Below are 54,712 nucleotides of genomic sequence, written 5' to 3' on the forward strand. Positions count from 1 at the left end.
GGGGGGCGGCCCCCCCCCCCCCCCCACCCCCGCGGGCCGCGCCGCCCGCCGCCCCGCCGCCCCCCCGCCCGCCGCGGGTGCCGAGCGAGCGGCTGTCGCCCATCTGCTCGGGGCCAGCCGGAGCCTCCATGGCCCGGCACGGTTCAACCGCCGGCACTCCTGTCGGAAAGGCGAGCGCTTGCCGTCGGCGTGGGCTGCTGCAGCACGGTCCGAGCGGAGACGACCATCGTGCCGCGGTGAATCGGCGTGCTCGTACTCGTCAACGGCAGACCTGAGCCTCCCTGCCGGTCGGCGACGACCTCGGCAATGATCGACAGGGCGGTCTCCTCCAGTGTGCGCGCACCGAGATCCAGACCGATCGGTGAGCGCAGTCGGTTCAGCTCCCGGTCTGTCACGCCGACTTCGCGCAGTCGCCGTGTGCGGTCCTCATGCGTGCGCCGGGATCCCATGGCTCCCACATACGCAACCGGAAGTTTCAGCGCGCGCTTGAGTAGTGGCACGTCGAACTTCGCGTCATGCGTGAGAACGCACAGCACCGTCCGGTTGTCGACCTCAGTGGTCTCCAAGTAGCGGTGTGGCCAGTCGACGATGACGTCGTCTGCTTCCGGGAACCGAGCCTTGGTGGCGAACACCGGCCGTGCGTCGCACACGGTGACGCGGTAGCCGAGGAACTTGCCCAGCCGTACGAGGGCGGCCGCGAAGTCGATCGCGCCGAAGACGATCATGCGTGGGGACGGGGCGCTGGATTCGACCAGCAGCGTAAGCGGCTGACCGCAGGAGGAGCCGTCCGCCCCCACCACAACGGTTCCCGTACGCCCGGCGTCCAGCATGGTCCGTGCCTGTGCCGCCACGGCGCCCGCCAACTGAGCCTTGTCGCTCAGTGTTCCCTCGTACAAGCCGTCGGACCGGACCGCCAACCCGCGGCTGATCAGTTCCGCGGGTCCGTCGACAACGCGGGCCAGTGCCACGGGTTCGCCCGCGCGGACGGCGGACAAGGCGGCCGCGATCACCTGTCGCCCTGGATCACCGACACGGGCCGACATGACCAGGATGTCAATCACACCCCCGCAGGTCAGACCGACGGCGAAGGCGTCTTCATCGCTGTAGCCGAAACGTTCCAGTACGGCTTCGCCGTCTTTCAGGGCGTGCCGGCACAGTTCGTACACAGCGCCCTCCACGCAGCCTCCGGAGACCGATCCGATGGCCGTTCCCTCGTCATCCACGGCGAGGGCGGCACCAGGCGCGCGAGGTGCGCTGCCGCTGACCGCGACAACCGTGGCGACGGCGAAGTCACGTCCCTGCTCCACCCACTGCTGCAGCTCTTCAGCGATATCCAGCATGTTTCTCCTTGGCGTCTGTCAGCCCCTGCAGGTGTGAGGTCTTCGCCGCCCCGCCTGTCGAGTGCGTCGGTCAGCGGACCGTCCGTGCCGCCGTCTCGATGATGTCGGCGACGTCCTTGGGGCGTGACACGCTCACCGCGTGCGAGGCCCCGACTTCCACCGTGTGCGCCTTGGCACGCTCGGCCATGAATCTCTGTGCCTGCGGCGGGATGTTCAGGTCCTCGGTGGCCACCAGCACCCAGGACGGAATGGTCTTCCAGGCCGGCTCGGAGGCAGCCTCCTCCAGTGCGGCACTGGTCACCGGACGCTGAGCAACCGCCATGAGGTCCGTGGTGTCCTCGGGAACATCCGCGGCGAACTGGTCGTGGAACCTGCTCTGTTCGATGTAGAGGTCCGTCCCCTCGGAGCCGTCCGGCAGGGAGACCGGAACAGGGCGCAGAGTTTCGCCGAGAGTACTGCCGGGGAACTTGGCCGCGAGCTCAGCCGCGCTCTCACCCTTCTCGGGGATGAAGGCGGCGATGTACACGAGCGCCTTGACGTTGTCGACACCGTAGGCGGCGTTGCTGATGATCGCTCCACCGTAGGAATGCCCGGCGAGCACGACGGGCCCGTCAATGCCGGCCAGCAGATCCTTGATGTACGCGGCGTCGCTGCTCAGCCCGCGCAGCGGATTGGCCGCGGCCACCACCGGATAGCCGTGCCGCTTCAGCTGCTTGACGACGCCGTTCCAGCTGGTGGAGTCGGCGAAGGCGCCATGGACGAGGACGACGGTCGGCTTGCGGTGCTGCGGGGCATTGGCCTTGCCGGCGCTCGCCGGGCCGACCGACGCGGCGAGGAGGCCGGCGGCGACCGTGACGGTGGCCATGAGGGCGAGAGGGGTGCGGGCACGTCGGAAAGGAGAACGAAGGTTCATGGAAGGCCCTTTCGAGGCAGAGGATTCAGCCGTGTCCGAACAGAGGACATGGCGAGTGGGCAGGACGCTGTCGCACGTCAGGAAGAGGCAGACGGCCTGATCGGTAAGCAGGGCGGCAAACGGGGAGCGTGTCCCGGGCCTGCCGGACGCGGAGCTGTCAGTTGCTGTGCAGCGCGGCGCGCAGGGTGCCGATGGCCAGGATGATGGCCGCCGTGGCGATCGCGCCGGACTGAACCTTCTCGTCGCTCTTGCAGCCCTGCGCCGGGCCGAGGCCGAACAGGTACGGCGGGTTCGCGGTAGCCTCGGCAACCGCCGACGGAGTGTCGGTGACGACACCTGGGCTCACAGCGACGTCCTCCGGACGGTCAGAGCATCAACTGGTCGATGGTGATGGGCAGGGAGCGGATACGGCGCCCTGTGGCGTGGTGGACCGCGTTGCCGATGGCCGCGGCCAGTCCGACCAGTCCGACCTCTCCGACTCCCTTGGTGCCGACGGGAGTTGCCCGGTCGGGGCCGCCGACGAACAGCACTTCCATGTCGGGAACGTCCGCGTTGACGGGCATGAGGTAGTCGCCGAACGTCGCGTTGGCGATGCGCCCGGTTCCCCGGTCGGTGGCCGTTTCCTCGAACATCGCCTGGCTGATGCCGCCCACCGTGCCGCCGACGATCTGGCTGGTGGCGGTCTTCTCGTTGAGGATGCGCCCGCCGTCGATGACGGACACCACCCGTGCCACGCGCAGCAGCCCCAGGTCGAGGTCGATGCGGACCTCGACGAACTTCGCCCCGAAAGCGCCGGCGATGGCCATGCCCAGTTCGTCTGTCTGCGGCGGTGTGCTTCTGCCGTCGGCGCTGAGTTCCTCCAGGCCGTGGCGGGCCAGGATGTCGACGTACGACTCGCCCTGTTCGGGGTCAGCGATGCGGTGGATGCGCCCGTCGGTGACCGTCACGTCATCGAGCATGGCTCCGCGCAGAGGAGACCGACTGTCGGTGCCCACCACGTCGAGGAATTCCTGCACCAGACGCCGGCAGGAGGTGTGCACGGCGCCTGCGAGAGCTCCGGTGAGGCCCGATCCGCCGGCCATGGGCGAGTAGGGCATGTCGGAGTCGCCGAGATCGAAACGCACGCGGGTGACGTCGAGGCCGAGCAGCCCCGCCGCCAGTTGGGTCATGACCGTGTAGGTGCCGGTGCCGATATCGGTGGAGGCGCTGCGGACGTATGCCGAGCCGTCACGGCGTACGGAGGCTCGTGCCTGGCATGGCGCCTGGAAGAAGGGATAGGACACACCGGCCACGCCGTAGCCGACGAGCCAGCGGCCGTCGCGCATGGAGCCCGGTTCCGGTGTGCGGCGTGACCAGCCGAACCGCTCGGCGCCCTCGGTGTAGCACTCCCTCAGGGCCTTGCTCGACCAGGGCAGGCCCAGGATCGGGTGCTTCTCCGCATAGTTGCGCAGGCGGATGTCGAGCGGGTCCATGCCCAGGGAGTGGGCGACTTCGTCGATGGCGGACTCCAGGGCGAAGCTTCCCTGGGCCTCGGCCGGCGCACGCATGGAGCCCGGGCAGGGGATGTTCAGGCGTGCCTGCCGGTCTCGGGTCAGCACGTTGGGGCAGGCGTACGAATGGGCCGATCCGTAGGAGACCGGTTCGTAGTCGTCGTCCTCCATCGCCACGGACGAGATGCCGTGGTGCTCGATGGCGACGAGGGTGCCGTCACGGGTGGCACCGATCTTGATCTGCTGGACGCTGTTGGGCCGGTGCCCCACTGAGGAGAACATCTCGGGCCGGGTCAGGACCAGCTTGACCGGCCGCTTTGCCTGACGGGCGGCCAGCACGGTGAGAATGACGTGGGACCACACCCTGAGGCCGGCGCCGAAGCCGCCGCCGACGAAGGGGGCGAGGACTCGGATGCCGCTCTCGGGGACCTTGAAGATCGTGGCCAGTGAGGTACGCACGTTGTGCGGCCACTGCGTGGAGTCGTGCAGGGTGACCGCGTCCCCGTGCCAGGAGGCGAGCGTGGTCATCAGGCCGAGCGGATTGTTGGTGTTGTCGGGGGTGGTGTAGGTCCCCTCGATCACCACGTCGGACTGCGCGAACCCGGCGACCACGTCACCGCGCTCGGTGTCCAGCCCCCAGGGGTTGGTGAGGATCTCGGCGCGGGGGTCGTCCACGTCGAGCACTGCCTTGCCCGTCTCGTACTCGACCCGTACCAGCCGGGCGGCGTGCCGGGCCTGCTCCGGGCTCTCGGCCACGACGATCCCGATGTGCTGCCCGTAGTGCAGGACGCGGTCGTCCTGCAGCGGGGCCGGGGGTGACCCGCCCAGCAGCGTCATCGGGCCGCGCTCCAGCTTCGGCGCGGTCAGATGGGTGATGACGTCCAGCACGCCCGGCGCCGCCAGGGCCGAGGAGACATCGATGTCGGTGATGCGTCCCGCGGCGATGGTGCTGCCCACCAGGGCGGCGTGCACCATGCCGGGGAGGGAGAAGTCGTTGGGGTAGTGGGCCGACCCGGTCACCTTCAGCGGCGCGTCCACGCGGTCGAGGCCGGCACCCACGATCCCACCGGTTTCGAGAGTGGTCATGACGACGCTCCTGCAACGGTCTCGAGGGTGCGCACGAGCGTGCGCTTGGCCAGCTCCACCTTGAACGCGGTCCCGGGCAGCGGCCTGGCGCCCTGCAAGGCCGCCTCGGCCGCCGCACGGAAGACGTCGGGGCCGACCGGGGCCCCGCTGAGGACCTCCTCCGCGTCCCAGCACCGCCAGGGGACGGTGCCGACCCCGCCCAGGGCCACGTGCGCCTCCTGGATGACGCCGTTCTCGATCACCAGGGCCGCGCCGGCCGAGGTCAGCGCGAACTCGTAGGAGACACGGTCCCGGACCTTCAGGTAGTGCGACCGCGCGTTCGCGGGAAGGAGCGGGATCTCGACCGCGGTGATCAGCTCACCGTGCAGCAGCACGTTCTCGACGTGCGGTGTGTCGCCGGGCGGGAGGTAGAACTGCGTCAGCGGAAACGACCGGACGCCGTCCACGCCCTGGACATGGACTGTCGCGTCGAGCGCCGCGAGGGGCACCGCGACGTCCGAGGCGTGCAGGGCGATGCAGTTCTCGCTTGTGCCCAGGATCGCGTGCATGCGGTGGATGCCCGTGATGGCGGCACACCCTGAGCCGGGGGCGCGCTTGTTGCAGGCGCTCACGGTGGGGTCTCTGAAGTACCGGCACCGTGCGCGCTGGAGCAGGTTGCCGCCGATCGTGGCCATGTTGCGCAGTTGGACCGACGCTCCGAGCAACAGTGCCTCGCGCACGAAGGGAAGCCGTTCCCTGACCAGGGGATCCGCGGCGAGTTCCTCCATCGTCGTCAACGCGCCGACCCGGACGGCCGATTCGGTGTGTGTGATGCCGCCGAGCGGAAGGCCGGTGATGTCGACGAGCCGCTCGGGGTGGAGAACGCCGTCCTTCATGAGGTCCAACTGTGTGGTGCCGCCGGCGAGGAAGGACGTGTGCCGATCGGCGGTCACGACGGCCACGGCCTGCTCGGCATCGGTGGCCCGGGCGTACTGGAAGGGCTGCATCGTCAACTCTCCGCTGTCACTTCGCGAATGGCCGCTCGGATGTTCGGGTAGGCGCCGCAGCGGCAGAGGTTGCCGCTCATGAACTCGCGGATCTCCTCATCCGAGGTGGCGCGCCCCTCCGCGATGAGGCAGACCGCGGACATGATCTGCCCCGGGGTGCAGTAACCGCACTGGAACGCGTCATGTCGGGCGAAGGCCGCCTGGACGGGATGCAACTCGCCGTCGCTGGACAGGGCTTCGACGGTGGTGACCTCGCGCCCTTCGTACTGGGCGGCCAGTGCGAGACACGACACCACACGCTTGCCGTCGACCATCACCGTGCAGGCACCGCACGCGCCCTGGTCGCACCCCTTCTTCGCGCCGGTGAGACCCAAGTGGTCGCGCAGAGCGTCGAGCAGCGTGACGCGTGCGTCGACATGGAGAGAATGGGAGGTGCCGTTGACATTCAGCGTGATATCCACGTGCGGCAGCCCGGTGGGCAACTGGCCGGATAGGCCTGTCTCGGTCCCTACCTGCTTCATAGACCCTCAATTCTGAGTCCGGGAGACATCGTCTGCGACAGATAAAAAATTCTTGACTTCGGTCGAGATCATTGCGTCGGAGACGCCGACAACTATTCCCGGTCGGGACGCTTGTTCGAACCCGGGTGGCACACTGGTCGAGTCCCTGGGGGTGGAGGGGAAAGACGGGTTCAGCCTGCGGTTTCAAAGCGGCCAGGGGGTGTGGACGGCGGTCGAAGCCACGGGCTTGCTCACCGCAGCGAGGGGTGCGCTTGGAGCTGTTTGCGTGAAGTGACCCTGAGCTTCCCGAAAATCTTGCGCAGATGCCATTCGACAGTGCGCGGGCTGATGAAAAGCCGGGATGCGATTTCTGGATTGGTGAGACCCTCGCGAACGAATCTGATGATCTGGGCCTCATGGGGAGTGAGTTCACTCTTGCTGCTGACGGTGCGTTTCCTGACGTTTTCACCGGTGGCGGCCAGTTCGCGTATCGCTCGCTGAGCGAAGCCCTCCATGCCCATCGCGACGAAGAGTTCATGTGCCATGCGCAGTTGTTCGCGGGCTGCCTGACGGCGTCTCTCGCGACGTAGCCACTCACCGTAGAGGAGGCGGGCACGGGCCAGTTCTCCGCGGACAGAGGTGCGGCTGAGCCGGTCGATCGCCTTCAGGTAGTGGCCTTCAGCCTCTGTGCCTTCGCTGAGGAGGGCGCGCGAGCGGGCTTCGATGCCCAAGGCCCAGTCCGTGCCGCTCGGCTGGGTCACCTCGACGAGGCGGTCCAGGGCGGCAAGCGCGGGGCCTGGTGTTCCTTGCCGGGCGGTCGCCTCGATGTACTCGACAAGCGACCAGGTCGGGATGCCCATCTCCAGTCGGGGATACTCCCGAGTGGCTGTGGCGGCCGCTTCCGCCGCCTCCGCGTACCTGCCGAGGCTGTTGTAGAGCACGGCTCTGCCCCACCCGCTGACCACCGGTCCCACGCCCTCGCCCCGGCGGCTTGCCCCTTCACCGGCGCGTTTGCTCAGGTCGATGCATTCCGCTTCCCGGCCTCGCCATGCGGCGACAAAGAGTGCGCCGTAGATCGGGGCGGCCGTTCCGACCGCCTCGGAGACGGTCTGCGCCTCCTCCGCCAGCGCCGCGGCTTTCGCCAGTTCGCCGTCGAGTACATGCACCACACAGCGCATGGTCAGTGCCAACGGGAGCGCTGTGGCCTGCCCGGCGTTCCTGGCGAGCTCAAGATGGCGGGCGGTCAGAACAGACATCGTCTCGTGGTCCCACACCCCCACGGCGGTCACACAAATGAGCCACAACCAGCGCAGTCCGTCCTGTGGGGAGAGGCCCGGCCCACGGCAGGCACGCAGGGCCAGTCGCAGGCCGGGGACCGCGCCGGCATGGCCTTCGACGATCCGTTCCGCTATCCCGTCGAGCAGGAGATCCGCCGGACGAGGAGGATGCGGGGTGGGCAGCGAGCGTGCCGCTCTGGCCACTTCGTACCTCTGGTCGCCGTAGGCCTGGGGGCCGGCGAAAATCGCCGCGTTGATTACCTCCAGATACGTCTCCCGGGCGAGTGCCACGTCATGAGGTGCGAGCCGACTCGCGGCCTTGAGCAACAGAACGGGAGCCTCGCTGCCCCGGTTCGTGGTGAACGCGATCAGCGCGCGCACCAGGTCCACTTCACCACGCCGTCGTTCGTCGAGGGGCCCTGCTTCGACGATGGACAGCAGCCGCAAGGCGATGTCGGGATTTCCCGCCTCGTGTGCCGCTCGCGCGGCGGCCAGTGCCCGCTCCTGACGGCGAGCCGGATCAGGGGTCAGGTCCGCTGCGCGGGTCATGAAGGCAGCGGTCGCCGCAACCCCACCGCGCGTGCGTGCCCGTCCGGCCGAGCGCTCGAGTTCTGCCGCGACTGCCTCATCAGGGCCGAAAGCGCCGTGCGCCGCATGCCAGGCGCGGCGGTCGGGATCTGCTCCTGGATCGGTCACGTCTGCCAGCGCCCGGTGCGTGCCACGCCGCTCTTCAGGCGACGCCGCCCAGTAGACGGCCGAGCGCACCATCGGATGAAAGAACGTCACCCGCTCGCCGATCTTGACCAGACCGGCTGCCACGGCGGGCCCGGACGCTTCGATGTCGATCCCCAACTGCTCAGCCGCACGCCAGAGCAGAGCCGGCTCGCCCGTCGGATCTGCCGCGGCGGCCAGCAGATACCGCCGTGCCTCCCGCGGAAGGCCTGCGATCGTCTGCAGGTAAGCCGCCTGAATCCGGTCACTGACAGGCCGCGCACTCGGCAGGCCGAAACCACCCGCCAGTTCCACCGGGGTCGACATCTTCGGCAATTCCAGAAGTGCGAGCGGGTTGCCCCGCGTCTCTGCGACGATGCGCCCGAGCACATGCTCGTCCCACGGGCCCGGCAGTACGGAGCGCAGCAGAGACCGCGCCTCATGGTCGGGCAGCCCTTCGATCAGCAGCTCGGGCAGGCCGGTGGGCTCCGCTGTGCCGGGCGGCACTTCGTCGGACACTCGAGCCGCAAAGACAATGGCCACCGAATCGGCGACCAGGCGTCGCGCCGTGAAGGCCAACGTCTGCATGGAGGCACGGTCGAGCCACTGGGCATCATCCACGACGCACAGCAACGGCTGGTCCCGGGCGACTTCCGAAAGCAGGCCGAGGACACCCAAGGCGACGAGAAAGCCGTCAGGCGCACGTTCGGATCCCAGGCCCAATGCTCCGCTGACGGCATCGCGTTGCACGGGCGGAAGGCTGTGAAGCCGGTCCAGCATGGGCCTGCACAGTTGATGCAGTCCGGCGAAAGCCAGTTCCATTTCGGACTGAATACTCGTGACACGCGCAATGTGGAATCCCCGTGCCTGATCGACCAGGTACTCGAGCAGCGAGGTTTTCCCCGCACCCGGCTCGCCCCGGACGACCAACGCCCGGCTCTCACCACCGCGCACGGCATCGAGCAGCTCCTCGAGCTGCTCGCATTCACGACCGCGCCCCGGGACACGCGACCGTGTCACCGGCGGGTCAGCCTTTCAGACGGTCCAGGCGGGTCCCCGAAGACAGCGGTTGACGCCCCGGGCAGCGACCGTGGGACGACTCTGGACCCATGCGCAGGTGGGCTGCTGCGTCTACGGCGACGATGGCTGGGCAAGCGTGTACCTCCTCGCGACTTGGTCCGGGGCGTCGGGAATTCCGGTGCGGGCCGGCTCAGCCGGGGAAAACCGAACGGACCCGCATGTCGAACACCGTATGAGGCCGACGGCCGGCGGAACGGTCCGCGGCAGCAAGGCGGCAGGATCGGGAAGGGGAGGCTTCCCTTTTTGCCGGATCGATGCCTCGTGTCGGCGGACGATGACGGCAGGGGCCGCGCCGCAGTCGCCGCCCGCCTCAGGCGCCGTAGCGGTTCACCGGGTCGAGGCACACGGTCAACTCCGCGCTGTGCCGCCGAGGGTCGGCTCGTGCCGAGAAGACCTTCCGTGCGCCCGGTTCCGGTCAGGCACCGGTAATGACGGCATCGCAGCGACCGGACGGCGTGACGGGGCCGTGGACACCCTCTGCGGTTGGCACCTGAACAGGTCGATTTTCTCGACTCGGACGAGCATGGCATTCTCGAAAGGCAGGTTGTATCCGACCAGTTGTGTCGAATTGCTGCCCCGGGGCGTTGCCGGAGTGCGATGACACCGTACAGAAAGTACAGGGGCTGACCGAGCATGCAGGGTGACCCGGACAACCTTTGGGCGGACGGGCGTCGGCAAGCGTTCACTGGAGGCTCGGAGCGGGCGCCCACGGACCATGCCCAGTTGATCGGCCGGGCCACCGAGCTTGCCATGCTGAGCGGAGTGATCGAGCAGGTACAGGGAGGTCTGGCTGCGTCGGTCCTGCTGCACGGCGCCGCGGGAGTGGGCAAGACCGCGTTGCTCGACGCGGTGGCGGTGCAGGCCCGAGCCTCGGGATTCTGTGTGTTGCGGGCCACCGGTGTGGAGTCCGAGGTCACCCTTCCGCTGTCCGGGCTCCACCAACTGTTGTACGGCCTGAGGGATGAGTTCAACCGGCTGCCGTACGGCCAGCGGGATGTTCTCGAGCGTGCGCTCGGGCTCTCTCAGGACACCGCACCGGACCAGTTCGTGGTCTCGGTGACCGTGCTGGAACTCCTGCACGTTCTGGCCGTCGACGGCCCGGTGCTGCTGGTCGTGGACGACGCCCAGTGGATCGACGAGGTCAGCGCACGCATCGTCGCGTTCGCCGTTCGGCGTCTCGCGCCGAAGCCGATCGGATTCCTCGGCGCGGTGCGCTCGGAGTGGAAGACGTCCATCGACAGGAGCTCCCTGCTGGAGTACCGCGTCGAACCGCTTCAGGCCGGGTCGGCGGCCGAACTGCTGGACAGCCGCTTTCCCGGTCTGGCCCGGGCGGCACGGCAGCGGCTCCTCGACGAGGCGGCCGGAAATCCGCTGGCCCTGCTGGAACTGCCGGCCTCGCTCAGCGACGAGCAGCTGTCCGGTAGGGCGGAGCTGCCCGGTTGGCTGTCGCTGGGCGACCGGCTGGAGTCCCTCTACGCCGGCCGGGTCCGGAGCCTTCCGGAGACCACCCGTGACCTCCTGCTGCTGGCAGCCTTCGAAACCACGGGAAGCATCCGTACGATCTGGGCGGCACTGTCCGAGGACGCCGCCGCCGCGGACTGCGCCGTCGTCCCGGCAGAGCGCGCCGCGCTCGTGCGGGTGGACACCGGGAACGACCGACTGGTCTTCCGGCACCCGCTGGTGCGGTCCGCGACAGTGCAGCTGGCGACACCCGACCGGCGCCGCGCCGCGCACCGTGCCCTGGCCGCGGCCCTCGACCATGAGCCGGAACGCCAGATCGGGCACTTGATCGCCGGTTCCCTGGGACCGGACGAGGTCGTGGCCCGGAAGCTGGAGAGCGCCGCCCACCGGGCCGTGCGGCGCGGCGCGGCGACTGCTGCCGTCAGCGCGCTGCGCCATGCCTCCGGTCTCAGCCTCCAGCCCGAGGACCGGTCCCGCAGGCTTGCCAAGGCCGCGTTCGCGGCCAGCCACGCAGGTCAGCTGGACGCCGCCGCCGAGGTGCTGAACAGCGGCGGTTACTGGGAGCACGCGAGCCCCGAGGACGCCGCTCGGGCGGCCTCCGCCGCCGCCTTCCGGCTGATTCACCGCGACTGCGATGTCCGCGCGGCCCACCGGCTGCTCCTGAGTGCCCTCGACAACGTTCTCGGCCGAGGTGAGGGGGGAGCCCCCGGAGCCCTCGCCGAGGACCTGACGGACGAGCTCTTCTTCCTGTTGATCGAAGCCTCGTGCTATGGCGGAACACGGGAGCTGTGGGACCAGGTCGCCGAACGGATCAGGCTGGCCTCGAACTTCGCCAGATTGAGTTTCGACGCCCTGGGTGACCCGGTTCGGCGCGGCCGCACGGTGATACCGCGGCTCCGGCGGGCCTTCGACGACATCCCGGCCGAGACGGACCCGCGCCGCATCATGCAGATGGCCCGCAGCGCCCTCTTCTGCGACGACATCAGCCGTTACCGCGAGCAGGCCGCGCGCGCCGCCGGCCTGGCGCGCACCGGCGGCGCGTTCGCGAGTTGGGCGGCCGCGACCCTGTTGCTCGCTCTGGACGCCTACCACACCGGCCAGTGGGACGAGGCGGGCGCCATGCTCCGTGAGTGCCTGGAAGTGGCGGAGGAGTTCGGCTATACGCTGCTCGGCTGCCGTATCCGGTACCAGCTGGCCTTCATCGAGGCGGGCCGTGGGCGTGCGGAGGCGGTCCAGGCGCTGACGGACAAGATCGTGGCGACATCCGTGCCCCAGGGCATGGTCACAGGACAGGTGATGGTACGGCAGACCCGTGCCCTGCTGGCGCTGGGAGCCGGCGACTACGAGACGGCGTACCGGCACTGCGTTCGGATCAGCCCGCCGGGGGAGTTCCCTGCCTATGTGGCCTGGGCGCTGTGGTCGGTTCTGGACCTCGTCGAAGCGGCCGTCATGACCGGCAGAACCGAGGAGGCGCGCGCTCATGTCGCCGCGGCCGAACGAGCCGACATCGGCGAGCTCTCACCCAGGATCGCCCTCCTGGTCGCCGGAGCCGCGGCGCTCGCAGCCACCGACGATGAGGCGGAAAGGCTGTTCGAGAAGGCACTGGCACTGCCGGACGCCGACCGCTACACCTTCGAGTGCGCACGTATCCGGCTGGCCTACGGCCGGCGGCTGTTCGGTCGGGGGCAGATCGATGCCGCGCGCGAACAGCTCCGATGCGCCCTGGACGAGCTGGAGCGGCTGGGCGCGCAGCCGTGGTCGGTGCGGGCCCGCGCCGCGTGCAGGGCGGCCGGGGTGCCCGTCGAGGCGACTCCGGCAGTGGAGACGACGGCGCTCACCTCCCGGGAGCTCGAGATCGCGGAACTCGCCGCCACCGGTATGAGCAACAAGCAGATCGCCGCCGAACTCGTCCTGTCGCAGCGGACCGTGAGTACCCATCTGTACAACCTCTTTCCGAAACTGGGGATCAGCTCCCGCGCTGCACTGCGCGACGCGCTCCGGAGCTTCGAGAAGCACGATGCGTAGGCGCAGGGCCGGTCAGAGGATCCCGAGCCGGGCTCCGTAGCCGACGGCGTGGGCGCGGTTGCGGAGCCCGAGCCGGGTCAGCATGGTGTGGAGGGAGTTCTTGATGGTGCGGTCCGAGTAGCCGAGTTTGTCGGCTATCTGCTCCGTCGTCCACCCCTCGGAGAGCAGCCTGATGATGTCGATCTCACGCTCCGTGAGGGCGAACTTCGGGGCTCCCGAGGACTGCAGGATCCGCATCGCCTCGACCAGTCGGCGGACGAGCGTCGCCGGGAGGTAGGCGTGGTTGGCCCGGCTGCTCAGTATGGCGGCGAGGATGTGGTGCATCTCGGTCTGCCGGCGGGGCAGGAAACTCACCAACCCGTGGCTGATCGCGCCGGTCAGCTGGATCTCGGTGATGCTGTTGGCCACCAGGACGATGCGCATCTCCGGGTTGGTCGCCTCCAGTGCAGCACTCTTGATCCCGGCGAGCGTCGTGGAGATCACGTCGTCCGCGAGGATGACGAGCACGTCGGCTCTGGGCTGCTCCTCGACACCGAGTACCTCCACCTGCGGACGGGAGCGGAGGTACCCGATCACGCCCTCACGGGTGACTGGATCGCCGGCCCGGACGGCAACGGTGGGCGGCCGCTCGACGTTCGTGTCGCCCCGGCTGGGCGTGACGGTGCGCGAGCGGTGGTGAGACTCCCGTAATTGGGTACGGGACTGGGGGTTCGATTCCATGAGGGCGCCTCTGCGACGTTCGGGACTCCAGAAGGAGCTGTGGGGGACAAGGAGGGCCTTGATCGCCAGACAGAGCCTGCTTCGCGGAGGACGATCCGTCCATACGTGATATGACGCAGATCTCCGGATCCGACTGCAGGGCGGTCGCACCTCAATGACGTAGGAGGACCCGGACCGTGCGGGGCTCGTGCCACTCCTGGCAAGGCGTTCCAGGGCCGTTGGACCCGGGATCCGTCGGCCGTGGGATGGGCGGTCCGGGACGCGAGCCACTTTCCACCTCTTGGACATGGACGCCGGGAGAGATGGGCGGGCATGACGGATCCTCCTCGCACGGGACAGCAGGACAGCACGGCTACGGCTACGGCTACGGCTCGGAACAGGAACGGATCATGGTCCGCGCCGAACGGAGGTTCCTCAGCCAGGCTGCCGTGTGCCGCGCAGGCCTGGAACGTCCCTGCGGCAGGCAGTTCGGCCACACCCCGATGGCCGTACGGCCACCCGGTCCTGCTTGCGTGCTTCTGCCGCCCCGGTGGGCAGCGAAGCGCCCGGTAGCCGGCCCAGTTCATCAAGGAGACCCGGCGGGCCGAGAGGGTGCCAGGAGCCTCCAGGATCGAAGAGCGGCGACGGTAACCTCCGATGACCTGGAACTCCCACGGGTGCTCTTTCCACCGGGACCGACCGGCGCCATGGCCGCCGTGCAGGAGGAGGACTCGCGGCGCACGGGCGCACCGTGACCCGGCTCCTCACCTGATAGCGGTGTTTTCGCTGGTCAGACATAGGGCCGGTGAGGTGATTGCGTGGAAGTCGTGGCCTGTTGTGCCGTCGCTCCCCGGGAGGTCGAGGATCCAGGCCGAGTTGGCTGCGGCCGAGGAGAAGTGCCGCAGGATACGAACGACATGCGGGCGGCGGGTCCTGAGCCGGATCGGCGACCAGTGGCCCAGCGCTTCGGCACACACGCGAGGGCGGGCGAGGTGGACCCCGCCTCCGCAGTGGCGTACCACTGCGACAACAGGGCTTCCTGGTGAGCGCGTTGGCATAGACACCCTACGAGCTGCCAAGAGGCCCTGTTCCCAGGCCCGGCACCGGCCGCGATCACCCGATCGAGACTCCCGTTCGATGAGCGCCGCTCAAGATCGGAAAGACGACAGCTGCTCACCCGGCTGCGCCCAGGCGTGCATTGCCAGGGGGATCGGCCGGTTGGATCAGGTCCAGGGGCTGCAAGGCGCCTTGCTCTCGGAAAGGGCGCAGAGTCGGATACGCCAGATGTCCTTGCTCAGATTGATCGACACGCCTCCCGCCCGGGTTGACGGACTGTGAACCTCCGGAGTCGTCGTAGTGCTGGTACTCCACACGGATGGTGCCGCTCGAGCTCCAGGCCCAGAGCCGGCTCTCGGAGCCGTTGCCCGGGTTGTTGTCGAACGACGCCTGCCCGGATTTGAAGATGATCGTGGTGGCAGTCGTCCCGACCTCAGCAGCCGAGGCGGGGGTGGCCAGACCGGCGCTGACCGCGGTCAGCAGCGCCACAGGCGTAGCCGCTTTCGCGAAGTCTTCAAGCGCATGATCGCATTCACCCTTTCGGGTCCGCGTACACGAACTGTTGGGCAGTCGGTGCACGGGGTGTGTCTCCGCGGGCGCGGTGCGTGACACCGACGCCCCGTGCGGAGGGTGCGCCGACGCGGCTTGACGACATGATTCGTGCCGTCGGCGCCTGCGGTCCAGGCGGCTGCCCGTTCCTTCCCTCCTGCGTTGCCCTTATGACCCGGCCGCCGTGTCCGGCGGCGGCGCAGCACCCGGGCGCTGGACGGCGAGGGGTTGTCGAACAGTGGCGTCGAGCGACCATCACCGCAGGTGGAAGGGTATGCGAGTGGTCCGCACGAGCCGATCGACCCGACGGGAACCGCTTGACCGGTGCGTGCATCATGGGTCCCTGTCACACCCGGCACCGGCACCGGCACCGGCCCCGGCCCCGGGAGCCACGCGGTGCCGCTATGAGGAGGTTCCCGCTCGTGTCACGCCAGGTACTCCACGTCGACCCGTCGCGGCCCGGTGCCTACGGCACACTCGGCGAAGCGCTGAGCCGGGCGCGCAGCGGCGCCGTGATCAGCGTCGCGCCGGGCCAGTACCCCGAGAACTTGGTGATCACGACACGGGTGACCATCGCCGCCGAGCAGGCCCGCGGCACCGTGCACATCTGCCCGCCCGACGGCAGCGCGGTGGTGCTGAAGGCGGACGCCATGATGATGACCGATCTCGTCCTGCGCGGACGGGACGAGGACGTCCCCGTGGTGGCCGCGCTGCGCGGTCAGTTGGCGATGGACGGCTGCGAGATAACCGGCGCGGCCTGGACGGCCGTACTGACCAGGGACACCGGCGCACTCGCCATGAGGGACTGCCGGATAAGCAACCCGCGCGGAGCGGGTGTGGTCGACACCTCCGGCCAGGAGTCCTCCGTCGAGTCCTCCACCATCGAGCATCTGGGCACCACCGGGATCGTCCTGACCGACCAGAGTCGCATCACCGTACGGGGATGCAGCATCAGGGACGCCCGCGGCAACGGTGTCCTCGCGAGCGGCTCCGCCCAGGGCTCTGTGGAGGACTGCGACATCTCGTCGACCGACAAACCGGCCATCGCGTTGGAGGAGCACAGCACGACACGAGTACTGCGCACGGTGGTGCACGACACCAGTACCGGCGTGCAGTTGTCGAGCGACGCTCGCAACGAGCTGGAGGAGGTGCGGATCACCTCGACCGTCGCCGCCGGCATCGTCCTGTCCAGCGGCTGTGACCCGGTGTTGCGCCGCTGCCGCACAGCCCGCACCAAAGGGCCGGGACTCCTCGTCACCGACCGGGCCCGCGGCACCTTCGAGGACTGCTGGCTGGAGTCCGCCGAGGTCGCCGCCCTCCAGGTGAGCGGCTCGGCGGCACCGGTCCTCATCGGCCTGTCCGTACGGGACAGTGCGGCCGGCGCCAAGTTCGACGAGGGAGCCGTCGCCGAACTGGACCGCCTGGAGATGCTGGACATACGGGGGACTGCCATCTCCGTGACCGGCGGGGCCAACCCGCTGATCCGGCGGGCCAGGCTCCGCTCGATCGGCGGCCGCGGCGTGGACGTGACGGACTCCGGGCGCGGACGGCTGGAGGACTGCCACCTCGAGCGGACCGGCGAGGCGGCGGTGCACGTCGCGGGCGGGGGCAACCTCTACATCGGCGGCGCCAAGGTGGAGGAGCCGCAGGCCGAGGGGCTGGTGGTCGGCTCCGAGGGCGCGGTCACCGTCCGGGACTGCTCGGTGACCGGTGCCAACGGCATCGGTGTGCACGTCGAAACGGGCGGGGAACTCACCGCGAACCGGCTGCGCGTGCACCGGGCCGCCGAGCACGGCATGATGATCGCCGAACGCGCCCGCGCCTCGCTCAACTCCTCGGAGGCCAGTGGATGCGGCGGGGACGGGTTCCGGGTGGACAGCACCGAGCCCGTGTCGCTCGCCGGATGCTCCGCCCGCGAGAACCAGGGCGCCGGCCTGCTGCAGACCCGGCCCGGCGACCGGCTGTCGGTGGAGGACCTGACCTCCGCCGACAACGGCGCCCCGGACGCCTACGGCGACACGGCGCTGGACAGCCTCGATCCGGCGGGGGGCGCCCAGGGCTTCGGGCCCCTGGCGGACCTGGACCGGCTCATCGGCTTGGAGAACGTCAAGCGCCAGGTGCACACCCTGGTGAGCCTCGCCCAACTCGCGCGCCGCCGCGCCGAACTGGGCATGCCGGCTCCTCCGATGGCCCGCCACCTGGTGTTCGCCGGCCCACCCGGCACCGGCAAGACCACCGTGGCCAGGCTCTACGGTTCGGTCCTGGCCACTCTCGGGGCTCTGCCGAAGGGACATCTCGTCGAGGTCTCCCGGGCCGACCTGGTCGCCCAGGTGATCGGCGGCACGGCCATCAAGACCACCGAGGCGTTCCAGCGTGCCCTCGGCGGTGTGCTGTTCATCGACGAGGCGTACACCCTCGTGTCGGACAGCGGGCGCTCGGGCGCGGACTTCGGCCGCGAGGCGGTGGACACGTTGCTGAAGCTGATGGAGGACCACCGCGAGGAAGTGGTCGTCGTGGTGGCCGGCTACTCCGACCGCATGGACCAGTTCCTGGCCTCCAACCCGGGCCTCCAGTCCCGCTTTTCGCGCACGATCGAGTTCGAGAACTACACCGTGCCGGATCTCGTCGCGATCATGGAAAGCATGTGCGCCTCGCACCAGTACGAACTGGGCGAGGGCACACGGGACGCCCTGACCCTGCTCTTCGAGCGGATGCCCCGCGACGCGAGCTTCGGCAACGGCCGTGCGGCACGCCAGGTGTTCGAGGAAATGGTGGACCGGCAGGCATACCGGCTGTCCACCATGCGCACCCCCGAGCCCGGGGATCTGACGACGCTGCTCCCGGTGGACGTCGGCGAGCGGGAGGCCGCCGAGGTCGCCGGCAGCGGCGGGACGGAAACCGGAGCTCCCCTGGAGCGGCTCAACGAGATGATCGGCCTCGACAGCGTGAAGCGGGACGTCACCGACCTCGTCAACCTGCTGGGGACGGCGCGGCGCAGGGAGGCCGCCGGACTGCCGGCACCTCGCCTCAGCCACCACCTGGTCTTCACCGGTCCCCCCGGCACCGGCAAGACGACGGTGGCGCGCCTCTACGCGGAGCTGCTCGTCTCCCTCGGCGTGCTGCCCCGCGGCCAACTCGTCGAGGTGGCTCGGGCCGACCTGGTAGGCCGGTTCATCGGACACACCGCCCAGCTCACCCGTGAGGCCTTCGAACGGGCCCGGGGCGGCGTGCTGTTCATCGACGAGGCGTACACCCTCACCCCCGCCTCCGCGGCGGACTTCGGCCGCGAGGCGGTGGACACGTTGCTGAAGCTGATGGAGGACCACCGCGACGAGGTCGTGGTGATCGTCGCCGGCTACACCGAGGAGATGGACGGCTTCCTGGCCTCCAACCCCGGCCTGGCGTCGCGGTTCTCCCGCAGCGTGGAGTTCGGCAACTACACCTCCGACGAACTGGTCACCATCGTGCGCCAGCACGCCTCGGCGGCCCACTACGACTGTGCACCCGGCACCGCCTCGGTACTGCGGGCGTACTTCGACTCCTTGCCCAGGGACCGTACGTTCGGCAACGGGCGCCTCGCGCGCCGGGTACTGGAAGGCATGATCACGCGGCAGGCGGGGCGGATGAGCAGGATGTCGGCGCCGTCGCTCGAAGAGCTGCGCACCCTGCTCCCCGAGGACCTGACCGGGGCGGAGGCGATGGCGGAATGAACGTGTCCGGACGCACCCGGGCCGCGACGCCCCCGGCATCGGGCCCGGCACCGCGGCCCGTCACCCGCCGCGCCCGGCCCGGCAGACCCCTGACAGCCGCTGTGTCCATGGCGGCCGCGCTGCCGCTCCTGCTGCCTTCGGCCGCCTTCGCGGCCGTGGTCGGTGCCCCGCACGCGGAGTCGGTGAAACTGCCCGTCATGCCCGCCGTCCTCGCCGAGGGAGACCCCTGCACGGAGGCCTCCCCCCGGACGGTCCGGGCCGAGCCCCGCTATCAAAGGACACTGAACCTTCAGCAGTCCTGGCGGTTCGGCCGGGGCAGCGGGGTGAAGGTCGCGGTCGTGGACACCGGCGTCGCCACCGGGACCGCCCGGCTGGTCGGCCGGGTCACGCCGGTCAGCGGCGACGGCGACTGTGTCGGGCACGGGTCCTTCCTGGCCGGCCTGGTGGCCGCCGCCCCCGTATCCGGGACCGGGTTCAGCGGGGTGGCGCCGCAGGCGCGGATCCTCGCCGTGCGGGGCACCGACCAGCGCGGAACCCCGACCGCCGACACTCTCGCGGCGGGGATACGGGCCGCCGCCGACGCCGGTGCCCAGGTGATCCTGGTGGGTCCGGCACTGGCCCGCGGATCGTCGGGGCTGACCCGCGCGGTGGAGCACGCCGCCAAGCAGGACGCCCTGGTCGTGGCGGCCGCGGCACCGCAGCTGAAGTCCGGGACGAGTCCCGGGCCGGCCAAGGACTACTGGCCCGCGGCACAGCTCGGCGTACTGTCCGTGCTGGGGACGGCGGAGGACGGCTCCGTGCCGGACGACACGGCGGTACCGAGGAGGGCCGACCTGGCCGCGCCCGGCAGCGGTGTGATCGGTGTGGGCCCCCGCGGCAAGGGCCACCTCATCGGCAACGGCTCCTCGCTCGCGGCCGCTTTCGTGGCCGGTGCGGCGGCACTGGTGCGCGCCCGGTATCCGGACCTGTCCGCCGCCGGGACCGCCGAGCGGCTCGTCAGGAACGCCTACCCCGCCGATGTGCCCCGGATGGACGTCTACGCGGCGCTGAGCAGCTCCGGATCCGGCCGCACGGACGTGGCGCCGCCGCCCGCGCCGGCCCGGATGCCCTCCTACGAGGCCACCGAGGCCGCCGTGCGCCGGGGGACGCTGCTGGCCGGTGCCGGGGCGGCCACCACGGGTGCGGTGGCCTGGGCGGCCCTGGCGGTACGCGCCCGCGGCCGGCGTTCCGAGGACGCGGCCGGTTGACGGACCGGGGGTCTGGCAACGTACCCACCCAGCCCCCCGCTCCCCGGCCCGCCCGGACCGTCAGTACTCCCCTTCTTCCTCCAGAAGCGCCGTCTGGATCATCATCGGCTTGCGGCGCACGATGTAGTGGCCACGGCCGGGCGGCAGGTTCTTCGGCTTGAAGTTGCCGAACAGATAGCCCTCGGACGGTGGGCAGGACAGCAGCAGGCCTGGGGTGTTCGCCTCGTCCAGCCGCCGCATGAGCGGATCGGACAGGGCACGTGCCGCACCCGTCGCCGAGCGCACCACCACCATGTTCAGCCCCACTTCGTGACCCAGCCCCAGGAACTCGAAGAACGGCGCCAGCGGGTGGTCCACGGTGGTGCCCAGCAGGTCGTAGTCGTCGACGAGGACGAACAGTCGAGGGCCCTGCCACCAGTCCGCGAGTCGCATCCTGGCCGGGGTGATGTCAGCCCCGGGCAGCCGCTGCTTCAGTGCGTTCGCCGCCCCGGAGGCCAGTTCCCGCAGCGCGTCCGCGGACACGGCCGTACCGAGGCGGTACTCGTCGGGCACCACGTCCGCCAGGCTGCGCCGGTAGTCGACCGTGAGGATGCGCGCCTCCTGCGGGGTGTACCGCTCGAGGACCGCGCGGACGACCAGCTTGAGCAGGTTGGTCTTGCCGCTCTCCGTGTCCCCCACCGCCATCAGGTGAGGCGTGCGGCTGAAGTCGTGCCACACCGGTGTCAGGTTCTCCTCGTCGAGGCCGAGAGGTACCTTGAGCGTCGCCCCCTCCCGCTGCACGGCGGGCAGCTCCCGCGCGGGCAGCCTGGCGGGCAGCGTGCGCACCGCGGGAGCGGACGGCCCCTGCCATGCCGCGGAGACCCGGGTGATCAGGTCCGCGACGCCCTCTGAGAGGTCGTCGGCGGTCTGCCGCCCGTCGATGCGGGGGAGGGCCGTCAGGAAGTGCAGCTTGTCCCCGAAGGTCAGTCCACGTCCGCTGTTGTTGGGCACCGTCCTGGCCTTGCGGTTGTCGACCAGGGAGTCGATGCCGTCGCCGAGGCGCAGCTCCAGCTTGGTCGCCGCCTGGTCGCGCACCTGCGCGGAGAGCTCCACCCAGCGAGTGGTGGTCACCAACAGGTGGATCCCGTAGTTGAGGCCCTGGGAGGCGATCCGGTTCATCACAGGGAGGAGGTGGTCGAAGTCCTGCCGGACGGACTGCCAGCCGTCCACGACCAGGAACACGTCACCGTGCTTCTCGTCGGGGAAGTCGCCCCGGGCCCGGCGCCTGCGGTAGGTGGCCATCGAGTCGATGCCGTGGTCGACGAAGAACTGCTCACGATACGTGAGCGCTGAGGTGACCTCCGTGACCGTGCGTTTGATCCGCTCGGTGTGGAGCCGGGCGGCCACCCCGCCGACGTGCGGGAGCCCGGCCAGCTGGGACAGGGTGCCGCCGCCCAGGTCCAGGCAGTAGAACTGCACCTCGGCCGGGGTGTGGGAGAGGGCCAGCGCGGAGATCAGCGTACGCACCAGGGTGGACTTGCCGCTCTGGGAGCCACCGGCGATCGCCACGTGCCCGCCGGCCCCCGACAGGTCGACCACCAACTGGTCGCGGCGCTGCTCGAAGGGCTTGTCGATGATGCCGACCGGGACCCGAAGCCGACCGGTGCCCTTCCAGCCGTCGGCGACCAGTCCTCGGCCCTCGACGGCCGTCAGCGGGGGCAGCAGGGAGTCCAAGGTCGGTGGCTCGTTCAGTGGGGGCAGCCATACCTGGTGGGCGGGCGGACCCGAGTCCCGGAGGCGTTCCACGGCGACGGACAGCAGGGGCTCGGTGCTCTCCTCGCTCCCCTGGGGCTCCGGCTCGGGCGCCCGGACCGGCTCCCGGGGCACTACCCAGCTCGACGTCCAAGGCACGATCTGGCTGGCGACCCGGGCCTGGACGGCGCCCGTGCGCCGGTGCTGGTAGGGGCCGGACACATAGGCGGCGCGGAAGCGGATGAGGCCGTCGGTGCCGTGCTTGAGGAACCCGGCGCCCGGCTGCGGCGGGAGCTGGTAGGCGTCGGGCACGCCCAGCACGCCGCGGCTCTCGATGGCGGAGAAGGTGCGCAGACCGATGCGGTACGACAGGTGGCTTTCGAGCTGGTGCATCCGGCCCTCGTCCAGCCGCTGCGAGGCCAGCAGCAGATGGATGCCGAGCGACCGCCCCAGCCGGCCGATCATGACGAACAGCTCCATGAACTCCCGGTGCGCCGCCAGCAGTTCGCTGAACTCGTCGACGACGACGAAGAGGCTCGGCAGCGGGGGCAGATCGGCCCCTTGGACACGGGCTTTCTCGTACTCCATCGCCGAGGTGTAGTTGCCCGCGCTGCGCAGCAGTTCCTGACGGCGTATCAGCTCGCCGTGCAGCGCGTCCTGCATACGGGCGACCAGCGCCACCTCGTCGGCCAGGTTGGTGATGACCGCGGAGGTGTGCGGCAGTGAGTCCAGGCCGAGGAAGGTGGCGCCGCCCTTGAAGTCCACGAGGACGAAGTTCAAGGTCTCCGAGGAGTTGGTCAGGGCGAGTGCCAGCACCAGGGTGCGCAGCAGTTCGCTCTTGCCGGAGCCGGTCGCCCCGATGAGCATGCCGTGCGGCCCCATACCGCCCTCGGCGGACTCCTTGATGTCGAGTTCGACGGGCCGGCCGTCGACGCCGACCGCGACCGGCACCCGCAGCCGGGAGGCGCCGGTGGCGCGCCGCCACAGGACCGGGGGGTCGTGGCGGTGCAGGTCGGGAATGGACAGAAGGGCCGTCAGTTCCACGTCCGTGCTGAGCGGTTCCGACGTGTCCGTGCTGAGGCTCATCCGGTACGGAGCGACCATGCGGGCCAGCGACTCCGCCATGCGGGGGCCCATCGCGTCCGGCCGGCCCAAGGCGGTGGTCTGCTCCTTGCGGGACTTGTCGGTCCGTACCAGGGCGACCTTCTCCCGCTGCACGTCCAGCCTCAGGGTGGTACGGCCGGGCCGCCACTCCAGGCTGCCGGACACGTCCACGACCACGACGTTGCGGAACCCGGCGCCGTTGAAGCGGTGGTCGGTGGTGATCTGCACACCGTCGACCACCACGACGGCCAGGGGCTCGTCCCGGCCGGGCACGGCATCCGGGTCGAACACGGGCCGTTCGAAGAGATCGGCGCCCAGCAGGTCGTCAAGTTCCTCGACCGTGGAGACGAACATTCGTGCGGGTCCCGCGCCGTCCTGCTCGTGCGGGTGCAGATGGTGCGGCAGCCATTTGGCCCACTCCCACTCGGCATGTCGCTCGTCCGTCACGCACAGGGCGAGCCACAGCTCCTCGGGAGCGTGGAAGACGGCCAGCTGGGACAGGGCGGCGCGGACCATGTCGCGGCCCGCGGCCTCGTCACCGCGCAGCAGCACCTTGGACCACGAGCGCAGGTACACGGCGATCGGCTGGTCGGGTACCGTCGTGTAGGCCCGCACGAAGCGACGCAGGGCGTGCGCGCTCAGCGGCTCCAGATCCTCCACGGGCCTGGTGGCCGTCGGAGCCATCTGCAGCGCAAGCTGCTGGTCGCCCACGGCTATCCGCGCCTCACCGAAGTCCTCGTCGGCGGCGCGGCGTTCCCACAGACGCGTCGTACGCACCAGGCTGCGCAGCGTCGCCGGCTCCGGATGGCGCCAGGCCAGCGCCTGATACTGCTGGACGACGGCGGAGCGGACCTGGCGGCGAATCTGCGTCAGATAGCGCAGGTAGTCGCGCCGTTCACCGCGCACCCGCTGCTTGCGCTCGCTGCTGCGGCGCGCCCACTGCCCCACCAGCATGGCGGCAGCGGCGAGGAGCATCATGCCGAGCGCCACGTAGCTTAAGGCGTTGTTACCATTCCCGGGCCGCAGGTACATGAACATCATCGAGGCGGACATCATCGCCATCGGCAGATACGTCCACACCGCGGAACTGTCGGGGAGGACCTCGGGCAGTCCTGGCGGCTCCTGAAGACTCAGTTCGCCGTCCGGCATTTCGGGACCCCGACGCCGAGCCGGACGCCGGAAGAGAACCACACTCAACGGATTGTCTCCTTATCGCGGCCGCGGGAAAGCGCCGCCTCAGTGGATGACCGCCCTGCCTGGAAAGGAACATCGGTCAACGAATTGGATGCGAACCGGCAGGCCGGAGAGAATTCCTCGGCCCGTTCACCGGGCCGGCGGTCGGCGCACGTAGTCTGCATCCGATCAACGCACATTCAAAGCCCGGTCTGATGCTACTCAGAAAAGGCGCTTCCTTTGAACGAAACCTCAACCGCGGGCCTGTGCCGTCTTACCGTGCGCACCCCCCGCAATTCCCTCGATCTCGCGGTTCCCTCCGACGTACCGGTGGCCGACCTGCTTCCCGTCGTTCTGCGGCATGCCGGCACCGAGTTGGAGGAAGAAGGCCTGGAACACGGGGGCTGGGTGCTCCAGCCCCTGGGAGGGACCGCACTGGAGGGCGAGGAAACCCTCGCCTCATTGAACATCACAGACGGCGAGGTACTGTACCTGCGCCCGCGCGCCGACGAACTTCCCGAAGTGCGGCTGGACGACCTCGTGGACGGCATAGCCGACACCATGCGCCACCGCCTGCACACATGGGGACCCAAGAGCAGCCGCATGCTGCTGCGCGGGTTGATGGGCCTCACTGTGGCCACCGGACTGCTGATCCTCGCCTGGCCCGGAGTCCCCGAAGGTATGCGGGTGCCGGCGCTGGCGGTCGCCGCCGCGCTGCTGCTGGCCACCGCGGCGACCGCGGGCCGCGCGGTGGGCGACCCGGCCTCGGGGGCCGTGCTCGGCGTCTTCGCCGCACTGTGCCTCGCCCTGACGGGCGCGTTGGTGACAGGTGGTGACATGGCCGGACCCCGGAGCCACGAGGCGCTGGGCGCCCAGCTGCTGGCCGCGGGTGCGGCGGGCACGGGCGGCGCCGCCCTGGCGCTGGCCCTCGTCGGGCTCCACGCACCCGTGTTCGCCGGGGTGATCCTCAGTGCGCTGGCCGCGGCCGCCGCCGGGTCGCTGATGGTCTTCGCCGGGCTCCCGCTCCACGAGGCGGCCCTGGTGATCGCGGCGATCGGGGCGGCGCTGGGCCCGTTCGTCCCGTCGATCGGCTTCAAACTGGCCGGAATGCGCATGCCGTTCCTGCCGTCCAACCCCCGGCAGTTACAGGAGGACATCGAGCCGTACTCGAGCCGGAGTGTCGCCGTCCGCACCGAGGTGGCCGACGCCTGGATGACGGTTCTCTACGGCACGGCCGGAGCGGTGGCCGTGATCTGCTTCGTCGCCGTGGCACCGTCCCACGCACTGCCCGACCGCGTGACGACGGCAGTGCTCTCACTGCTCCTGCTGCTGCACGCACGGGGCCTCGGCAACGTCTGGCAGCGCCTGTCCATGGCCCTGCCCGGCACGCTGGGCCTCGCCGTGCTCACCCTGTCCCTGGCCGCGGCCGCGCGGCCTGAGCAGCGGCCACTCGTGGCCGGTGCGGTGCTCGCAGTGGCGGCAGCGCTCGCCGTCGCCTCGTGGTTCCTGCCGGGCCGCCGGCTCGTGCCGCACTGGGGCCGGGCCGCCGAACTTCTGCACAGTGCCCTCGCGATGAGCCTGCTGCCCCTGCTCCTGTGGGTCCTGGGCGTCTTCGGAAGCCTGCGCGGTTTCAACGGCTGAACGCTGAACGGAGAACACCATGCAATCCAAGCGGGATCAGGTCCAGGCGCACATGTTCGTCATGGGCCGGCTCAACTCCGGGATGCTGATGGCCGAGCCGGACGCGCCGGAGAGCCCCCTGGCCCGAACCTCCCGGGGCCTGGCGATCGGTGTGGTGATCGCCCTGCTCATCGGTGCCGGCGCCTTCGTCTTCGGGCTGCTCTCACCCGGCGGCAACGACTCCTGGCGCAGCGGCAACGCGCTGATCGTGAACAAGGACACCGGAGCGCGCTACCTCTACCTCGACGGCCGGCTGCGTCCCGTCCGCAACTTCGCCTCCGCCCGGCTGCTCGGCGGCAAGGACCTGGCCGCCGTCGCCGTGGGCACCAAGTCTCTGGCGGACACCCCGATCGGAGCCCCGGTGGGGATCGAGGGAGCGCCTGACAGTGTCCCCGGCGCGGACCGGCTGGAGCGCGGTGCCTGGCGGGTCTGTTCCGTCACGACAGCCGGGAACAGCGGGGCAGCGCCGGACGGCAGGGCGGACCAAACCGTGCTGACGGTGGGCGGCGACCGTTCCGCGGACCACTCCTTGAGCACTCGTGAAGCGGCCCTGCTCAAGGGCCCCGACGGTACGCTCCACCTGATGTGGCGCGGCAGCAGGCTCCGGCTCGACAAGGCGGGCGGTGCCGCGAGGTCCCTTGGGTACGGGTCCGCCACGCCCCGCCCCGTATCGGCCGCGTTCCTCGACGCGCTGCCGACCGGACCGGACCTGGCTCCGCCGGACGTCCCCGGCCGGGGTGAGCCCGGACCGTCGCTCGGCGACTCCGCCACCACGGTGGGCCAGCTCTTTCAGGTACAGGTTCCGGGCGGGTCGACAACCTGGCACGTGCTGGGCAGCAAGGGCCTCCAGCCGCTGACGGAGACTGCCGCGGCCCTTCTCCTAGGTGACCCGAAGACCCGCGCCCTGGCCTACGGCGAGAAGCCCCCGCAGGTGCGGACACTCGGCTCGGACGTCCTCGGGCGGCACCTCGCACCCGGCGGCGCCACGGCGCAGGCCGAACTGCCGGACTCGCCGCCCCGTCTGGCCGAGGTCCCCGACGGCATGACGCTGTGCGCCGTGGTCGAACCGGCGGACTCCGGCGGCACCAAAGTGTCGAGCGCCCTGGTGCCCACCTCGGCGCTCACCCCGCTCACGCAGCGCACCGGGGAGCGGGCCGCGGCCGCCTGCAACCCCGTGGACGGCATCGTCGTACCGCCCCGGCGGGGTGCGCTCGTCCGTGTGCTGGGCGCCGGCGGCGGGCCGCTCGGCGACACCACGTATCTGGTCGCGGAGAACGGGATCAAGTACCGCGTACGCGGTGAGGAGGCACTGTCCGCCCTCGGATACACCGCCCAGGACGCGGTCGCACTGCCCTCCCCACTGCCGGCGATGCTGCCGACCGGCCCCGAGCTCAGCCCGGACGCGGCCGCCGGGGCCACCGCGGCCCGGACCACCACGGCCGCCTGCACGGGGCGTTCCTGACCCTTGGCCGGCTGGGGGCGCGCGCTGCCTACGGCCCCTGCGCGTGCGTCCCGTGCCCTGCGGTCGGCGCGTACGGTGGGGCACTTTCCACTGCCCGATCGCACCCATCCCTGCGGGGAGGGGGGAAACCCCCTCCCCGCCGCGCTGTAGCTTTTGGCACGGGCCGATCCGGGAGCGGCGCTCGGCAACCGGTCTCATCCGTATTCCGAGAATCTCTTCCATGAATCTCTTCCTCGATCGATTGACTCTCGGTTCCGTTGGCACAGCCCCTGCGCCCGCTGCTCAAAGACTTAAAGGAGAACGGGATGTCAGAGATGACCAGCGCGATGACCAGCGCGATGCCCAGTGCGATGATCAGTGGGAGTGAGAGCGAGAGCGCACAAGCGCTAGGCCATTTGCAGGATGCCCATGCGGCACTCGTTCGAACCGTCGACGGAGTCGATGGTTCGATGAACAACCTGCTGGCGCAATACCAGGGCGTGGACGGCAATGAATACAATCGGCTCCTGCGTGACTGGATCACATACGCCATGAGCATTGCAGGCGATCTGACCAGCATCATCGACAGATTCGAAGAGAATACTTCCCAGATGCGGATTCAGTCGGTCGAGGCTGAGAGTGCGATTGCCTCGGCTGCAAACTCCGCCGCGGCAATCATGAACGGGCGATGACCGCAGCCGTCATCCACGGTATTTTCAGCCGACAAGGGAGCGTTTAGATCATGCCCGAGTATGACATCTATATCAACCCCAACGGGGCAGAAATCACAGTCGATGAGTTGCGGGCGGCCAATACGAGCATCCGACAACTGATCGAAACTCTCCGGAGTAACCTCAACGCGCTCCAAAGTTGGCAAGGGCAGGCCCGCGACCAGTACGAAATAGTCCAGAAAACCTGGGACGCCAAAACGGACAATATGGGACGGATTCTCCAAGGGTACTCCGGTGTGCTGCAGGCGAACACCGACGGCTGGAGGCGAACGGACGCCCGTAACACGGGTCTGTGGGACGGGGTGGGCGCCTGAGTCGCCCCTGTCTGTTTCAAGCTGAAAGGATCACGGCCGCATGCCCGACTTCCTGCAACTCGACGCACAGGCCCTGCGCGACTTCCGTGACCACGACGTCGCGGAGTTCATGAAGGAACTGAAGAGAATCAGGCGACCTGACTGGGCCCCGTCCCTGTGGGGCCTGCTGAACGGCTCTGAGCGCGCGGACGGAGCAGAAGAACAGGACGCGCTCCTGGTCGTCGGGCAGATGAGCGAGGGAGGCCCGGTGGCCGGAGGGCCGCTGCTCGCGGAAGTGCGGACATACGCACAGGAAATCGACGACCTCGTGGAGCAGAACGATACGCTGTTCCTGAGGATATCCGACAGTCTGAGCGATACCCTCACCAATCTCCTCGACACTCAGGGCAGCAATCTGCAGGCGATCGAGACGGCGGATTACCTGGAGTACTTGGACGGTGTGGAGGAAGTTCTGACCTCCACAAATTCGGCCACCTCGGATTTGCCCAATGATTCTGATGCGCCGGGCGAATCCGACGACGATTCGGCCTGAGCGCCGATCTGCCCCGTTTTTTTCCGATCCTTTGAGAGAACGTCATGCCCGAGAACGAGGAATCCGGAAGCGCAGGGGGCGATCCAGCCGCCAACGACGACTGGGCCACGGCCGTCCGTCTGATCACCGGTTATCCAATGCCACCACGCTCAGGGCTGTTTGACGACCTCAAGAGTGAGAACGGCATCCCCCTCTTCGAGGTCGTCGGCATCGACCACTGGCCTGTCCAGAGTGCTGCCGGCAACTGGGGCTGGCAGACCTACGGTTTCGACTTCGTCGTGCCCTTCTACGAGACCCAACAGGGCGACGGTTCGCACCGCGGAGTCCGGATGCGAGGCGTCAACATCCGGTTCATCGGGAAGGACGGCGCGCACCTCCTCTCCCCAGGGGAAAACCTGACACCCGAGGGGAACCGGACCAACCTCGCCGCCTACATCAGCGGTCCTCGCGTCGCCCTGGACGCGCTCAGGGATTCTCCGTACTCGACCCGTAATGTCAGCTACGCCGGGCTCACCGTGGCGAACCCGGACCATGTCAGCCTCGACTCCTTCCAGCGTTCCGGCATGGCCTTCGACCGCGCCGCGCTGTTCTTCCAGGGACGCGCGGACGTGCTGCAACAGTGGGAAAACGCCTTCGGCCAGGAGGAGTCCCCCTGGCGCGGGCAGGCCGCGGGTGCCTTCTGGGACCTGATCCACACAATCCGCCGGAACTACGACGGCTATGTCGATCAGATGGGCGGCCGTAACTACACTCCCGCGCACACCTTCTTGGGCGGCCATACCCCTGCCTCGCAGATCGCGGACTCTCTTGCCTGGGCCCAGGAGAGCCTGTGGAACGGTGTGAAATCGCTTCGCGCATCGTGGGAGGTGTTTGCCGGCGGGTGGCACGACCCCTGGCTCTGGCTTCGTTCCGAGATACAGCAGCTCGCGGGGTGGATTGTTGAGAACAACCACAGGCAGGTCCGGATGGACGGTTCGCGTCCGAACGGAAATCAGCAGGGAAATTCGACCACTCCGCAGCTGACTGCGGAGAAATTCGACAGAAATTACTGGACCGACCCGGGTTTCAGGCAGAACCATCCGACCTACGGGTTCCTGGCCTGGCCGGATTCCTTCAGAGGCGTGGGCCAGGAAGCCATCGACAAGTGGAGCGACTACGTCGACTACCTGCTGGGCGAAGTCGCGCGCGACGTCATGCGCGAGCTTACCGGCCTCTGGGCTCGGGCCAGCGAGAACGTGGGGGAGCAGGTACACCCGAGGGACACGCGGACGCCCACAGATATCTACAACGAGGGCGTGGAGGACGCGAACGAGGAATCGTTGGAACAGCTCTTCGGACCCGACGGCCTGCTCGGTGGTGGTGGTGTTGGGGAGTTGCTGAACGGGGGTGGGGGTCTTGGTGACCTTTCCGTCGGCGGTGGTGGCGGTGAGCTTTCCGATGTCGGTGGTGGTGTTGGGGAGTTGCTGAACGGGGGTGGGGGTCTTGGTGACCTTTCCGCCGGCGGTGGTGGCGGTGAGCTTTCCGATGTCGGTGGTGGTGTTGGGGAGTTGCTGAACGGGGGTGAGGGTCTCGGTGACCTTTCCGCCGGCGGCGGTGGAGACGGAGGCGCCGACGGTGGCCTCTCTGGCATCCCGCTGAACCCCGACACCACACCGGGGTCGGCGCTTCCCGGCGACGGCGATGAGACGTCCCTGACCCCTCCTGTCACGCGGCTCAATCCGGACGGCTCCCTGACGACCGTCTATCCCAACGGAAACTCGGTCACCCTCAACCCCCGTCAGGGGACCGCCGTCACGACCAAGCCCGACGGCTCCACCGTCACCACGGACCTCGAGGACGGCCCCCTGCTCAACCCCGACGGCAGCATCACCGTCGCCAATCCGGACGGGTCGGTCACCACCACCAGCCCGGACGGCACCGTCAGCGTGCTCAACCCGGACACCGACACCCGAACCGAGCTGGCCCCTGACGGGACCCTGACCACCACCTTCACCGACGGCACCGCCATCGAGGTCGACCCCGACACCGGGCTCGCAACCGTCACCGAACCGGACGGCGGCACCACCACCACCGACCTCAACAATGGATCGCTGGAGGCACCGGACGGCAGCACCATCGCCCTCGACCCGGACAGCGGTGTGCTCACCACTACCCACCCCGACGGCACCACCGTCACCCTCGACCCCGCCACCGGCAACATCGTCACCGAGCACCCGGACGGCACCGTCACCACGCTCAACCCGGACACCGACACCCTCACCACCACCAAGCCGGACGGCAGCAGCACCACCATCGACCTCAACGGCCCCACCCAGCCGAACACCGACACCGGCGAGGACCGCCCGGACCCCCTGCTTCCCGGTGACGGTGACAGTCTCAACCTTTCGGACGACTTCACCGGCGGAAGCATCGACACCGGCTCGTACGGCGGCGGTGGCAGCAGTCTTCTCAACAGCGGGCTGGACACCGTCGGGAGCGCCGGCATCGACGGTTTGGAGGACGGCGCGTACTTCGACGAGGACGAGGGCGCCGGCCAGGCGGGTCGGGGCATCGGTTCGCCTGCGGTGGCCACGGAGCCCGGCACTTCCGCGGGCACTCTGCTCAACCCGGACCCGGGGGAGACGTCGACGGCGCCCGGCACGATGGGGCCGGGCACGATGGGGCCGGGCATGATGGGCGCCGGCGGTGCCGGTGGCGGCAAGGAGGGCGGCTCGGAGCGGCAGCGGGAGGTCCATGCGGGCGCCACGGGCGCCTCGGGTCTGACCCCCCGGCGCAAGAGCCGCTCCGCGGCCCTGGACGACGAGGACGCCGTCATCACCCGGGGACGCACGGCGACGAGTACGGGCGCCTACGGCGGCGGCACGGGACCGGGTCAGCGGCGCACCGAGAGCGCGGACCGGATCCGCGCGAGCTGGAAGCCCGAGGACGAGGACGTGTGGGGCACCGACGAAGGCGGTGCACCGGCGGTCGTCGGCCGCTGACGAGCCCTCCACGCGGCCCGGCTGTCGGAAACGTGAGACAGAAAAGATAAGGAGGGTCAGCCATGGACGCCATGCAGCAACGCCTGGCCGAGGCCATGGAGCAACTGAAGGAGGCGGAGGCCGCTGTCGCGCGGGCGGAGGAGGAACTGCAGGGTTCCACATGCACCGTGAAGTCGGCGGACCGGTCCGTCGAGGTCACCGTCGACGCCCAGGGGGCACTCGTGGACATGCGGTTCCTGGGCGGTCTGTACCGGGACATGGAGCCCTCGGAACTGGCGGCCGGCGTGCTGGAGGCCGTGGAACGCGGCAGGACGATCATGGCGCGGCAGGTGGTGAGTGTCCTCGACCCGCTGACCCAGTCCCTCCCCGCCCTCCCCGAGATGCCCGGCCTCACCGTGGACTGGGCCAAGATCTTCGGGCCGGGCATTCTGGAGGAGGGGCCCGATGACATCGATGTCCGCTACTCCCAGCGCAGGTTGAGGGACGAGATCAGCGAGGACGGAGAGGAGTAGCGCTATGCCACCGGAGGCGTTCTCTGCCCAGACGGGACGGATTCGTCGGGCGACCGCGACCATTGGGGAGTTCCCCGTGCAGGTGAGGGCTTCCGTCCAGGACTTCGAGGACTCGGTCGGTCCCACTCGCTCCTGGCCGGGCGAGAGTGATGAGTATGCCAGGCAGATGCTGCCCGGGGAGAGGGAGGAGTGGGACCTCGCGGTCGGCGTGGGCTTCCGTCTGGCCGAGGTCGTCGGCCTCATTGAGCGAGGAGTGCTGACGAACCTGGGCGACTTCGAGCAGACGCAGGACTATGCGCTGGGCAGCATCAACGACACCCGGAATCGTCCGGGTCGTCTCTGACTCCCCGTCCCGCCCGCACACTGAAGTCGAAGTCTGGTTGGTGAGCCATGGCTATTGAGCTGTCGCCCGAGATGCGGGCGTTCATGATGGTGGTGGCTGGCCAGCCGTTCCCCCAGGCGAACGAGGACCTGGCGGCGGCGAGTGAGCACGGCTTCAGGCAGTTGGCGGGGCAGTTGCGGGATTTCTCGGATCTGCTGCGGACGACGTCCGAGTACACGGCTCAGGCGTTGCCGGCGTCGGTGGGGCGGTCGTTTCTGACGGCGATTCGGTCGTTGACCGATGACGGTGGGGTGAATCATCTGCGGGAGTTCGCCGGGGAGATGGATGCGGTGGCGGACGGCAGACTCCGGATGGCTTTGGACATCACGGAGACGAAGTGGAGTATTTTCGCCGAGCTGGTGCGGCTGATCCTTGAGATCAAGATCCTTTTGTTGGTGGCGTTCTTCACCGGGGGGTCGGCGGCGAGCCAGGTGCCGCGGGCGACGGCGCGGAGCCGGGCGACGCTGCTGACGTATCTGGCCGTGATGTTGTCGCGGGCGCAGCAGTACTTGGGGCTGCTGACGGGGGCGGCGGACGAGGCGTTGCAGACGTTGATCGTGCGGTTGGCCCTGATGGTGGGGGGTCCGCGGGAGTACCGCCCGGATCATGTGGACTGGGGTGCGGTCGGGATGGGCGCCGCCTTCGGCGGGGTCGCCGGTTTCCTGGGCGGCGGGCTCGGTCTGATCACCCGCAACCTCCGCGACCTGGGCGATCCGGACGTGTTCAATGGCGGTGGGATCGACAGCCTGTTCCGCAACCCGCCCTCCGGGGGCCTGGGGCCGGTCAACGTCTTGCCATCGGCAGGCGGGAGGGGAAGCCGCGGACTGGGCAGCCATGCGGTGGACGTGGGCGACTCCTTCGTCGTCGACGGCCTCTCGGAGACCGTGGCCGAGGTTTTGGTCATGGGCGCGTTCGGCCAGGGGTTCGTGTGGAACTGGTCCACGTTCTGGAGCTCGGGCGTGATGTCCATGGTCGAGGGCGGCGCGGAACGGGGAGCGGAGAAGTTCGGCGCGTCCCTGCGCAACATCTTCGGCCCGTCCACCGTCAACACCGTTTCCGGGGACACCGTTTCCCGAGGCGGCGGATCGGCCTCGGGCGACCGTCCCCCACAGGCCGACACCGCCACGGCCGGCACGACCCTCGGGGGCGCCCCGGTCCGCGGCGCCGGCCGGGGCCAGACCCCTGGTACGACCGGTACCAGCGCGAACACCACCACCGGTACCGCGTCCGGCCGCACCCCTCTCCCCGGAGGCCAGACCACCCGCGACGACCGTGACCAGCTCCTGCACGCCCCAGACGGGACCCCTCACACTCCCGACGAGACGGTTCTCGACCCGGACGAGGCCACGGCCCCGGGCACGGCGGTGACGCCTCAGGGGCAGACCACCACGACCACCACGCCCGCTCCGCCCCGCGCGGGCGACCTTTCGGGACACGCGACGGGCACCCTCCGCACCACCTCGCCGGGGCCGGCATCCACGGCACCCGATACGACCGAGTCCCGTGCCACCGCAGGTGCCTCCGGCAGGGGGCCGCGCATCGAGACCCCTGCCGCCGCCCGTACCGAGGGACTGTCAGGAACCCGCACCGACTCCGCCTCCGGCGCCCGGGCAGAGAGCTCGCCCACCCGCCCCGAGACACCGGCAGCCGGCAGCCGCCCCGGGGCCGCCGACACCCGCACAGGCACCCGCGAGACCGCCGAGACCCTCTCCGGGACGGACGAGACCACCACGCCGCCCGCCGAGACGGACGACACCGCCGGGAACGCCACTGCCCCGGGCGCCCACGGGGCGGCCGGGACCGCAACGGGCGTACCTGGAAACTCCGCCACTCCCTCGGGCACAACCACCCAACCCGGCGGCGGACGCTCCGCCTCCGACACAGCGGATACCGCCGCCCGGCAGATCAGGACCGCCGCCCCAGACCGGACCGTTTCCCTCCCGTCGTCGGGGACAGGTGGGCGGGCCACCCAGCCCACCGCTCAGGCGGACACCACCGCGGCCGAGCCCGCACTCACCCGGCACGGCGAAACCCCAGAAGCGGCCGACGGCCTCCTGGCCCCCTCCGCCCTCAACCTGGTTTCCGTGTCTCCCGCCACACAGGCCTCCCCGGGCCGCGTGACGGACCGCCTCCCCACCGGCCCCGCCGGCGCTGTTCCCGCGGCGTCCGCGGACAGCGCCCCCACTGGCTCGGCCCGCAGCGCGGACGACCGGGGCGGTCTCCAGCGCTTCGTCGCCGACAGCACCCCCGGAACCGATCGTGAGCCCGGCAACGGTGGCGGCGGGGAGGACTCGCCCTGGGACCGTCTGTCGGCGGAGGACCGCAACGATCTGCTGAACGAGTTCTTCCTTTCCAAGCACGGACCTTCTCGCCTCGACGGTCTCTCCAAGAAGGAGATCGCAGCACAAGTGGCCCAGGCCTACGACGACCCGCGGATGAGGCCGATCGACTCCCAGCCCCTGAAGAGCCGGGCTCGGGGTATCCACCAGTTCATCGACTCCGGCCGTGTCTTCCCCCTGCTCGGAGGAGTCCCGGACCGCCCTGAGCGGCGGGGATCCCGCCGTGGGAACGGGCGCGACACGAGCACCGTGGGAAGCACACCGGGCGCTGGGACTTCTGCCGCGCCCGGCTCGCTGCCCGATGACCGGCACCCGACGCCCATGGACGTCGACGGGCAGGCCTCCGCCACCCCTTCTGATGATCGAGCCGAAGCCACCATGGGTGACCAGGCCAGACATCTGTGGCACCAGCCCCCGACCTACCAGCAGTCCTCCTGGACGGACGGAGCGCAGTTCGCCTCGCTCGAGCCGGCACACGTGAACGCAATCACCACCCAACTGGAACAAGGCGACAACATCACCCTCGAGGATGTCTGGCGGGGTATCTACCGGACCTACGGGCTCGCCCTCCCGCCAGAAGAAATTCTCCGAATTCACACACGTCACCACGCAGAGAAAGTCGCCGCCACCACACCGCAAAGATCCGACTTCGGTGACGAGGAAGTCGCCAAGTTCATCGTAAGTTTCTACAGCCGGAAAGAGAACAAGGGGAGAAAGGGAAGATTTCCCGCACAGGGCAGCACGGAGCCCTATGGCGGCGGGGATTTCAGAATCGGCAAATGGTTCGATAATCGGAAAAGGAGGCAGCAGGGGGTTGCCGGTTTCTCTCCCGTGCTTAAGAAGGCTTTGCAGGAGGTGGGATTCTCGGTTGCCCGACGCGACGACGGGAAATGGTATATAGAGGGTAATGCGGGTAATCCTGTGAGGCTTTCTCTTCGTGACGAGGAAGTCGCCAAGTTGATCGTAAGTTTCTATGACCGGGAAGAGAACAAGGGGAGAAAGGGGAGATTTCCCGCGCAGGGCGGCACGGAGCCCTATGGCGGCGGGGATTTCAGAATCGGCAATTGGTTCGATAATCGGAAAAGGAGGCAGCAGGGGGTTGCCGGTTTCTCTCCCGTGCTTAAGAAGGCTTTGCAGGAGGTGGGATTCTCGGTTGCCCAGCGCAACGACGGAAAATGGCACATCGAAGAAATGCTGCAGAACCCTGCTCCCGGTCTGGTTCCCGGGGAGGGCGCGCGTGCTGTGGGCGTCGGTCTGGTGCTGGGTGATGGGGAGAGGCAGGTGGTCGCTGAGCTGTTCGAGGTGGCTGATGATGTTGTAGAGCGGCCGGGGCCTCTGATGGATTTTATCGAGGTCTGGCGTGGGATGAACACGCAACTCGCCCCTGATAATACGGTGAGTCCTGATGAGGTGATAACGGCGTACTGGGTGTTGGGGCCCCTTTTTGCGGAAGTGGAGGTCGCGGCGGAATTTATCGGGGCCTGGCGTGAGATGAGTGCAGGGTCCGCCAATAATCGTCCGTTGAGTGAGGTGGAGGTCGAGACGGCTTACCGGGTGCTGAGCGCGGACGATTTCATGAACGTGGAGGCAGGGATTCAACTCGTCTGGACGTGGCGTGCGCTGGACGCTTTCTTGGGTGGGGTGAGTGCCGAGGAGGTGCAACGCGCTTATGAGGAGGCGGCCCAGGACCGACATTCCAGCTTGACCTGGGATCAGGTGGTGCGTCGAAGGCATGCCCCGGTGGTTCAGGAAGAGCAGACCTGGGATCAGGTGGCACCGGGCGAGGACGATTTTTACGCCCCCCACCCCAGGATTACTCCCGCGTCCACGCCCGACATCACAAATCCGGGCGTGCCCAGTCCTGCCCCGGAACGCGACGGCAGCCCCGCGGACAGCCTCTCCGGCCCGGGCCCGGACGGCGACTCCAAGGGCGTGGATCTCGCTCACGGGCAGGTTGACGAAACCGTGCCGCACGAGGACCCATCCGCAGGACCGGCCCACGGTTCTGCCCCGCACTATCCCGCGTCCGTCAATTCCGCATCGGCGGTGGCGGTGGCGGCGCGGCATGGTCTGCGGATGGGGGAGGTGCCAGGTGACGGAGACTGTTTCATGTCGTCGCTCGCACAGCTGCTGCCGCAGGTAGACGGACAGGTGTGGTCGGCTGGTGAGGTCCGGCGACAGATCGCCGAAGCACTTGTCGCGGATCTGCGGCAGCCTCCCGGGCAGCGCCAGCTGTGGCCGCATCTGGAGCCTGCGCTGGAGCAGCATGTGACGGAGTCGTTGGCCAGGCGTGCCAGTGGCACCGGTGCGGGAGAGCTTTCGTGGCAGGAGCGTATACAGGTCGCTGTTGCCGAGTTGCAGCTCAGCGGTGGTGTCACTGACAGTCACCGGCATGGGTTTGCGGAATTGATGGCCCGGCCCGGGGAATGGCAGAGCACCGCTGGTGACGTGGCCCCCGTGATCGCGGCGTTGCATTGGAATGTCCGGCTTCGCGTGGTGCAGGTCGCGGTCCCGGCGACTGGTGCGCCGGAGGAGTCGGTGTTCACCACCGGGCAGACCGGTCCGGTGATGCATCTGGTCCGGCAGTTCCAGGTACGAGAAGGACGGCCGATCGGTGAACACTGGTCCCCAGCCCGGCCCGACCGGAGTTTGGTCACCGGCCTGGACCGTGATGCACTCAACTGGTTGAGTGCTGACGATCTGCTGGTGCTGTGGGGCCAGGACCCGGTCACTGCCGAAGAGAACGAACACCTGCAAGCGCAGGCCGGCACCCGGGAGTTGACCCCGGTAGACCAGGCCACCGCCGTTATCGCCTGGCGGCAGACCACCTCACCCCTCCAGGCCGCGGGTCGGCCCCCGCTGACCCTGTGGGAAATCGGTTACGCCGCCGCAGATCCCGCCTACCTCCTGGCACCGGACACACCCCAACTGCCCGACTGGTTCGAGGGCCTCAACAAACTCATCGAATGGCGTCAGGTGAACGACGCCCTTGCCGACCTCGGCCATCACCCAGCCGACCTTCAAGAACTCGCACAGGCTCTCCGCTCAGGAACCCCGTACTACGCCCCCCGCGACATAGCCCACATCATCACCACTCACCGCACCACCTCCCTGCCACCCGAGCAGGACACCGGCATGCACCCCGCCACAGCACGGGACACCACAGGCAGCTCGATGACGTGGGACGCCCCAGCGCCGGTCGCGTGGGATCCGGCCCGGCCGGATGCGATGCTGCCGGAGGCCGAGGACGTGGCCACATCGGGGGGTTCCAACTCCGGCTTTGCTGCCGAGGAGGGCCAGGAACCGTCACCGGACGGTGTTGATGTGGCTGGTGTTGGCGTTGATGCTGATGCGGGCTTGGGGGTGGGGGGCGGTCAGGTCCGGGGGCAGGTTCCGGGAATGTCTGGTGGTGCTGTTGGGGCCTGGTATGTGGATGCTTCGATGGATGAGGCGAATGCGCTGTTTCTTCGCTTGCAGCCAGGCACTCAGAAGAGACTCTCGCCACAGCAGGTCGCACAGGACGTCGCTGCGGACCGCGACACCGGACCACACACTCCGGCCCACGCCACCCACCCAGCCCCCGCCAACGCCGACCCCGACGCTTACCAGGACCTCAGCCATGATGGCGGCCCCCCGGAGCAGTCTGGTACCCCCAGGGACATCACCATGGACGACTCGTTCGGGGGCCTGGCCATGGACGATGCCGCGCAGGTGAGCATGCTCCCGCCCGTGGCCATCCATGCTCCGCAGCTCCCCGACACCGGCGCCGATTGGGACCCCGTGCCTCTGACGGAGTGGCAGACCGCAGTGACAAGCCTGTACGAGGCAGTGGGGGAGGAGCGAGCCGGACAGATCGCGTCAGGGTCCGACGGCGTGTTCATGCCCGACAGCCAGGCCTTCGCCAACTTAGCCGCAGTCCTCCACCCCAACCTGACCAGGCACGACGTTCTCGACGTCATCGGGCTCTACACCGGATGGGACTTCTCCGACGTCGGCCAGACAAGCATGCCCACCTCGCGACTGGCATCCCTGGTCATGCAGGTCCGCCTCGTCCTCCAGGCCTCACCCCCCACCGGCACCATCACCGACACCGACATCCTGAGTATCGCCCGGGACGACATGTTCCTGTTTGAGGCGCCGGATCCCGCTCTCATAGCGGCCGTGCTGAGCGTCCTCCGCACTCCGCCCGCAGAACCGGCCGACCCGGAACAGACCGAACCCATCTGGCAGTTCGGCAGCCACATCGGCAGCCCGTTCATCGGAGGCGCCCGCACCGACGACGCCATGCGCAACGGCCTTGCCAGGGCACTCGCTGACGCCAAAGCCGCCACACCACCCAACCCACACCTCATCCAGCGCCTTGAGACAGCCCTCGGCGCCTGGACAGGTCCGATCACCACGGCCCGTGCGACGCCCGGCCCGAGTCCGCTCGGCCCACCTGCCCCCGCCCCTTCCGTCGACACCAGCTCGCCGGTCGCGGGGCAGCCCACGGATGACAATCCGCCGGCCCCACACGAGCCCACCCCCTTCGAGCCCGACGCCCAAGGCAGCCGTCAGCCCACCGCCGACGCCGAGCCCGTTGTCGATGAGTCAGCAGACATCCGCCGGGGCGTCGGCGACGAGCCGGCGTGGCAGCCGGTCGTCGACACCGAAGGGCCGGGCGTAGGGAAACTCCCCCGGCAGCACGTTCCTGGCACACCCTTCGTCAAAGCTGTCGCGGGCCCCACCGGGGCGGCCTCCGGTCTGAGGGACGAGAACCGGGCAGGCTTCCAGCGTTTCCTCGACGACAGCAACACCGCCGACGCGTCGGCGGCCCCGGAACGGCCCGGCGTCGGCCAGCGTCAGGCAACGCAGCGGGCCGCGGCACCGGAGCCGGCGGCGGTGGCTTTGCGGGATGCGGTGGCCAAGGCGATCGAGCAGGTAGCCCGGGATGCCGACGTGGAGGTGTCGGTCTTCGAATCCAGCCCGACCGTGCTCAATTGTGTGCTGCTTCTGGATGCCTTGGCCGGGGAGCTGTATCCGGCAGGGGACGACAGTGGCGGGCGTTTGTCGGCCCGTCACGCGATCCGGCCCGCGACCGCCCTGGACGACCTCGCGGTCGGGACACCTGGTACCGAGCAGCGTTTCGCCCGTGGTCCAGGCTGGGGCCGGGTGGGCTCGTGGGAGTCGCTCGTGGAGGCTGTGCGCGAGGCGGGCGTCGGGGCGACCGCTCTGATCCTTGTCCAGAGGCCGTCGGGAGCCGGACATGCCTTCGCGGTGCATCGTTCCGCCGACGGAGTGCACTGGATTGACCCGCAGGCTCCTGAGCGTGGCCTACGGGTTCGCACCGCGGGGCCCGGCACGGCGGCCGCTGGTGCGCGAGCCGTGGTCGTCGATGCGAGCGGGCGGGTGGTCGAGGACGCGTTGCGCCGCTGGCCGTCGGTGCCGCACACGGATGCCGAGGCCCTCCTCGATTCGCCGAAGACCCCCGACGAGTACGGTGCCATCGGCCTGGAGGTCGAGGATCTGCATCCGCTGGTCGGCGGAAACCTGGAATACGGCGCGCTCCTGGCACGGAACGTCCGCCACGGGCAGCAACTGGTAGTCGATCACGACGACTTCTACACTCTCAGTGACGGTCGGTGGTTCTATTCACGGCTGGACGCCGTCGATGCGGCGGGTGGCCAGGAGGAGCCGATAGCGAGGGAACTTCCCATCCCCGAGCTGGTGTCCCTGCCGCTCGGGGTTCTGCCCGGCGAATCGGGACGACTGTCCGGACATGACGGCATGGCTGCGCACGTGAGGACCCGTCACCTACTGCGCAGGACCGACGACGAGCGTCGCGAGATTCCCCTGGACGAGCTCCTGCCCGCGGGGGAGGGGTGGGATATCACCCCTGAGGGCCAGGAGGTGGTGGTCTACCCGTCACCGGCAGGGAAGTACCACGCCGCGTACACCCAGTTCACCGTCGGTGTCCCCATCGGTGGCGTAAGTCACCTGCTGGCGCTGGTGCAGGACCGACTCGCCCTGCCTTCCCTGACGAAGGCGGCGGCCGCGGCCAGCGATTTCGCCGACGATCTCACAGCGCGCTTCGCGTTCGAGCTGCTGGGCCGAGAGGTGCGGGCGGAGCAACTCCCCTACCTGTCCGGCGTCGCCGGTGTGGACGAGCTGCACGGCTACGCCTGGCTGATGTTCAGCCACGTGTCGGCGTCCCCCCTCCGTGAGCGGGTCTTCAGGCGCGGCCTGGTGAAGAACAGGCTCCCGGCGGCGCTGCGAAATCCCTTCCACGTGCTGCGCAGGTCGCTGAGCGGGCCTGTCAGGTCCTTCCTGCAAGACAACGAGAGCTTCATCGTCGAGCGGTTCCAGAGTGTTCTGCGCGAGACGGTCGCCGGTTACGCGGACGAAATGAAGGTATGGATCGACACACGAAACATCATGAACGGGACCACACATAAAAAGGTGCCGCACATGGACTATCTGGTCGCCACGATCCGCGGGGTGACGCGCCAAGGCGCCACGATCACTCAGTTCGACACGGTCGGCATGGAGGATTTCGCGGAGTTGGACACCAGCAACGGGAACGTACTGCCACTGGCACTGCTCGAGCTCAGGAACTTCATCCCCGACCACGCAAACCATCCGCGGCTTACGGATTCGCACCTGATGGACGACAAATCCGTCAGGGCTGTGTTCGACGAGCTCGCTGCGGCCACGAACCACGCGTACCGCATGGCCGAGCGATTTCAGAGCGGCAGCGGCGGACTCGCTCCGGCCACCGCGGCCGCCATCCTCGACCAGAGCCTGGTGCAGAGGATGGCATGGCTCCTCCCGGAGCTCGGGAAACTGACGGCGCCCGGTCCCTCGGGGACGTTCCAGCCGCTGATGTCCCGGCCTGAACGTCAGATGATCGCGGACGCGATCACCCAGCACATCATGGGCACACCGCTGCCTCCACGGCTCTGGCAGCGGCTCCGCGGCGTCCGCGACACGCTGTACCAGGCCGAGATCGCGCAGGGGATATCAGCGGACGTCCGGTCGCATGTCGTGACGGCCCGGGCCGAGATGGACGCGGTGCTGGGTGTCCCCCAACAGCAGCCGACCGCTTTGTCCGCCGCACCGGCCCCGGCAGCCGAGTCGCACGCTCCACAGGGGCGACAGCCCTACATCGGTATGGCGAACACGGACGACTCCTTGGTCCCCGGTCTGCTCGCCGTACTGCGGGAGGCTCTCGAAAAGAACGCGCCAGCCGAGCGCCTGGCCACCCTGACCCGGCAACTCGGCACCTACGAGCACGTCATGCCCCCAGCTCGGCTTGAGGAGTTCACACGCCTCCGGGATCAAACAGCCAAAAAATCGGGCCATGAGGGAGAGACAGACACCAGACCGCGAGATACCGAGGCCGCGAACGCTGCCGACGCGACAGACCCGGAGGCCGTGCCGTCCGCTGCTCGCATCGATGTCGCAGCCGGGCCGGAGTTGACGGACGACCTGCGGGAACGCCTGCGCGGGGGCTTTCTCGCCGACGTCCGGGTGACGAGGAGCGAAGCGCCGCCGGCGGATCCCCCTGGTGGGCAGCCGGCACCGACGGAGTCCGGGCTCTCCACCGGTCAGCGCCAGGCAGCACAGCGCGCCGCAGCACCGGAGCCTGCGGCTCCGGGCGGGGTGGATCAGCCGGACGCCGCCACGGCACAGCCGCGCCAGGTGGACGAGCCCATGTCGTCCCTTCCCGCCGACGGTCAGGCGGTCGCGGAGCCAAAGGACATGACGACGGCGCTTCCCACCGTGGAGCACGTGCCGTCCCGGACAGCGACACCCATGGCGCAGCCCGAGACCGCCACCGCCCACATCGTCGTTTCCGAGGACACCCGTCTGCCAGAGCCGGTCGGCGAGCGGCAGCCGGGGGACGGCCCCGTGCCGGTGCCGGTGCCGGTGACGCGGGGTGCGCAGGACGGCGCGGACTTCGTGGAGGACTCGCTGCTCCGCAAGGTCACAGATGCGGGGGGCGGGGCTGCCACAGGTACCCACGCCGGCACTAGCGCCCCGGCGGGCCCGGAACCGATTCCGCAGGACCGACCCGGTCAAACGGCTCCCGAAACCCCGGCCCGGCAGCCCCTGACGGAGGAGGACCTGCCGCTTGAGCTGCGTGAGCTGCTCACTTCCCCGGGGGTCCTGGCCGTACAGGTGGCCTACTCGGACGTGGCAGACCTGCCCCTCGATCTCGGCGCCAGCGCTCAGGCGCAGCTGGCGGCAACGACGACGGTGCGGGAGCTCGGGCTGAGCCTCCTGGGCACCCACCATCTGGCAACGCGCCGTCCGGAGCTCTTCCCCATGGTGGCGGCAATGCCGAACGGCCCCGGGGGCCGCAGTACCGCACCGGAACCGGACACCGCCCCGACCGCCGACGCCCTGAGGGAACCGGCCGTCCCGGCGAACGACGTGCCGTCGCATACCCGGGGGCGGCTCACGCCGATACCGGAGCAGCCTGCGTCTGGGCCCGATGGTGAGGGCCTGGCCCAGGGCCGGGGGATCCTCACTCCGCCGACACCGGGGGATGCCGGGGCGGAGCGTGCTGAGCCGGCGGCCGTGGTGCGGGATGCACGGGATGCAGCTGACGGCGGCGTGAGGACCCCGCCGCGCAACGGCAAGGGGCGCGCAGATTCGATGGATGCCCCGGTGGAGCCGAAGCCCGTGAGGTATGCGGAGGATGTGAAGGAGGCGTCTGCGGCGGTGGCGGAGGCGCGGCGCGCGTTGGCCGCTGCCGGGCAGTGGCGGGAGGAGGAAGCGCTTCGCCGGGAGGAGGGCGTCGGTACCTCGTCCGATGCCGGCGGTGAGGGTGTGGCACGGGCAGACACGTTGTCCCGAGCGGCCGGGGAGGCTTTGGTCCGCGCGGAGCTCCGCTGGTCCCAGGCGACGGTCGGCGCCCCGTCGGAGGACGCGAGGGACGCCGAGGCGGAATCCGCAACGGAGACCGGGCCCGCTGCCGAGTCCGACACGGAGTCGGAGAACTCCTCCGGCACCACGGAGCAGGGCGTCGTGGCGCCCGCCGTGGACCGGGACGAGTCCGGACCACAGCCGCAGCAACCGCCCGGGGGCCCGCCGGAGGCAGCGTGGGCACCGTCCGCCGGTCCCGTGCGGCGGCGGTCGAGCCCGGCCGTGGCGCGGTTCGGCCGCGAGGGGGTGACGGGAATGATGACGTTCGTCGGACCGGTGCCCCAACAGACCATCACCTGGCTGCGGGACCAGGTGATCAGCGAGGTCGAGGGCGCCACCGGCCGGGACCAGGCGCTGCGCACGCACGTTGGCGCCGTCCTCAACGAACAGGCCTTGAGCGCTGAATGGGCACGTCTGCTCAGTGACAGCGGTCTGCCGGTCATGGTGCCGCACAGAGGCCGGGAGCGGTACGTCGTCCTTCGGCTGTCGCTCTCTGACCCGGAACCCGCAGATCCGGGCATCGAGCAGATGCCGGACGGGCCACCCGTCAACACGCAGCGCTTCGTGTTCGCCGCCACCGAGCCGGGTGAGCTCGTCAACGTCAGCGATCTCCGGACAGTGCCCGTGGAGTACGCGCGCACCGTGTCGGCCACGAACGAGGGCGTGTTCAGGAGGGTGACGCTCACCCCTCGTATCCAGTTCGTCTACAACCAGATGACGACCGGCATGTCCACGTCGGCGACCACGCAGCCGATGACGGTCATACGCAACGCCGAACGGACGTGGCCGTTCGCGTACCGGATGGGATGGACGGTCAAGGTGACGGAGAGCCTCAGCGAGGCGTTGGCCTACACACAGCAGTGGACGCCACCCGTACCGGCGCCGGACGGGGACGTGGGCGTGGCCGGGGACCGGCTCACCGTGTGGTTCCCCCAGCACCTCGTCGACACGGACGGCACCGATGCGGCTGCGCGGGGCTCCAAGGATCCGGCCCGGCAGGCGGCAGACCTGGACACGCTGGTGAACTCCGTACCGCTGCTCGCCGTGGAGAACGTGCCCAACGCCGGGACTCTCCTCAACAACCTGCTGAACTCGATCCCGCTTCTGAAAACGCTCTCCGAGAACTCGCTTCACCAGTTGTCGCAGTTCTTCGGGGAGACCTCGCTGCGGGCCAACCTGCCCCTCATGTACGGCGGGGGCCACATGTCGCCGACGCTGTACACGAAGAGCCGTTCCGTCCTCGGCGTGCTGCAGGTCAAGGCGGTTCTGTTCGACCGCGCTGTGATAGGACCGTCCACTCAGAAGTCGTCGCTGGAACCGTTTGTCGTCCGCTCGGTGCGAACGGTCGGCAGCGCATCCGTGAGCAACGCGGCGAGCTTCTCCCTCGCGGTAACGCTCGCCCTGGGCACCGGTGCGCTCGACCCGGTCACGGGGGTCGAGCCGAGGGGCGCCACCGTGACGGGACAGGGCGGTGTCCAGCATCAGTTCGCCCACACCCTGCAGTCGGGCGGCTCGACCAAGGTCGCGCGTACGCTGCGTACCAAGGAGCCCTTGCTCCAGACGAGCGCCATGGTGAAGTTCGAAGTCGCTCTGATCCGTCCGGAAGGCCCGAGGCGTGCTCTTGAGGCCACCAACCAGTCACAGCTCAAGGCCGAGGTCAACCACTCGGTGGTGCTGCGAGTCCCCTCCGCGGCCACGGTCCCGGTTCAGTCCGAGCCGCAGAAGCGCCATCTCCCCCCAGAGCTCCTGCACCTGCGGTCCGTCGGAGCATCCGCCGTACCGACGAAGGTGGACGGCGCCGATGGCCTCTTCGAGGTTCTCGAGGCCTGGCTCGGTGACCAAGGCTTCCTGCCGCCCGCCGAGGCCTTGTCCGCGAGACCGTTCCTCACGGAAGAAGCCCTGCACACACAGCGGTTGAGCAACCTGCGGGAACTGAACCTCGTCCGCTCCGATCCTGCGCTGCGCGCCGGGTTCGACGAGATGGTCCAGGGCGGTCAGCGGATGCGGTTCAAGCTGCCCACGGCCACGGACACCCAGTGGGTCTCCGTACGGATCACCGCCGAGCGCCGAGACCTGGGCGCGGTGGACGGCGGCGTTGTCCACCAGCAGGCGCTCGAGGCCGTTCAGACCATGAACGTCACGGGCATCGCCACTTCCGGCGAGGAACAGTTCAACCACAGCCCCCTCTCCCTCAGCGGGCGCGGTGAGATCTCGCTGACGAACCCGCTGAACGCCGTGGGCGACCGCGAGTTGCAGGGCGCTACCGCCGAATACGGCTACACGCGGCAGCCTTCGGTGGTGACGGGTGCGAAATCGGGAACGGCGAGCGACTACATCGTGGTCAGTCCCATGGCCGACGGAACGCAGATCTTCAAGGTTCCGGTCACCTACCGAATGGAGATCTCGTGGAGCCACGGTGCGGTACCTCCGCCGTGGTCCGGGGACGGCTCGGTGTTCCTGGCCGTGCCCACCTATCGCACCCTGGCAGAGGCCCACACCGCCGTACCGCTGCCGCCTCCCGGTCCACGGCGGATCACCCCGGAGGACGCAGACGGTCCCGCAGGCGCGGTACGGATGCCCGTGACGGCGATGCCCGACCGTGTGGAAGGCGGTCACGCCGTCCACCGGGCCGTCAACGAGATGCTGGAGTCCCTCGCGGCAAAGGCGAGGCAGTCGCAGGAACAGGCCGCGGCGGTGCTCAGGCCCGCCATGCCCGGCGGCTTTCCCGATGAGCCCGCCGCTGACGGAGCACAAGTGTCCGCCGCTGACGAAGAGCAAGTTCCCCGCGCCGATGTACCGCAAGGGCCCGGCGCTGATGTACCGCAAGTTCCCGCCGCCGACGGAGCGCAAGTGCCTGCCGCACCCACGGGGACCGCCGCCGCACAGGCTGATCCGCCGTCGGGCGCCAGTCCGTTGAACTCCGGCCTCGGGTTGCTGCACTGGGCCGCGGACCAGGCCGGCGGCGCCCTCCGGCGGACCAGGCGGCTGATGGTGGGAGAGGACGAACGGGCTGCGGAGAGCATGGCGCAGGAGGTCTTCGCAGCGGCCTTCTCGCCGCTCCACATGCTCAACCACGCTCCCCGGCTCTTCCGAGACTCGTACGTGGTGGAAGGTGCGGGTACGTCGGGTGTCCTGGCCGGGACGGACATCATGGTGGAGGTCCGGGGCCGGCTGACCGACCTCAGACGGCTGTCCGCGCCGAGCGCGATGTACATGGAACGCGAAATAGGAGCCGTGGACGGCGCCACGCACACCGTCAACGACAACCGCAGGCACGAGTACGGTGTCGGGCTGGCGGCCGAGTACGGCGGTACGTCACGGAGGTTGGTCCCGTCCGGCAAACTGGTGGGGCAACGCCAGAGCACACAGAGCGACACGACGGCCGACGTCACGACCGCGAATCGGATCACGACCGAGGACGGCGTCGTCCCGCACCGCTTCAGCGCCAAGGCCACCTACGAGGTCACCGTGCGGGTGGGATCGCGCAACGTGGTGTGGACGACGGCGTTTCCCGAGGGCACGGCCGAGGACGCCAGGATCGTGGAGGTGCCGGACGCCGTGGAGTTGCTGCTGACCGACAACGATCTGCTCGAATACCCCGAGTTCAAGGTGGCGGGCACCCCGGAGCTGCCCGAGCGGCCGGAGAAGGACCGTCTGCTGCCGGCATGGTTCAGGCAGCAGAACAGGTCCATGGGCTTCGGCGTGGTGATGCAGGTCGACCCGTCCCCTGCCGCCCCGTCCCCCGCCACCGTTGCCGCCGGAGTCGCCGCAGGGGACGGAACCGCCGTCGGCCGGCGCGACGGAGGCTCGTTCCAGCACGTGATCAGAGGCGCCGTCGAGGGGATCGCTCCGGGCGTGACCAGGCCCGGAAGCCCCGTGTACCTGCCCGGCGTGCTGTCCGTCATCAACGACCACGGCACCGGCTACGGGATGAACGCCATCGCCCACGCGGGCCCGGAGGCCCGGACCTCCTTCCACTTCGTCTACCGCTCGTGGCTCGGCCCCAAGCTCGTCTCGGTGACACTGAACGCGCGGCCCGACGACGACCTGCCCAAAGCCACAGGCCGGTTCGCTCTGAGCGGCGCGGGTATCGAGACCATGTACAACCGGAACAACGGCGAGGGCTCCTTGCTCCCTGTGCCGGGGTCGACCCGGCACGCGCTGACCATTGCGAGGGGCGTTCTGGCGGAGTTCACACCGATGGGCCGGCTGGGTGACCACCGCGTCAGACCGGCCTTCGCCGTGAACCGGCTCAGCGAGGGCACGGAGGCCGTCACCTCCTCCCGCGAACGAAGGAGCTACCAGCGCAGCTCCGGTGACACCACCGAGTTCGTCCTCCGATACAAGTACACCGTGTCCGTCCGATCGCGGTTCCTGACGGAGGCGTTGATCGTCCGGCTTCCGCTGCTGGCGGTCCAGGGGCTGGGAAGTCTCGGACACGCGCTGACCGGGGCTGAGGCGGGGCAACAACTGCAGTTGCTGACGCAGGGGGCGACACAGACGGACGACCCCACTTGGTCGGCGCAGGTGAGGATCCGGTTCAACGGCTCCGAGACGCCCCGGGTGGGTGAGGGGGCACCGACACGACCCGATGCTGTGAAGGGCCCGTTGCAAGCCGGGCTCTACACCGACGACCCGACGGCGGCGCCGGAGCCGTCGACGCCGTCCGATGCTGTTGCCGTCGAAATGGGTGTGCCCGTGGCGACGCGGACATTGCTGCACGGCACGCCGACGTGGTTGCCGACGAGGCCCTTCGGCGTCTACGACTTCGACGGTACGACGCATTTCGCGATGGCGTTGCGCGAAGTGGACCACGCACTCGGCTCCGAGGTGGAGACCTCGACGTCGTTGGAGGGCATGCTCATCCGGCTGGGCCTTATCGCCGCGACCGGCTTGGACACCCCCCTGTCACCGGCAGCCACGGCTCCGTTCCTGGGCCGGCAGGGTACCGCCGGAACCTCGGTGAAGATCAGGCTCTACGCCCCGCAGAGCCTGTCCCACAGCGTGGACACCGCCATCGACCGGGTGGAGATCCCCATCGACGGAGCGTCCACGGAGGCCACACTCACCATCGGTCCGTCGCTGACGGTCTCCCCCAACCTCGGTCTGGGCGGCGCCGGTACGGACCGGCTCGGGCTCCCGGGACCGATTGCCGGTGAGCTGGTGACCGCGGGACAGTCGGTCACGTTCAGCTCGGGACAGCGCGGAATCCTGCGGTTCGGCACCACGGCGGCCGGTGCCGAACAGGGCGCGATCGGCCACGTGGTGTCGGCCGTCGCCGTCTTCACGGTCAGCGGTCCGGACGGCATCCGCTATGTCGTCGGCAACATGATCTTCCGGACCACTGAGACGCCGCCCGGTCAGGACTCTGCGGGCGAACAGCCGCAACAGGCCGGCCCGGCGCCTCAGTCCGACCCCCCGCAGGAACCGGAACGCACTGAGCAGGCCGAGCAGGGGCCGGCGGATGCGGGAGACGCACCGCGTGGTGCCCTGCCCGGATGAAGGGTGTGGCAGGCGCTCGGGGCTCAACTTGACGCTGAACCGGGGCAGACCTCCGGCGGTGCGGGGGACCGCCTCGCCGACGTCCTCCGCCGGACGCTGTGGCAGTCCCTCGTGGCGGCGGGCTGCCTCGGGCCACGCGACGAGCGCCGGAAGCGACGTCGTTACCGCCGACGTACATGTAGCAAGCCGTCGTGCGTGAAACACAGCAGAGTGGACGGCAACGGCCCACGACGAGTGCTCCCCAGGGGTGCGGCAACGCTCGTATCGATGGCCCATCGGAACCAGCTGAGTGCTCAAAGGGGAAAGTGCTGCTTCCTGATCGTTCTGTCCTTGCCATCGGGCGCCGTTCGGTCCGCGGCCGCTCCACTACGGTTCTTCACAGGCGGGCTCGCCCTTCCCCCCCCGTGTTGAGCGAGCCCGCGTCGACCTCCCCCGACGCGCCCCGGTCGGGGCCGGCTCCACCGCCTCGCGGGCGTCCAGGACGAGGTGGATCGCACCGCTGCGGAACAGCAGACGCCCCGGCGGGTCGGCGCGTAGACCACCTTGGGCGTCTTGTCGGGATCGGACGGCATCCACACAGCTGACCAGTCCACATTTCACATGAGGAGCACGGATGTCCGCGGACACCTCGACAGCCTCTGCCGCGTCACCCGAGGCAGCCGCGCCGGAAGCGATCGCACGTACGTCCGCCGAAGGCGGCTCCGCGGTGGTCTCGTCGCGCGGGAGGAACTCCCAGCAGTCCACGTCCGGGCCGGACCGGGCCGAGCCCGCCTCCGGCGACCCCGTCTCGCCGGCCCCCGAATCCGCGACGCCGGACCATACGACGCCGGACCGCGGGGAACCCGACACCGCCGCATCCGCCGCGGACCCTGCTGCCGCGGATGTCGAGGCGGATCCCGGCCTCGGGGAACCCGCCCGGCGCGGCAGGCGCTTCTTCGCCCTGGGCCTCCGCCGCCACGCGGCCGACCCCGCGACGGAAGCCGGCACCGCCGCCGCCGCGGAAGCCGCCGAGGAGCGGGAGGCCGAAGCTGTGGCCCGGACGGCGTCGGCGGAGGAAACGGCGGTCGCCGTGGCTGCCGGCGCTTCGGCCGCCGGGGACCAGATGTCCCCGGAGACCAGGGACGACGCGGGCCGTGTCAGGAAGAGCCTCCTTTCCGGCGCCGCCATCGCCGGTGTCGCCCTGCTCGCCGTACCGTTCCTGGTCAGCGGGGGCGGTGACGACACCCGAGGCACCTCGGCAGCACCGACGGACGGCACGGTCCTCAGCGGAGGTGCGGACGGCGGCGCCCCGGCCGACCTCGGCTCCGCCGCACCCACCCGGAATGGCGCGCGAGGCACCGCCGGCACCGCTGGGGGAGTGGGCGCGGGGAGCCCGAGTCCCTCCGACAGTCCCGGTAGCGCGCCCGGAGGCGAGAAGGCACCGGGCGGCCAGAAACCTGCCGCGGACGGGAGTTCCGCCCCGTCGGCGTCCACGACGGCCCGCAGGGACGTGTCGGGATCCGGTTCCTCGCCCGCGGCGAACGCGCAGTCCGGATCGACTACCGCCCCGGCGGTCGCCGCCGCCGGGGTGTCCGTGTTCAGCCACGCCTCGAACCGCTGCATCATGGTGAGCGGCGGCACGAGCCGGGACGGTGCCCCCCTCCAGATCCGGGACTGCAATGGCTCCGCCGCCCAGAAGTGGCAGTTCAAGTCAGACGGGACGGTCCGCTCCATGGGGAAGTGCATGGACGTGGCCTGGGGTTCCACGCAGAACGGCGCCGTGATCCAGCTGGCGAACTGCAACGGTGGGTCGGCCCAGCAGTTCCGGCTGAACGCCGCCCACGACCTGGTCAACCCGCGGGCCGACAGGTGCGTGGATGTCCAGGGCCTGAGGACCGCCAACGGCACGGGGCTCCAGTTGTGGGACTGCGCCGGCACCGACAACCAGAAGTGGAGCAAGCGTTGACCACTGGCAGGCTCTCGCTGGGTCGCACAGGTGCCGGGGGTCGGCGAAGGGCTCTGCACGGACCGAGGCCGACGTGTCCCCTCGGCTGCACCAAGTCGTCCTTGCGCAACGGCGCGGCGTGAACGCGCTGGACTTCTCGAAACGTACAGCGCCAGGTCGATACGGCCGGACACGAAGGGCGTCTGACGGCGATCTCGGCGTCGAGTCCGGATCACCTCAAGGGCGGGGGTGCCCCTCCTGGAACTCCTCAAGGGCCTCTGTGAGGGCAGCAGTCGGTGCGAGATCGCAGGCGGCGCGGAGGGCGGCCGACAGGAAGGTGATCCAGACGCCGACCAGTGCTTCGATGTCGAAGGGACGGCCGGTCCTGAGCCAGAGAAGTGCCGTTTCATCGCAGGCGGCGCCGAAGCCTCGCATGGACAGCTGGAGCGCCGGCTCGTCGGCGTCGAGGCCGAGCAGTTCGCAGATCGCGCCGGCCCCCTCCCGGCGTGTCGCCTCGAAGGACTCCCAGGCCAGGTCGCCGGTCTCCGCGCGGCGCAGGATCAGGTTCAGGGCGGCATCCTCGTTCTCGGCCAGGAATTGCAGATGAGCGGCGAGATGCCTGCGCAGGCGTTCGACGGCCGGCCCGTGGGGGCTGATCTCCGTGGCCGCGCGAAGCCGGCGGTCCACCTCGCGCACGGCTTCCGCGTAGAGGCTCTCCTTGCCGTTGAAGTGGTGGGAGAGAAGTCCGTGGGCGACCCCGGCCGAACGGGCGATGTCCCCGACGGTCACCTCCGCGTACGGGCGCTGGGAAAAGTTCGCCAACGCGGCACGCAGCAACTTCTGGCGGGTCTCCTGGGCTGCCAGTTGCCGCTGGGTCGGTGGCTTGCCTGTGACGGGCTGGGGCACGTCTGATCCTTCCCGGCGGGTCGACTTGTCCTGCTCCCAGCGTATTCCAAGATCACCTGCCGAATCCCGGCCGGTCGTCGAGAAACGATTTGGTTGATTGTCATTCAATGACTTACGATCAATCAAGTGGCGAGGTGCGTCCGTTCGACGAGAGAGCGGAGGGAGCGGGAGAAGGCCCGAGGAGACGCAACCGCAGCGGTCACCGCACCCGTGCTTCGCCCGTCGACGACACCGCTGGAAAGGATCACAGCATGGCTCTCAACCTGCCGCTCCCGGACAAGGACGACCCCGTATGGACGGCTGCCAATGGGTTCATCGTCCGCGAGAACGGGGGCGTCGTCCGACTCACCGGGCATGAGACGTTCGCGGTCAAGGTCACGGGAGAACAGACCGACGGTGCCTTCGCCTTCATGGACGGTCTCATCGAGGCCGACCACGGCAACGTTCCGCACATCCACTCGAAGGAGGATGAAGCCTTCTACGTGGCGTCCGGGGAGTTCGAGTTCATCAACGGAAACGAGAAGATCACCGCCGGCACCGGCGACTTCGTGTACATCCCCAAGGGCACGCGCCACGCCTTCAAGAACACCGGCTCGGAGCCGGCCAGGCTCCTCGTCTTCTACACGCCCGCCGGGCCCGAGTCCTTCTTCCTGGCCCACGGCGAGACGGACCGCAATCCGGAGCCTTGGCCGGACGAGAAGTTCAACGAACTGGTGGACATCCTGGGCGCCCACAACATAGTGCTCCTTCCGTCCGACCACGACTGGGACTGAGTCGCGGCAAGCGCTCCGCCCGGATGCGTCCGCCGAATCGGCTGTCGCCGGCCTCGCCCTCACATGTCGCGGGTGAGGCCGGCGACGGCCCGGCGCGTACCCAGGCGTCGCGGAATCGACCTGTCCATGGGCGAACTCGTTGACGGTGCCCTCCACTCCGGAGCGGACCGCATGCCGGGCCCTGCCAGGCGGGCCTCTGCTGTTCGGCGCGGACGCGGACGTGCAGGTCGCGGAGTTCTCGTGGGGGGAAAGCCCACGCTCCGGGCGCCTTCGCGGGATGTTGTGCACCGGGCGCGGACCGGACACGGCCGGCACCGGCCCTTGGTGAACCGCGCCGGCACCTGGCGCCGGTGCCCATGGCCCGCTTCCGCGGTTGTCGCGCGAGCCCGGTCCGGTGATGTCTGGGCGACAACGGAACAGGCCTGCGGACAGCTCGCCCGTCACGTCGGCCGACGGACCCGTGATCCCTGGGACGTCGTCGTGACGACCAGCCCGGGAAGCCGGCCGCGCGGAGCCGTGGTATCGGCATCGCCCGCTACGGGCCGTGCCGTCATCACGCCTTCCAGCTCTGCCGCTGTGCTTTCGTCGAGCCACTTGGTGTGGTCGATGCCGGCCCCCGCAGGGCGCTGCTCAGTGGGCTCCCGGGGAAACAACTCGCGCATCAGTACGACGGGCCGCCGCCCTTCCGTGACCTGCAGCACTTTGAAACGAGTGCCGGGAGAGAAGACGAGCCGGTCGGGGTCGTCCTGGTCAACGGTGCCCAGGTGACGCCCGGTCAGCGACCACACCAGGAACCCCGGGCCGCCCCCGCTCCGTGCGGCTGCCGCAGTCGAAGCGGTCCAGAAGCCCCAATCGACCACGAATCGGTTTTGGCGAAACCAATCCGCCACCAATCCAACCGTGCCGGCTTGCACCATCGCGGGACCTCGGTAATACGGCAGTTTACGCAGACCTGATGCCACGCAACGGGCGAGCGGCAAATGCGCACCGTTCGCCCCTTCGAGTATCGCTTGGTCGAGCCACATCCATTCCTCGGCCAGGTACAGACGGACGGCAGCCAGGTCGGCGAGCACGCCGACTCGATTGTTGCGAGAACCACCCCAAGTACTTGCGGACTGTGGAAGCGTCCGTGCCATGAGCGTCATTGCTTGCCGATATTGCTGACCGTACATATTCCACAGCAGGACCCGGTCAAGGGCGATGCCTCGTCCGGCCGTCGGGCTGATCCAGGCAACGGACCGTGGGGCCGGTTGCACCCGTACCTCGGCACCGCCCGGCATCCGCCGAGGCAGTACTGCCGGACCTGGGGCCGAGCTCGCGTTCACGTCCATCGCGTCGATTCTTCCTGAAAAGAGTGGTGGCGCGGCCTGCGTCGGTGGCGCCTTCCCCGAATGTAGGAACAGCCGGCGGACCCAGGCAGAGCGGCGGGCTGGCAACGGCGCGAAAGGGCGTCTGGACCTGCCCGTCTGTGCTCGATTCCGCGGAGCCCCCTCATGCAGTCGGTGTCGGGGGGCTTGGCATCGATTTCCCGTGGAAGCATTCCCGGGCTCGGCGGGCAGGGCGGTTGCAAGTTCCGGGATCGCGTAGATCGTCTGCGTCCGGCGGGAGTTGACGCAGCAACAGCACAGGCACGAGACCGGTGATCAT

Annotated in this window: 26 protein-coding genes; 14 read left to right on the forward strand and 12 right to left on the reverse strand. The window is 69.3% G+C overall.

The window, feature by feature from the left end; all coding sequences use genetic code 11:
* Nucleotides 1-143 precede the first annotated feature (143 nt).
* From AB0J04_RS25745 to AB0J04_RS25775, 7 genes are all read right to left on the reverse strand, one after another.
* Nucleotides 144-1,340 carry an XdhC/CoxI family protein gene (locus tag AB0J04_RS25745; protein WP_363170907.1) on the reverse strand — a complete coding sequence of 399 codons (1,197 nt, stop codon included), beginning with the start codon at nt 1,338-1,340 and terminating at the stop codon, nt 144-146.
* Between the two features lie 70 nt (nt 1,341-1,410).
* The gene (locus AB0J04_RS25750) at nt 1,411-2,205 is read right to left on the reverse strand and encodes an alpha/beta hydrolase (RefSeq protein WP_363170908.1); all 795 of its coding nucleotides are present in this window, start codon (nt 2,203-2,205) and stop codon (nt 1,411-1,413) included.
* Nucleotides 2,206-2,410: 205 nt separating this feature from the next.
* Nucleotides 2,411-2,599: a hypothetical protein gene (locus AB0J04_RS25755; RefSeq protein WP_363170909.1), complete on the reverse strand. Its 189-nt coding sequence runs from the start codon at nt 2,597-2,599 to the stop codon at nt 2,411-2,413.
* A gap of 19 nt (nt 2,600-2,618) precedes the next feature.
* Nucleotides 2,619-4,829, reverse strand: coding sequence for a xanthine dehydrogenase family protein molybdopterin-binding subunit (locus tag AB0J04_RS25760; RefSeq protein ID WP_363170910.1), 2,211 nt, complete (start codon nt 4,827-4,829; stop codon nt 2,619-2,621).
* Nucleotides 4,826-5,815 (reverse strand): xanthine dehydrogenase family protein subunit M, encoded by a 990-nt coding sequence (locus AB0J04_RS25765; protein ID WP_363170911.1) that lies wholly within the window; start codon nt 5,813-5,815, stop codon nt 4,826-4,828. The genes AB0J04_RS25760 and AB0J04_RS25765 overlap by 4 nt, the downstream gene beginning before the upstream one ends.
* A gap of 2 nt (nt 5,816-5,817) precedes the next feature.
* Nucleotides 5,818-6,336, reverse strand: coding sequence for a (2Fe-2S)-binding protein (locus tag AB0J04_RS25770; protein WP_363170912.1), 519 nt, complete (start codon nt 6,334-6,336; stop codon nt 5,818-5,820).
* Between the two features lie 230 nt (nt 6,337-6,566).
* On the reverse strand, nt 6,567-9,257 hold the full coding sequence (locus tag AB0J04_RS25775) for a LuxR C-terminal-related transcriptional regulator (protein ID WP_363170913.1): 2,691 nt from the start codon (nt 9,255-9,257) through the stop codon (nt 6,567-6,569).
* 759 nt (nt 9,258-10,016) lie between these two features.
* On the opposite strand from AB0J04_RS25775, the gene AB0J04_RS25780 reads away from it, so the two are divergent.
* Nucleotides 10,017-12,869, forward strand: coding sequence for an AAA family ATPase (locus tag AB0J04_RS25780; protein WP_363170914.1), 2,853 nt, complete (start codon nt 10,017-10,019; stop codon nt 12,867-12,869).
* A gap of 12 nt (nt 12,870-12,881) precedes the next feature.
* On the opposite strand, the gene AB0J04_RS25785 is transcribed toward AB0J04_RS25780, so the two are convergent.
* Together AB0J04_RS25785 and AB0J04_RS25790 are read right to left on the reverse strand one after the other, a co-directional pair.
* Nucleotides 12,882-13,589: a response regulator transcription factor gene (locus tag AB0J04_RS25785; RefSeq protein ID WP_363170915.1), complete on the reverse strand. Its 708-nt coding sequence runs from the start codon at nt 13,587-13,589 to the stop codon at nt 12,882-12,884.
* Nucleotides 13,590-14,741: 1,152 nt separating this feature from the next.
* Nucleotides 14,742-15,113: a hypothetical protein gene (locus tag AB0J04_RS25790; RefSeq protein WP_363170916.1), complete on the reverse strand. Its 372-nt coding sequence runs from the start codon at nt 15,111-15,113 to the stop codon at nt 14,742-14,744.
* A gap of 482 nt (nt 15,114-15,595) precedes the next feature.
* Here AB0J04_RS25790 and AB0J04_RS25795 point away from each other — a divergent pair, with 482 nt between their 5' ends.
* Both AB0J04_RS25795 and AB0J04_RS25800 read left to right on the forward strand, forming a co-directional pair.
* Nucleotides 15,596-18,883 (forward strand): right-handed parallel beta-helix repeat-containing protein, encoded by a 3,288-nt coding sequence (locus tag AB0J04_RS25795; RefSeq protein WP_363170917.1) that lies wholly within the window; start codon nt 15,596-15,598, stop codon nt 18,881-18,883.
* A gap of 107 nt (nt 18,884-18,990) precedes the next feature.
* The gene (locus AB0J04_RS25800; protein ID WP_363170918.1) at nt 18,991-20,130 is read left to right on the forward strand and encodes a S8 family serine peptidase; all 1,140 of its coding nucleotides are present in this window, start codon (nt 18,991-18,993) and stop codon (nt 20,128-20,130) included.
* Between the two features lie 60 nt (nt 20,131-20,190).
* On the opposite strand, the gene eccCa is transcribed toward AB0J04_RS25800, so the two are convergent.
* Complete coding sequence (gene eccCa, locus AB0J04_RS25805; protein WP_363170919.1) at nt 20,191-24,114, reverse strand: type VII secretion protein EccCa; 3,924 nt, start codon at nt 24,112-24,114, stop codon at nt 20,191-20,193.
* Between the two features lie 264 nt (nt 24,115-24,378).
* Between eccCa and eccD the strand changes: the two genes are divergently transcribed.
* From eccD to AB0J04_RS25855, 10 genes are all read left to right on the forward strand, one after another.
* The gene (gene eccD, locus AB0J04_RS25810) at nt 24,379-25,779 is read left to right on the forward strand and encodes a type VII secretion integral membrane protein EccD (protein ID WP_363170920.1); all 1,401 of its coding nucleotides are present in this window, start codon (nt 24,379-24,381) and stop codon (nt 25,777-25,779) included.
* Nucleotides 25,780-25,798: 19 nt separating this feature from the next.
* Nucleotides 25,799-27,280, forward strand: coding sequence for a type VII secretion protein EccB (eccB, locus tag AB0J04_RS25815; protein WP_363170921.1), 1,482 nt, complete (start codon nt 25,799-25,801; stop codon nt 27,278-27,280).
* Nucleotides 27,281-27,585: 305 nt separating this feature from the next.
* Nucleotides 27,586-27,951, forward strand: a complete 366-nt coding sequence (locus tag AB0J04_RS25820; protein WP_363170922.1) for a hypothetical protein — start codon at nt 27,586-27,588, stop codon at nt 27,949-27,951.
* Nucleotides 27,952-28,001: 50 nt separating this feature from the next.
* Nucleotides 28,002-28,304 carry a WXG100 family type VII secretion target gene (locus AB0J04_RS25825; protein WP_363170923.1) on the forward strand — a complete coding sequence of 101 codons (303 nt, stop codon included), beginning with the start codon at nt 28,002-28,004 and terminating at the stop codon, nt 28,302-28,304.
* 40 nt (nt 28,305-28,344) lie between these two features.
* Nucleotides 28,345-28,836 (forward strand): type VII secretion system-associated protein, encoded by a 492-nt coding sequence (locus tag AB0J04_RS25830; protein WP_363170924.1) that lies wholly within the window; start codon nt 28,345-28,347, stop codon nt 28,834-28,836.
* A 44-nt stretch (nt 28,837-28,880) separates the two neighbouring features.
* The gene (locus AB0J04_RS25835) at nt 28,881-31,817 is read left to right on the forward strand and encodes an AAWKG family protein (RefSeq protein ID WP_363170925.1); all 2,937 of its coding nucleotides are present in this window, start codon (nt 28,881-28,883) and stop codon (nt 31,815-31,817) included.
* A gap of 62 nt (nt 31,818-31,879) precedes the next feature.
* On the forward strand, nt 31,880-32,329 hold the full coding sequence (locus tag AB0J04_RS25840; RefSeq protein WP_363170926.1) for a YbaB/EbfC family nucleoid-associated protein: 450 nt from the start codon (nt 31,880-31,882) through the stop codon (nt 32,327-32,329).
* A 4-nt stretch (nt 32,330-32,333) separates the two neighbouring features.
* Complete coding sequence (locus tag AB0J04_RS25845) at nt 32,334-32,672, forward strand: hypothetical protein (RefSeq protein ID WP_363170927.1); 339 nt, start codon at nt 32,334-32,336, stop codon at nt 32,670-32,672.
* A 47-nt stretch (nt 32,673-32,719) separates the two neighbouring features.
* On the forward strand, nt 32,720-49,462 hold the full coding sequence (locus tag AB0J04_RS25850) for a toxin glutamine deamidase domain-containing protein (protein ID WP_363170928.1): 16,743 nt from the start codon (nt 32,720-32,722) through the stop codon (nt 49,460-49,462).
* Nucleotides 49,463-50,075: 613 nt separating this feature from the next.
* Nucleotides 50,076-51,407, forward strand: a complete 1,332-nt coding sequence (locus AB0J04_RS25855) for a ricin-type beta-trefoil lectin domain protein (protein ID WP_363170929.1) — start codon at nt 50,076-50,078, stop codon at nt 51,405-51,407.
* Nucleotides 51,408-51,623: 216 nt separating this feature from the next.
* On the opposite strand, the gene AB0J04_RS25860 is transcribed toward AB0J04_RS25855, so the two are convergent.
* The gene (locus AB0J04_RS25860; RefSeq protein ID WP_363170930.1) at nt 51,624-52,292 is read right to left on the reverse strand and encodes a TetR family transcriptional regulator; all 669 of its coding nucleotides are present in this window, start codon (nt 52,290-52,292) and stop codon (nt 51,624-51,626) included.
* A gap of 251 nt (nt 52,293-52,543) precedes the next feature.
* Here AB0J04_RS25860 and AB0J04_RS25865 point away from each other — a divergent pair, with 251 nt between their 5' ends.
* A complete protein-coding gene (locus AB0J04_RS25865) occupies nt 52,544-53,065 on the forward strand; it encodes a cupin domain-containing protein (RefSeq protein WP_363170931.1) in 522 nt (173 codons plus the stop codon).
* A 440-nt stretch (nt 53,066-53,505) separates the two neighbouring features.
* Here AB0J04_RS25865 and AB0J04_RS25870 read toward each other — a convergent pair whose 3' ends face one another.
* Nucleotides 53,506-54,138 (reverse strand): hypothetical protein, encoded by a 633-nt coding sequence (locus AB0J04_RS25870; RefSeq protein ID WP_363170932.1) that lies wholly within the window; start codon nt 54,136-54,138, stop codon nt 53,506-53,508.
* Between the last annotated feature and the right edge of the window lie 574 nt (nt 54,139-54,712).

The sequence above is a fragment of the Streptomyces sp. NPDC050263 genome (assembly GCF_040655955.1).
Taxonomy (GTDB): Bacteria; Actinomycetota; Actinomycetes; order Streptomycetales; family Streptomycetaceae; genus Streptomyces.

Bases quoted from the DNA above. Each gene is read 5' to 3' on its own strand.
- AB0J04_RS25745 (WP_363170907.1), bottom strand. From the start codon at position 1,340: ATGCTGGATATCGCTGAAGAGCTGCAGCAGTGGGTGGAGCAGGGACGT.
- AB0J04_RS25750 (WP_363170908.1), bottom strand. From the start codon at position 2,205: ATGGCCACCGTCACGGTCGCCGCCGGCCTCCTCGCCGCGTCGGTCGGC.
- AB0J04_RS25760 (WP_363170910.1), bottom strand. From the start codon at position 4,829: ATGACCACTCTCGAAACCGGTGGGATCGTGGGTGCCGGCCTCGACCGC.
- AB0J04_RS25765 (WP_363170911.1), bottom strand. From the start codon at position 5,815: ATGCAGCCCTTCCAGTACGCCCGGGCCACCGATGCCGAGCAGGCCGTG.
- AB0J04_RS25770 (WP_363170912.1), bottom strand. From the start codon at position 6,336: ATGAAGCAGGTAGGGACCGAGACAGGCCTATCCGGCCAGTTGCCCACC.
- AB0J04_RS25780 (WP_363170914.1), top strand. From the start codon at position 10,017: ATGCAGGGTGACCCGGACAACCTTTGGGCGGACGGGCGTCGGCAAGCG.
- AB0J04_RS25785 (WP_363170915.1), bottom strand. From the start codon at position 13,589: ATGGAATCGAACCCCCAGTCCCGTACCCAATTACGGGAGTCTCACCAC.
- AB0J04_RS25800 (WP_363170918.1), top strand. From the start codon at position 18,991: ATGGCGGCCGCGCTGCCGCTCCTGCTGCCTTCGGCCGCCTTCGCGGCC.
- eccCa (WP_363170919.1), bottom strand. From the start codon at position 24,114: ATGCCGGACGGCGAACTGAGTCTTCAGGAGCCGCCAGGACTGCCCGAG.
- eccB (WP_363170921.1), top strand. From the start codon at position 25,799: ATGCAATCCAAGCGGGATCAGGTCCAGGCGCACATGTTCGTCATGGGC.
- AB0J04_RS25820 (WP_363170922.1), top strand. From the start codon at position 27,586: ATGTCAGAGATGACCAGCGCGATGACCAGCGCGATGCCCAGTGCGATG.
- AB0J04_RS25825 (WP_363170923.1), top strand. From the start codon at position 28,002: ATGCCCGAGTATGACATCTATATCAACCCCAACGGGGCAGAAATCACA.
- AB0J04_RS25830 (WP_363170924.1), top strand. From the start codon at position 28,345: ATGCCCGACTTCCTGCAACTCGACGCACAGGCCCTGCGCGACTTCCGT.
- AB0J04_RS25835 (WP_363170925.1), top strand. From the start codon at position 28,881: ATGCCCGAGAACGAGGAATCCGGAAGCGCAGGGGGCGATCCAGCCGCC.
- AB0J04_RS25840 (WP_363170926.1), top strand. From the start codon at position 31,880: ATGGACGCCATGCAGCAACGCCTGGCCGAGGCCATGGAGCAACTGAAG.
- AB0J04_RS25845 (WP_363170927.1), top strand. From the start codon at position 32,334: ATGCCACCGGAGGCGTTCTCTGCCCAGACGGGACGGATTCGTCGGGCG.
- AB0J04_RS25850 (WP_363170928.1), top strand. From the start codon at position 32,720: ATGGCTATTGAGCTGTCGCCCGAGATGCGGGCGTTCATGATGGTGGTG.
- AB0J04_RS25855 (WP_363170929.1), top strand. From the start codon at position 50,076: ATGTCCGCGGACACCTCGACAGCCTCTGCCGCGTCACCCGAGGCAGCC.
- AB0J04_RS25865 (WP_363170931.1), top strand. From the start codon at position 52,544: ATGGCTCTCAACCTGCCGCTCCCGGACAAGGACGACCCCGTATGGACG.